Raw genomic sequence first — 57,252 nt, 5'->3', positions numbered from 1 at the left:
ATGTCCAGGTCGGGGATGTCGCCTGTGGCCGCGGCCCGGCGTTCGGACCGTACCGATCGGGCTGGGGCCGACGCGAAGTGACGCCGGGCAGCCGGATTTGCCTGCAAGTAGGCCGACGGGTAGAAGTATTGGGCCATCTGTTCTGCGGACTCCGGCAGCGCGCTGCGCAGTCGTGCCAGGGCCTGCGCCACTTCCGCATTGGCCTGTGCGATCGACACCTGGAGCGGCCAGGTGCTGCCCAGCACCAGACGCCGGATCACATCTGGGTGCCGCACCGCCAGGGCCTGCGCGACGCGTCCACCGAAGGAGGTGCCGAACACATGGGCGGTCGCATGTCCCAAGGCATCAAGCAGCGCCTTGGCATCGTCGGCGAGCATCGACAGGGTGGCAGGTTGTTCGGGGTTGACGGTGTCACCGCAGTCGCGCTGGTCGTAGGTGATGACCGTGAAGTGCTCGACCAGCGCGGGTCGGATGAGCGCGAACTGCCGCCTGGTGCCTTCAGCGCCATGCAGCATCAGCAGCGGCGGCCCGGTGCCGTCCACTTCATAAGCCGTGCGCGTTCCGTTGAGCTCGAGGGTGTCCAGCAAAGCCATGTCCCTTCAGCTCATCTCGATGCCCAGCGGGGGCAGCAGCTTGCGGTAGCGCTCGATCTCCGCGGTGACATACGCCTTGAAAGCGTCCGGCCGCTGGCTGTCGGGCTCGCCCCCGCTTTCCTGTGAGAACTTCACGAAGGCGGGCGCCTTCACTGCGTTGGCCAGCGTCTCATACAGCGACTCCAGCAACGGCGCGGGCAGTTTGGCGGGCGCCCAGACGCCGGACCAGGCCGGGATGTCCTGCACACTCAGGCGCGATTCGGCAAAGGTGGGAACCTCCGGCAGCAACGGCGAGCGCACGGTGCCGGAAATGCCCAGCGCACGCAGCTGGCCCGCCTTGATCTGCTGGAAAGCTACCGAAGGCGAAAGGAAGGCGCAGTCGACCGTTCCCGAGATCAGGTCCGTGGTCGGCGTTCCCTTAAAAGGGACGTGGACCAGGTCCACGCCCACGCCTTTGCAGAACAGCACGCCGATAACGTGCGTGGTGTTGCCCACGCCCGAAGAACCGAAGTTCAGGAACCCCGGCTTGTCCTTGGCAGCCGCAATGAACTCGCCGATGGTCTTGTATGGCGACTTGTCGCTGACCAGCAAGGCAAAGCCCGACGAACGAGAGAGACGCGTCACCGGCGTGAAATCGGCAATGGAGTCGAAGGGCAGCTTTTTCATGAGGACCGCGTTGGTTGTAAAACCCCCGGTGGTGTAGAGGACCGTGTTGCCGTCCGGCCGTGCGCGCGCCACCTCGAGGGCGCCCAGGGAACCGCCGGCGCCGGCCTTGTTGTCCACGATCACGGGCCGCCCGGTGCCTTTGGTGATGGTGTCCGCCAGGATGCGCGCGGTGATGTCCGTGCCGCTGCCGGCAGAAAAGGGCACAACGATGCGCAGCGGCTGCGACGCATCGGCCTGGGCCCAGCGGGGCACGAGTGCGGTGACGGCCAATGCGCCGATGAAGGACCTGCGGTCGTGAAGCATGCGTGTCTCCTGTTCTTGTGATGCCCTGCAACCGGGCGGTTCAGGACAGGCGCAAGGTTAGGGACAATGGGCAAGCGCGTCCAAGCACATCTTCTGATCGGGTCGATAACGCGCCGGCATCGGCGCCTGGCATCAGGCGAGGGTCGCGTTGGGCCAGCGGCCCTCGCGTACATGCGCCTGCACAGCTTCCCGCAGCACCTGCATCACGCCCTCGGTGGCCCGCGAGGCAGGGCGGTCCGATGCGCGCGCGATCACGCGGTGCAGGAACAGGCCGTCGATGGGGATCGCGCGCAGGCGGCCGGCGTCCAGGTCTTCCTGCACGGCAGCGGCGAAGTGGGCCGTCACGCCGACGCCGTCCATGACCAACCGGCGTGCCACTTCCGCCGTCTCGACCTCGACCACCTGGTTTAGCTCGATCTTGGCGCGCGCCGCGGCCACTTCCAACTCGAGCCTCACGCCCGACTTGATCCGGCCTGTCATCACCAGCGGCACGCCGTCGAGGTCGCGCACCCGGACCTTGCCCAGCATTGAAAAGCGCGCGTCGTCATGCCTGGCGACCAGGCAGACCTGCTCTTTCATCAAAGAAATACTCTGCAGGTTCGTTCGTTCTACAGGCTCGATCAGCAGCGCGACGTCCACTTCGCCGCTGGTCAGCATCTGCTGCAGCGACGGTGCAAAGCCTTCGATGATGCGCAAGCGCACCTCGGGAAAGCGCTCGAGCACGGCTTTGGTGAGTAGCACGGACAGCTGCTGGGCAAGCCCGGGTGACAGCCCAACAGCCACGGGTCCGCGTGGTTCGCGCTGGCGTGCCAGGAGGTCGGTCTTCATCTGCTCCGCATAGCGCAGTAGGAACACCGCGCGCTCGAGCAACATGCGCGCCTCTTCGGTCGGGGCGGCACCCCTGGCATGGCGCTCGAAGAGCCGCACGCCCAGTTCCTCCTCAAGCAACTGGATCTGCCGGCTCAGCGCCGGCTGTGTCACATGCAGGACGCCCGCCGCCTTGCCGTAGTGCTGCTGGGTGGCGAGCGCAACGAAGTAGCGGAGTTGGCGCAGGTCCATGGGGTCATGGTAGCCTGATAACCTCTGTCAAATGGCGTGCGCCGCTCGCGGTCGTCGACCACAGGCATTTGGGTGAGGCGGGCTTTCTGTCCGCTATGCAGCGATAGCAGACCATCAGATCGATGGATGCGAATGACCGCAGACTCCGCTCTCCGGTCATACGGAACGCGATACTCCCCTATCGGCCGCCAACGCCTAATAGGTTTTGCTCGGAGGAGATGCTCAAAAAATGCAGGCTAGTATTCCCCCATTTTCTGGCGCTTAGAAGAGGAACCCAAGCCCTCAAGTCAACGAACGTCCGGGAGATCGATTTCCAATCACGATCTCAACCGCACGTTCAAAGTGAATCATCTCTACCGCGCTAGCTTCGGCCTTAGCAAGTTGCCATGCTCGCTCGACAGACACCAGAATTTCCTCGCCATTTAGCTCGTGCTCTGAGAGCGCAGCGAAGTCTGTGCCGTACAGAAGTGGCATTCCTAGTGGAATCGAACGTCTCCAGATGTGTTCCCGAGTTAGGGTGTCCGGTAAGTCGAATGCGATCAAGTCAGTGTGAGCGCCAAGCCATTCATGGGGAAGCATGTTCGATGCACTCGCCGTGATGATCCAGTTGCCCGTCAGTTGGATGGACAGCGCCGTAGCATCGCTTTCGACAAAGCGGTCTGCGTCCTCGAACACAAGTATGCAGTCCTGTGCTGTGCCTGCCGCCTCGAGTACGGATTGAAGAGTCTGCCGCGGTGCGTTTGCGGCAACTACCGCGCTAAGGTCTACTCGGAGAGCCCTCAACTGCAAGCGCGTTGCGATGCAGCGTGCGGCCAGTACCTTCCCCACACCTCCTGGACCATGAAAGATCGCGTTGAGCTGAGTCTTGCTGTAGTAGGTCGCCAAAACCATTTCTTCAAGACGCCGCATGACCGACGCGGTGACGACCAAATCATCAATGCTTGCCCCCATCAAGCCTTGTGTGTACCGCGAGAGCACCGTATTGCTGTCGGGGGGCGAGATGGCCTCTTCGAGGTCTTTAGGTTGTCCTTCAGTAGCAGAGAGTTCTGTAAGGGTCTCCTCAAGGAAGCGCACGAGTGCCCGATGCGCGATCTCTTTTCGATGGGCGGGCTTCACAATGGACGAGTGGTCCGAATGAGGGATCTTCAGCGGGTCGCCAAAATAGCGGCTGGCCGAAAATGGCTGAACTATTGGCGGTGGCCGGGAACCCAGCAACCGGCGGAGGATGGATTTCCCCTCTTGGACAAACAGTTTGTCCTCATGCAGCTCACGGCCAGCAATGAAGAGTCGACGACTTTCTTTGAGTGTTTGAAACTCCGAATCCAGGTCGTTCAGCCATTGGTTGTCCTCGCCAAAGGTCAATGAAAGGGCTTGGGAGTGGCCTGCCGCCCGGGCGACCCCTTCAATCCAGTTCGCGTAGGCAGATCCGAGCGAAGGAGAGGCTACAAGGAATAGGCCAATCTTGGCTCCCATCTCGATCAGTTCAGCCTGCCGGCGCACGACCAGCTTGCGGACAACAATCCCACCCATGCTGTGACAGACGAAGAGAAGCACACCACCCTTCCAGATTGGACCCGAATCCGTCTGCTCCGTCTTCAGCCGCTCCGTAAGATCGTCAACGACGTTGCTGACCGAATAGTGTCCGCTCGCAAAACCAGTCTGATAGGTGTAGACGTAGATACCCAGATGAGCGAGCGAAGGCTCCTGCTCCAGCAATTTCGGCCAATAAGACCCGTTTTGGTTCTTCCAGGAGCGCTCGCCATTGGCAAGAATGCCGTGGACGAAGATGACAACCCCAGCGTTAGGTTGAGGGAGGCGCACCCAAACACCGTTCATCAGGACCTCCTGTCTCACGACGTGACCTCAGCCCCCTGTGACCCGAGCCTGCGATTGTGTCGAAAGTATGGAGCGATCGCAATCTCCACGATTGGGCCGTGTTGAGAACTCGCAGTTGCAGCATTTGCAGTCGTTCAGCCTGGTATCGAGTTGACCCTTCTCCGGTGCACTGCAGACGATCAACCGCTACGCCTACAGCGAGGTTGCATTCCTTCCATAGAGGATGGGAAGTGTGCGGTTCCCGTCATCCTGGCAATGAACCTGCAACACATCATTGGTGCAGCTGCGAAGCGATCGTGACCATCCAGCATTGCCTCTGCGTAGTCCGAACGATTCGGGGATGTTGACCGTCAATCTGGACTACTTGAGGCCGGTATCGAGGTTGTGCTGAGCAGACCAACGGACGACGGCCGGCCCACCACCATTTCAGTCGGCCACGCAGCGTTTGCTGTCGTGGACAACCGCGCCGCGGACATACGTTGCCGGCCGGTTTCCTGTCATTCGGTTGGGCCGTCCCCCAATATAGCTTGGCCGTTTGGAGGGCCGCTGTCATCGGGATCTCCACTGCTAGTACCGACCCATCAGTGACCTGGAGCGCCGTCTTGAACTAGAAACGGCCGCTTGGTCCCGTCGGCGTCGCGTGCTTAAGGGCGGTGCGCTGCCGCACAGAGCATGGGAGCGAAAGGAACAACCACTGATCGGACGCAGGAATCCTCAGTTGCGACGAAGGTCGCGTTTCACAGCTGATATCAGCCGCTCGAACTTCTCGGGCTGGGTGGACTGTATCGTCTTGAGAACACCTTCCCAATGCTCTGGCGAAATCAAGCCCAAGTCTGCCTCCACCGGCCCAGGAACATGGATGTCGCTCAGGTCGAGCTCCTCGCGAAAAATGTTTCTGGCAATCGCCGCTCCAGCCAGTCCAATGGCCTTGGCCTCATCTTCGAAGAACTTCTGCGGCACGAAGCTCACCAAGGCATCCATCGGTACCTCCGCCGCAGTCTCCATCACGTTGTCGTGGCTGGACAAGAATTGCTCTTCCACCACGACGCAGACAGACAGACTGCGCGCTTCTGGTCCAACTCTCAAAGAAACGGCAAGCTCGTCTTCTACCCAGTCGAGGATGTACGTGACATCCACTTCCTGCCTCTTGCGTTCCCGCGCGCTGCGATCGCGGCCCCCCGCACGCGGCTGGCCCAGGAACCAGCCCTGGCCTGTCAAGTCACCTACCGATTGCCTCAAGGCGATTGCGTCCATGTTGGCACTACCACCTGACAACGAGTTTGACATGATTTGGACGCCAGTCTGGCTGTCGACGAACTGAGTGGTTGCGTGAAACTGCGATAGCTCTACTGGCTTCGCCGCTACCGAACCAAACGAGCTCTTGACGGGGATGTACCAGTCATAGGTGTCCGCTTCTAGGCTTACCGTGGTTTCCGGAATGTGAATTGATTCTTTCGCCGAGCTAGGCGTCCATTCCGAAATAATGGCCTTGCTGTCCAACTCGGATCCGCGTTGGATGTAGAGTTTCTGGAATCCCGGATGAGCGGCGTCGGGTTCGTAGCCGGTGGCGAAGTGATCGGAGTAACTTTTGAGTTCCGGCAGCGTTCTCAGTACAACGCGGTACCGCATCAGTGGGGCACCTCGACGGAGGGATTGGGTCTTGAACCGAACGCTAGCCCAGCATTCCCGGGTGCGCTCCAAGGCTTTGGCCTGCACATGGCTCAGGCCCAAGATCCAACGGCTCTCCACTGTCTTTTTCTTGTCAACGGCGTCTGTGTACGTCAACAGCGGCGGTCGCGACGCTGCAACAGTCTCACTGCGGTCGGGCTCGGTGGCCTGATGCCGGCAGAGGGTACTCAGGTGCATCAGCTGCACGTAACCGGATAACACCAGCAAATCCGCGTAGTCCTTGGCCGCCTGTTCGTTCGCGGCGTCCGCGCATTGCTGCGGATTCAAGATGCGGTATCGGTTGTAGTGAAGGCCGCCTTGCTCCAGTGGGATCGTCTCAAGTACAGCAGGTGGCGACCAGCCATAGTCCATGCACCCGGCACGCGTCGGCCGTTCTTGGGCAGGCGCTGCACGCTCCTTTCTGATGAAGTCGTCGTTGTGCGTGAGTGGGTCCAGCGCGCCGACCACGAAGGTGGCATCCGGGTTGGCTAAGTACAGTCCGAAGTCAGCTGCGGTGTGCTGCGTTCGCAGCAGCACCGATTCCCGCATCTGTGCAGCGAGTGCCTCGACGCCGTCCGCAAATCGCCGAAGCGTCGGCGCATGCGCACTGGTGCTGCGATATTCCGGCACTAAGGTGCGTAAGCACGTGAGATAACCAGTCGTCGCATTGATGACAAAGGGCACCATCGCGCGGTGGTCGAATTGCAAGCCTCTGTCGATGTTCCGAGTCGAGAGCGTCCCGCCTGCCGTCTGCGAGAACAGCCGTCCCTGCATGGCTTCCCAGGTCTTCAGCCGCGTTTCATCACGCTGCACCATCCAACTTCCAGCAGCGTCGAACATCGCCAGTATCTGGCTCATCGCATTGTTCAACTTCACGACAGTATCGTGTTGCTGCACAAAGTAGTCGGCAAGCACCAAGTTGTCCTGGGTGTCGGAGAAGGCGGAGACGTCGTCGATCAAGCTGTTTAGCGGAGCCCGCATGTCGCCGAGGTGCATCAGATAGAGTTGTTGCGAGTTGCCAACCATCAATTTGCTAAGCTCGTTGAAGCGCTCATTGACTAAAGTCGTCAAGGGGTCAGGCCCTTTGCTAAAGACTTTGAGCATCTCGAGCACCTGAATCGCCACGCCCACTGCGGCAAACACAGGCGCAATTGCACCGGCGACAGCGCTTATGCCCTTGATGATGTCCAGCACCAAGCCTACTGCGTTGGGGTTTGTCGAGCCCCACACGTGCATATCCAGCAGGAACGTTTGGTTCTTCTGCACCCCATCCATGGCGTCTTTCACGGACTTCAACGCGTCCTTGATTTTGGCCGCGTCATCAGCATAGGTCTTCCACGCGGCACCATAAACGGGTACCCCCTTCGGCGGGGCGGCGCCTGGCAAGATCTTGCCCGAGGCGTCAACGTACACGCCGGTCACTACTTCGAATACGAACGGTGAATCGGACATTGCAGACCTCCCTGTTGGGGCGACCATTGAAGCGTCATACCGAATTGATGTCTACCGCTTGACGGGCTCTCCGACGGCGATTCTCATGCTTTTTGTGGAGATCGGGGGCCTTCATCTGCAGACGGAGGCCGAATGCGAGGAGTTCGGGCCCGAGTGCTTCTGCAACGGTTGATTCGAGCCGAAGTCCGCAGCAATCCAGTCGACACGATGTCAGGAAACGGGAAACGGACCGTGCCAGGCGAAGGCTTCATCACGCCAGTAGAAGTCGAAGCCCATTTGGTCTCGATGACGAGCGACGACTTCCAGGTTTCCATGATCGGATCGCGAGAAGCTGCTCTGGATCATGGAGACCTCGTCGTAAATCGGGCCCGACACCTTCACCGGACCGCCCCATCCCCACGAAATTTTCTGCCGCTCATACCCCGGGATGCCGCTGATCCTCCAGAAATGAAAAAACCCACCTCGCGCGGCGGGGACGATCAGCTCAAGGTTGCCGTAGTGGCCATGTCTGAAGAGGGCGGGCTCCTCGAGGTTGTAATCGCCCTGGATCAGCGACGGGCGTCCGCGGAACTGCCCATGCAGTTCGAAGAACATTTCCACCCCGATTGCTGCATGGTCCAGCCAATTGCGAAAGGACGGGATGCCGTTCTCCACGTGAATGTGGCCGCCAACGCCCTCCACTACAAGATGCACATTGCCGTCGTTCGACACGGCAGCGACTATGTGATCACCTCCGACTCCGGCTTCCGAATACTCCGCATGGGGACTCGCAGCGCCGATCGCAGTCAAGGCGAGAGACATTCCGACGAATACCGTCGGCGCGGTGCCGTCCCAGGGTATCCACATGATTGTGGGTTGGTTTCGTCGCTCCCAGTACTGAAGGCCTCGATCCAGATTGCCGGCGACTACGTAAAAGCTAGATCCGGCGACTGTTTGCCGGGTGTAGGCCAAGCTCGGCGCCGTGGTCGCACGGTCGAAAACCCGAAAAGGCCCGTTCCATCGGAACGCACCGCCATTTTCGCGCCAGTAGTGGTGCACTTCACCCGAGGAGGTCGTAGCCAGCACCTCGAGATTGCCGAGATCGCGATCCGGATGCTCCTTAAAGTCCGACTCGATCACCGACGCTCCCAAGTAGTGGTAGCCAGCGCCGAATCGAAAGGGACCGAGCCACGGGAAGCCTGGCGTGTCATTGGCCCTTCCAAAGTGGGCGAGGCCGCTGTCGCTCCATGGAATCACCACTTCAAAGTTACCCGCATTGCCCTCGCGACTCTGGATCAGAAAGCCGCCGCTAGGTGACATGCGTTTCTCGGCCATGTAACGCTCTCTCTTTCTACCAAGTCGGTGCCGCTGCGGGTCGCTATGCGTGATTGGTCGCGATGCGGACAGCGATTGTGTGGCACGCCGGCCAATTGTTCAATGGATCGCGATCGGCTGGAACCTTCCGAGAGCGGCATCCCGATCCCGGAGAAGCCCCGCCTTTTGAAGGGCCGTCAATCGCTCGCTTCGGAGAGTCGACATTTGCCGCAAAACTCGCGGAAGACAGCTCTGAGGTGACTGCCGTCGTTCCGACGAAGAATGCGACCGGCGTCACCCAGTCTGAAGCAGGTGGTCGTCTTCCGCTGATGCACCTAGCCTGCAGCTCAGAACCGATGAGTTCGATCAAAGCGAACGTCTTGGCCCTGCAGCTTCGGTGAACGAGCGGGACCCTAGCGTGACTTCAGCGCCCATCGCCTAGGAGCTCCAGGACCCACCACTTTCTCAGCATTTGACCCGGTCGTGAACTCGATGCCGTCGGATCGAGAGAGACCCTACGCTCCAGCGCCTGGTTGAGCCGGCGCGTCAGCATTGCCGCCTTTCGCGAACCGATCCTGGACGTTGTACTTCTTCACGTTCTCGTAGAACTTCTCGTAGGGCATCAGGCCGTTCAGTGCTCCCTCGTCGAAGCAAAACTCCTTGAGCTTGGTGGCATCCTTGTCTCGCCAGAACGACTCGCACACATGCTTCACGGCCTTGAAGGCCGCAAAGATGCTGAGCGGCCAGTAGACGGACATGTTCGCACCCGCTTCGGTCTCTTCGGCCAACGAGTCCTGGAAGTCGACGCTGGTCGTGATGAGCGGCCCTTTGATCCTGGCGCGGAATTCCTTGAGCGCCTTGATGGATCCCTTGAAGACGATAAATCCCGCATCGGCACCGGCGGCAAGGTAGGCGTTGATCCGCTCGACCGCGTCGTCCATGTCGTCGTTGAGGTAGAGGGCGTCCGTGCGCGCGACGATCATGAAGTTCTTGTCGACGCGAGCGTCACAGCATGCGCGCACCCGTTCGCACATCTCCTCGCGGTCGAGGAGCACGGCCTTGTGCGTCGTGTGCTTGCCGAACACGGTGTCTTCGATATGAATCGCCGAGGCTCCGGCCGCTTCGAATTCGTGCACGGTGCGCCAGATGTTCGCCGCGTGATACCAACCCGTGTCGGCGTCGCAGACGATCGGGATATTGGTTTCCTTGGCGATTTCGCGTGCCAGCCCGAGCAGGTCGTGCAGCTGAACCAGACCGACGTCCGGCAGTCCGAAGGCGCTCGCTCCGGTGACCAGGCTGCCCGTGTAGAGGACGGGGAACCCCGTCTGCTCGATGAGACGTGCGCTCAGCAGGTCGTAGGCACCCATCAATGGCGTGCATTCCGTTTCGGCAAGCAGCTCTCGCAGCCGGATGCGCTTTTCATACATGTCCATGGGAAATCTCCAAAAGGGGTTGAGATGTCGGAGCGCTGCGCGCTAACGCATGAAAAGTCCGCCATTGACGTCGAGCGTGGTGCCGGTCAGGTACTTCCCGTCCTCGCATGCCAGATAAACCGCAGCCTGCGCGATGTCCTCGACGTCGCCATATCGACCCAAGGGCACGCTGGCCCTGACGGAGGGGTCGTACTGCAGGACATCGGTCATGGCCGTCTCGATCGTTCCCGGCGCGATCGCGTTGACCGTCACGTTGAACGCGCCGAGTTGCTTGGCGACCGCCTTGGTGAGGCACAACACCCCAGCCTTCGACACTGAGTAGGTGATCTCGGCACTCACGCCGCCGATCTCGCCGGCGACCGAAGCCATGTAGATGATGCGACCGGACCGCTGCGCCTTCAGATGCGGAATCGCAGCCTGCGTCGCATAGACGCAGCCCATAAGGTTGATGTCGATCACCTGCCGCCACTGCTCGGGCGTGATCTCCTCGATCGGCCGCGCCTTGCGCACGATGCCCGCGTTGCACACGACGATGTCGATCGTTCCGAAGGCCCGCAGGGTGGCGTCGATCAGTGCCTGGTTGTCCGCTTGGGAAGCGACGTCTGCCTTGAACGCGATAGCCCGTACGCCGTGGCGTTGCGCGATGTCGCTAGCCGCCGCCGCGGCCGCCGGCTCATCGAGGTCCGCCAGCACCACGCTGGCACCCTCGCGCGCAAAGGCATCCGCGATCGCCAGTCCGATGCCACGCGAGGCGCCGGTCACCACAGCGGTCTTTCCAGTCAATCTCATCATCACTCCTTGATGCCTTGGTCGCTTCGTGCCCGCCGTGCGCGAAGCCGGGAAAGCAGATGGCGCGAAGCGCTCATGGGGCGCGCCGAATCTCAGTTAACAAAGCCAGGGCACGGTCGGCGCGCACATCGCCCTCCGAAGCCATCTGCCGCGCGACTCGATCGATCTCGTCGCCCGTCGCTCCAGCGCCCAGCGCGATGTTGCGCGCGTGTAGCGCCATATGGCCGCGCTGGATGCCTTCTGTCGCCAGGGCCCGCAAGGCGCCCAGATTCTGAGCCAGGCCGACTGCCACGGCGATCTCGCCGAGTTCCTGTGCCGAGCCCACCTTGAGCAGATCGAGAGCTACCTTCGCCAGTGGGTGGGTGCGCGTCGCACCGCCCACCAGTCCCAGAGGCATCGGCATTTCGATGGTGCCTACCAGGTTGCCGTCGATGTCCTTTTCCCAATGGGTCAGCGAGGTGTATCGGCCGCTGCGGCAGGCATAGGCATGGGCGCCCGCTTCGACTGCGCGCCAGTCGTTGCCGGTGGCCACGACGACCGGATCGATGCCGTTCATGATTCCCTTGTTGTGGGTCGCAGCCCGGTAGGGATCGATGGCTGCGAACGCGTAGGCGTCGAGGATGCCTTCGATGACCTGTTCGCCGGGCCGGTCCGGGGTCGTCAGTATCTGAGGCGACAGTTGGACCCTCGCCCTCGCCAGGCGCAGGTCCGCCAGGTTCGACAGGATGCGCAACCGCACGCTGCCCCCAGTGATCTTCTCGACCAGCGGAGACACCGCCTCCGCCATGGTGTTGACGGTGTTCGCCCCCATGGCGTCGCGCACATCGACGATCAGATGGACGATCAGAAGCGCGCCGCGCGGCGCATCGGGCAAGACGTGAATCTCTATGTCGCGGCATCCGCCGCCCAGGCCGATCAACACCTTGTCGCGCTGGTTGGCCAGCGCGATGATCTCCTCACGACGATTCAGCAGGGACAGACGGGCGCCATAAGGGTCGCGAAGGCCGACCACCTGGACCTGGGCCCGCATCAGAGGGCCGGTGCTCGAGGTCTGAAAGCCTCCGCTGTCGCGGGCCAGGCGAGCCATGAATGAAGCCGCCGCGACGACCGAGGGCTCCTCGACCACCATCGGGACCAGCACGTCCCGACCGTTGACCCGGAAATTCCCGGCGACGGCGAACGGAAGCTCGAAGGTGCCGATGACGTTCTCGATCATGCCGTCGGCGACAGGCAGCGCAAGCGCTCCAGGCACCGCGAGAAGTTCACCCGCCGCAGCGCTCAGTGCGCCGGTCTGGACCAAAAAGTCTACGCGTTGCTCCGGTGACAGCGCACGGAAATTCGGAAGCCGGGAATCGGTGGTCATGGTGTGTCCTCGTGGGTTCGACGGGTGAAGCGGCGCAGCCAGGATTCCAGCTCGCCCATGATGCCGCGCCGGAACGCCAGGACGCACACCACGAAGATCAGGCCCGTGACGATGGTCACGGAGTCGCCGAGCGTCCGGAGCCACTCGATGCCGAGCAGTGACGACAGCGCATTGCCGAGCTCACCCAACTTGTTCTCCAGCGCAACGATGACGGTCGCGCCGACCAGAGGGCCCGACAGCATGCCCAGGCCGCCGACCAGCGTCATGAGGATCACCGAACCCGAGGACGACCAGTGCACATCGGTAAGCGTTGCAAACCCCAGGACGAGGGTCTTCAACGAGCCGGCCAGACCCGCCAGGGCCGCCGACAGCACGAACGCGAGAAGCTTGAAGCGCGACACGTCGTATCCCAGCGAGATCGCACGCGGTTCGTTCTCCTTGATTCCTCTCAGGACCTGCCCGAAGGGCGACTGCACAACGCGCCAGATCAGCAGGAAGGCAGCCACCACCACGACAAGGGTCACGTAGTACATCGTGAGGTCGTTGCCGAGATCGACCACACCGAAGAGCTTGCCGCGCGGTACACCCTGGAGGCCGTCCTCACCTCCCGTGAACGGCACCTGCAGGGCAAAGAAATAGATCATCTGCGCAAGTGCCAGCGTGATCATCGCGAAGTAGATGCCCTGGCGGCGGATCGCCAGCAGTCCGAAGACCCAGCCAAGCACCGCGCCGATGCCGGCGCCTGCGACCAGGCCCACCTCCGGCGTCAGTCCCCACACCTTGACTACATGGCCGGTGACATATGCGGCGCCGCCGAAAAAGGCTGCGTGCCCGAAGGACAGGAGCCCTGTGTAGCCCAAAAGCAGGTTGAAGGACGATGCGAAGAGCGCGAAGCACATGAGCTTCATCATGAACACCGGATAGGCACCGAGAAATGGCGCTGCCAGCAAAACACCCAGCAGCAGCACATAGGCGAAGTTGGAAACCGTCTTCATCACTTTTCCTTCCCGAACAGACCCGAGGGCCGAACGGCCAGCACGAGAACCATCATCACGAAGACGACCGTCGCGGACGCCTCGGGATACACCACCTTGGTCACTCCCTCGATCAGGCCGAGCCCGAGTCCCGTCAGGATCGAGCCCATGATGGATCCCATGCCGCCGATCACCACCACGGCGAAGACCGTGATGATCAGGTTCTGCCCCATCAGTGGCGAAACCTGCATGACAGGGGCCGCCAACACGCCCGCAAATGCCGCGAGCGCAACGCCGAACGCATATGTCAAGGTCACCATCAGCGGCACGTTGACGCCGAAGGCTTCCACCATCTTGGGGTTCTCGGTGCCCGCACGGAGGTAGGACCCGAGCTTGGTCCTCTCGATGACGTACCAGGTGGCGAAGCACACGGCCAGCGAAGCGACCACGACCCACGCACGGTAGTTGGGCAGCACCATGAAGCCGACGTCGGTCGCGCCGGCGAGCAGGTCAGGCGTGTCATACGAAAGGCCGGAGACGCCGTAGATCGAACGAAAGACACCTTCCAGCAGCAGGGTCAGGCCGAGTGTGAGCAAAAGACCGTACAGGTGGTCGAGCTTGTAGACCCATCGCAGGAGCAGCCGCTCGACCAGTATCCCGAACCCGCCGATCACCAGCGGCGCCGCTAGCAGCATCGGCCAATAGCCGACACCAAGGTAGTTCGAGGCCATCCAGGTGAGTACGGCCCCGAGCATGAAGAACGCACCATGCGCAAAGTTGATGACGTTGAGCAGGCCGAAGATGACGGCCAGCCCGAGACTCAGGATGGCGTAGAAGGAGCCGTTGACCAGGCCCAGCAGAAGCTGGCTCATCAAGGCTGGCAGTGAAATGTCAAGGAGGGACATGAGAGATCGCGGCGAATGGTTGGGCGTCAGACGCCAAGCAGCTCGTTGAGCACCGGCATCTTCGATTCGAGCTCGGCGGCGCCGAACTTCTCGACGATGCGTCCGTGCTCCATCACGTAGAAGCGGTCGGCCAGGGGGGCTGCGAAGCGGAAGTTCTGCTCCACCATCACCACCGTGTAGCCCTTGCTGCGCAGCATGTGGATCATTCGCGCCAGCGCCTGCACGATCACCGGCGCCAGCCCCTCGGAGATCTCGTCCAGCAGCAGCAGCCTGGCGCCCGTGCGCAGGATGCGCGCCACCGCCAGCATCTGCTGCTCGCCGCCCGACAGCCGCGTGCCCTGGCTGTGGCGCCGCTCGGCCAGGTTCGGGAACATCTCGTAGATCTCTTCCACCGACATGCCCTGCCCCGCGCCCTTCAGCACCGGCGGCAGCATCAGGTTCTCCTCGCACGAGAGGCTCGCGAAGATGCCGCGCTCCTCCGGGCAGTAGCCGATGCCGTGGTGCGCGATGCGGTGCGTCGCCATGCCGATGGTCTCGGTGCCGTTGACCTTGATGCTGCCCTTGCGGGCGCCCGTGAGGCCCAGCACCGCGCGCATCGTCGTGGTGCGCCCCGCGCCGTTGCGCCCGAGAAGCGTCACCACCTCGCCGGGCTGCACCACCATGTCGACGCCGTGCAGCACGTGCGATTCGCCGTACCAGGCTTGCAGGTCCTTGATTTCGAGTGCGGGAGTCGCCATCAGTGGGCTCCCTGCAAGGCGCCGTCGGTGGTGCCCATGTAGGCCTCCATCACCTGCGGGTTGCGCGACACCTCGGCATACGGGCCCTCGGCCAGCACGGCGCCGCGCTGCAGCACCGTGATCGTGTCGGCGATGGTCGAGACCACGCTCATGTTGTGCTCCACCATGAGGATGGTGCGGCCGGCCGAGACACGCTTGATGAGCTCGGCCACGCGATGCACGTCTTCGTGGCCCATGCCCTGCGTGGGCTCGTCGAGCAGCATCAGCTCGGGCTCCATCGCCAGCGTGGTGGCGATCTCGAGCGCGCGCTTGCGGCCGTAGGGCAGGTTCACGGTCAGCTCGTCGGCCAGGTCTTCCAGGCCGACCTCGGCCAGCAGCACGCGGGCGCGGGCATCGAGCGGCTTGAGCGACTTCTCGCTCTTCCAGAAATGAAAGCTGGTGCCGAGCGCACGCTGCAGGCCCAGGCGCACGTTCTCCAGCAGCGTGAGGTGCGGGAACACGGCCGAGATCTGGAACGAGCGGATGATGCCGCGGCGCGCGATCTGCGCCGGGCGCTCGCCCGTGATGTCCTCGCCGTTGAAGAGGATGGTGCCCGCGGTCGGCTCGAGGAACTTGGTGAGCAGGTTGAAGCAGGTGGTCTTGCCCGCTCCGTTCGGCCCGATCAGCGCGTGGATCGAGCCGCGAACGACTGACAGATCGACCTTGCTGACCGCGGTGAAACCCTTGAATTCCTTGGTGAGCTGGCGTGTTTCGAGAATGATGTCGGGGCTCATTTTCATGATCGAAGTTGAATCAGGCGGAGGCCGTGCCGGCGCAATGCAGATGGCGGGTATGGCCCACCGGCAGTGCGAGCGCGGAATGCACGTTCGCAACAAGCTCGATCGCTTGTCGCAAAGGATCGGGAAAGGACCTTGCCTTTCGGTTGCCAAGGTCCGCATGCACGGACAACTGTTCGAGCGTGGCGACCGTGAGGTCGCGGTCCTCGTCGACCAGTTCCATGAGCACGAGAAGGCGCAGGCGGTCCACCTCCAGTACCCGCAGACGCACATGCACCCGGGCGCCGAGCGTCAGTTCGCGCAGGAACCGTATGTGGGCGTCCACCACGAAGATGCCGGCGCCGTGCTGCTTCGTGTAGCTCGCGCCAAGGCCCAGCTTTTCCATCAGCGCGTAACCTTCGTCGATGAAGAGCTGGAAGTAGCGCCCCGCGTTCATGTGGCCATAGCTGTCGATCCATCCGGCTTCGACCGGAAGTGGTCGAGAGCGCCAGGCCGACAAGGCGCTCGGAGCGTGGTCGATCACGCGGCCGCCTGCTGAAGCCAGGCCGGCGAGTGATGCATGCCCTGCGTGCTCCAGCCGCCGTCCACGACCAGGGTCTGGCCGGTCACGTAGCTGGCATCGTCGCTCGCGAGGTATTTCACTGCATTCGCAATCTCGAGCGGCTCCGCCAGGCGACCCAAGGGCACCCGTTCCAGCATCCAGTCCTCGCGCAAGGAGCCGTTCGCGACTGCGTCTTCGATGATGGCGGTGCGCGTAAAGCCTGGAGCGACGGCGTTGACCCGAATGCGGTGCGGCGCGGTTTCGACCGCGAGGCAGCGGGCCAAGCCCACGATGCCTGCCTTCGCTGCGGTGTAGGGCCCACGACCCGGCAGGCCCACGAATGCTGCCGTCGATGCGATGCCGATGATCGCGCCCCCCCTGCCCTGCGCGATCATGCGCGGGATCGCGTGGGTGGCACACAGGAACATGCCATTCAGGTGAGTCCCCAACACCTTAGACCAATCCTCGAAACTCATCTGGCCGCACAGGCCCGAGCGCTGGATGCCCGCGTTGTGCACCACGGTGTCGATGCCCGTGCCTGCGGCATCGATGGCCCGAAACGCCTGCGCCACGCTGACTGGGTCGGACACATCCGCCTCGAGGTAGGCCACACCATCGCGTGGATGCTCGGGGGCGCTTCGGTCCAGGGAGAAGACCTTGGAGCCGGCGCCCTGAAGGCCTTGGACGATTGCATCGCCGATGCCTCGCGCGCCGCCAGTGACGAGCGCAACCTTGGCTTGAGCATTCATGGTAGACCTTCTTCAACGTGATGTGGGTCGACAGTCCCCGACGACAGGAGGACGTGGGACACCGCAAGGCGACGCGAGTGCGTGCCTTCTATTGCGCGGCGGGACAGCCGTGCGGCCATCCCGTGCTAGGCCGCTCGGATTACTTCTTGACCAGCGGGCAGGTCGAATCGGACAGCGACGCGAACGCCTTGTCGCCAGGGACGACGGCTATCTGCTTGAGGTAATCCCAGGGCTTCTTGGATTCGGCCGGCTTCTTGACTTCGTACAGGTAGAAGTCGTGGATCATCTGGCCGTCGGCGCGAATGAACCCCTTTGCGTACATGTCGTCGATCTTCATCTTCTTGAGTTCCGGCATCACCTTGTCGGCGTTGTCGCTGCCGGCCGCCTGCACCGCCTTCAGATAGGTCAGGGTTGCGGAGTAGTCCGCGGCCTGCAGGCTGTTGGGCATGCGCTTCATCTTCTCGAAGTAGCGGGCGGCGAACTTTCGGGATTCATCGCTCTGGTCCCAATACCAGCCTTCGGTCAAGAGCAGTCCTTGAGCGTTGTTCAAGGTCAGGCTGTCGATGTTGCCGACGAACATGAGCAGGCCGGCCAGTTTCATGTTCTTGGTCAACCCGAATTCCTTCGCCCCCTTGATGGCATTCAAGGTATCGCTGCCCGATGAGGCGAGGCCGAGGACTTGCGCCTTGGAACCCTGCGCCTGGATGAGGAAGGACGAGAAGTCCGAGGCGCTGATCGGGTGCCGCACCTTGCCGAGCACAGTGCCGCCCGAGGCGGCGACGACCTTGGAGGCTTCGTTCTCGAGCGAATGGCCGAAGGTGTAGTCGGTGGTCAGGAAATACCAGGACTTTCCGCCTTGCGCCACAACCGCTGAGCCCAGCGTTCGGGCGACAGCGGTCGTGTTGTACGCGTATTGCACCGTGTAGGGCGTGCATTCTTCGTTGGTGAACTGGGTCGCGCCCGCCGACACCACCATGAAAACGAACTTTTTCTCGGGGACCATCTTGTTGATGGACAGCATCGCCGCGGAATTCGCACCGCCGACCACCATGTCGACGCCCTGCGTGTCAGCCCATTCGCGCGCCTTGGCGGAAGCGATGTCCGCCTTATTCTGGTGGTCGGCCGAAACGATCTCGATCGGCTTGCCCCCCACCGTACCGCCGAAGTCGGCGACCGCCATGCGAATGGCTTCGAGACCGCCTGCGCCATCGTTGTCGGCAAACGGACCCGTCAGGTCGCTGATGAACCCGATGCGCACCTTGTCGTTGGAAATCTGGGCCTGGGCCAGCGACGCCGTCGCCAGCGCGGTGGCGCACAGGGTGAGTTGAAGCAGTGTTTTCATGAGGTCTCCTGGTCTTTGAGCGGTCGCCGAATCATCGCGAGCCCACCCGACAATGTCAAGCTAAATATGAATTGGCAGTCATTTATTATGAACTTAAGTGGCGCAAGCTGTTGAGTTATAAGTGTTTTTTCGACGCTCCGTTGGAGAACTTTAGATGGCTGTACATTCATTTATGCAGGGAATGATGCGCGGTCGATCGGCTGTCTGCTCCCTTGAGCTCGCTTCCGGCAGGCGTTCCAACGGGCCCGCAAGCCGCTCCGCAACCCAACGGATGCCGTACGGCTCAGCGGCGTTTGGCGGGACGCGCGCCGAGTTACGCTTGGCGCTTTGCACGGGGGTCGGGCACCGCCCTGCCCGGTCACGCTCCACTCATAAAAGAGCTCTGCGTTTCGACATGGACCACGATCTGATCTACAACGACTGGCTTTCTCATCACGCGCGCTATCGGGGGGCGCGCCTGGCGCTGGTCGACGATGCCAAGGCGGTTTCCCTCAGCTACGGTGAACTGGATCGCCGCGTGAACGCATTGGCCGGTGCGCTGCAGGCACACCATCGCATCCAATTCGGCGACCGCGTCGCGCTGGTGTCGAAGAGTTGCTCGGAGGCATTCGAACTGCAGTTCGCCTGCGCGCGTATCGGCGCGATCTTCGTCCCCATCAACTGGCGGCTCAGTGCCGACGAGTTGCAGTGGATCCTGGCGGATTGCGACCCGGGCGTGACCTTCCATGACGCCGATTTCAGCCACCTGATACCGCCCGATTGCCCCAGCGTCGCCATCGATGCCCAAGCATCGAAGGAGTCTGCCTACGAACGCCTGACGCAAGGCGAACGACCTGCAGTTCCATGCCGCGTGGAAGCTGAGACCATCTGGATGATCGTCTACACCTCCGGCACCACGGGGCGACCCAAGGGCGCGATGCTCTCATACCGCATGATCCACGCCAACGTGATGTGCTGGCTGAGCCCCGCGCGGATCGGCGATCGATCTGTATTCCTTTGCTCGATGCCGACCTTCCATACCGGCGGTCTGCACTGCTATTCCAGCGCCGTGCTGTACGCCGGTGGCACTGTCGTCGTGCAGCGCGACTACGAGCCAGCGCGAGCACTCGCGCTGATGGCCGATGACAGCTTGCGGGTCACGCACTTCTTCGGCACCCCTACGCACTACGCACGGCTCACACAAAGCCCGGCCTATGCCCCAGGTGTCCTCAAGTACCTTGAAGTGGCCGGCCTAGGCGGCGCCCCGAGTCCCAACGCGCTGATCGAACAATTGCTGGACGACGGTATTCCGTTGCAACCCGCCTATGGCATGTCGGAAATCGGTCCAGCCATCTTCGTGACCGAGCTCGATGCGGCGCGCAGCAAAATCGGAAGCAGCGGCCATCCGACCCTCCATGTGGAGATGAAGGTCGTTGATGCGAACGGAGCGTCATGCGCCGAAGGCACCGCCGGCGAACTGTGGGTCCGAGGCCCGCTGACCATGTCCGGCTACTGGCGCAACGAGGACGCGACGCGCAGCGCCTTCGAAGACGGTTGGTTCAAGACCGGCGACGGCGTCCTGGTCGACGAAGATGGCTATGTTCACGTGGTCGATCGGCTCAAGGCCATGTTCATTTCGGGCGGCGAGAACGTCTATCCCGCCGAGATCGAGCGCGTGCTCGGCGACCATCCTGCAGTGCTGCTTTCCGCCGTGATCGGCGTGGCCGATGCACGTTGGGGCGAGGTCGGCGCCGCATTCGTGGTGTTGAAGAACGGAGCTACGGCCACGGCGGCCGAACTGCTCGAATTTTGCGGGAGCCGCCTCGCCCGCTTCAAGGTGCCCAAGACGCTCACGCTGATGCCGGACTTGCCGCGCAACGCCTCGGGCAAGATCCTCAAGCGTGCGCTCGCGCGTCCTCTCTCGCACTAGTCCGAAACTTATGACGAACTCTCTCATCCGGGTCAAGCGCAGCCGCAGCGACAAGCAGGAGCAGACACGACGCGCGCTGATGGAAGCGGCGATCGAGGTGGTCGGCGAGGAAGGCTATGCGCTCGCCACGGTCGCAAAAATGACCAAACGAGCCAACATCGCCAACGGCACGTTCTACAACTACTTCGAGAGCCAGCAGGACATCTTCGACCAGCTTCTGCCTTTCCTCGGCGAGCGGTTGATCGCCCACGTGAGCGCAAAGATGGACGTGTCGCTCACCGGCACCGCGCGCGAGCGTGCGCGATTCATGGCGTACTTCGACTTCTGCCGCCGCAACCCAGGCTTCCTGCGCATCCTCAATGAAGCTGAGGTCTTCGCACCCGCGGCATACCACCGCCACGTCGTCATGCTGTACGAGGGTTACCTCAAGTCCCTTCAGCGCAGCCAGGACCGGGCTGAGATCCGCGACTACACCCGCGAAGAACTCGGTCCCATGGTGTTCATGCTCATGGGCATCCGGAGCTACATGACGATGCTGTTCAAGTACAAGTACATCGACCGTTCTTCCATGTCCGTCGAGGCCTTAGCTGACATTTACGAGAAGCTGGTGGCCAAGGGTTTGTTTGCGCCCGATGCCTCGGTCGCGCCGTCATGACCATCGAGCGGCAATTTCGGTCCGGCGTATGACGATATGAGGGGCGAACCCACTAGATCTGGCGCAACGGCACCCTGCCACCGCCCGTACGACGGCTATGCAGCGATTGCTGTCTGACGCGAGCAGCATCGAAGTTCAGCTGTGGCAAGGTTTACGGTCATTCGGCTGGGTCTAGCATCTCTGCATCGACGACCGATTCCGGCGCTACTGCAGTCATAGCCGCCCGATGCTCCCTGAGTACTAGGTCCGCTCCACATCGAAGCCGAGTCAAACTACCCCTTGTCGACCGTCAGATGGCGTTCCGGGCTCCGGTCAGCCCTTCTTTGCCAAGTGCAGGCTGAATCAAGCTTTCGAGGTCACGGCCTAGCAGAATTCGGAAGAATGTCGTTCGCTATCAATCAACTTTCGCTCCGGACACCAGGATCAGCCTCTGAATCAACGGTCCGCTCGATTCGAAGTTCTTGCGGAACTCGGCGGAACTGTTGCCCATCGGGCCCAGGCCGAAGGCCTGAAAGCGGGCCTTCATGGGTGCGCCCTGAACGATCTCGCGCGCTTCCTTTTCCAGGCGTGCCAGCACGGCATCGGGCGTCTTGGCGGGCGCCATGAGCATCACGCCACCCACCAGCTTGAACTCGGCATCCCGAAACCCCTGCTCCTCCATGGTGGGCACTTGCGGCAACTCGGCCAGACGGCCGTCACCGATGACGGCCAGCGCCCGCAGGCTGCCGCTTGCAATGTGCGGTGCCATGGTGCCCAGGGTGCCGATGCCCGCCGGAATCTGGCCTGCGACCATGTCCTGGATCATGGGCGCCTCACCCTTGTAGCCCACATGCACCATGTCGAGCTTGCGTGATTCGCTCAGGTGGGCACTGAGCAGGTGGCTGGCCGAGCCCACGCCGTACGAACCGTAGTTGGTCTTGCCTTTGTTCTTCTCCGCCCAGGCGATGAACTCGTTCATGTTGCGGGCGGGCACGTCCTTGTTGACCGCGAACACCAGGTTGGCCGAGCAGATCTCGGTGATGAAGGCGAAGTCGCGACGCACTTCGTACGCGACCTTGGAGAACATGTAGGGGGCGTAGTAGATCGGTGCGGCGTGCGTGAACAGCAGCGTGTAGCCATCCGGAGTGGCGCGCGCGACGGCAGCGGCGCCCAGCATGCCGCCACCGCCGGGCTTGTTGTCCACGATCACCGCGGTCTTCAGGCGCTTGCCCAGTTCCTCGGCGAATACACGCGCCAGCACGTCGGTGGCACCGGCCGGCGGCGCCGGCAGCACCAGGGTGATGGTCTTGGCGGGGTAGCTTTCCTGTGCGAGAGCCGGAGCACTATTCAGGGCCGTCAGGGCGACCAGGGCAGCTACAAGGAAGTTCTTCAGTTTCATGATGTCTCCGATGCTTTTCTTCGATCCGTGAGGGCTGCGTCGAGCCCGTCAGTGGGCGCAAGCAAGGTGTTCGGGAACGGGCTCGCTGTACAGCTCCCGCACCAGATGTGCGCGCCGCGTTCGAGTGGCAGCCTGGTTCACATAGCCCTTGTCGGCGATCTCGTTGGCGTCCATCGAGGGCGGCTCGTCCATGAGCAGGACGCGTTCGACTGCAAGGCTTGAATGACCGTCGTTCCCGCCCAGGCGCTCTCGCAGGGCCGCCAGGAGCAAAGGATGCTTGACCAGCGCAGCGGCATCGAGGTTGGCCAGCTCGGGGGCCAGCTGCTGGCAGGCCGCCACGTTGGGCCAGGCGAGTGCCGCCACGTAGTCACGGTCATGGCCGCAGATCACGGCGTCGCTGATCAGCGGTGCGCAGCGCTCCACCAGCGCCAGCCGCACGGCGCCGGTTCTCACCCATGTGCCGCTCACGAGCTTGAAGTCCTCGCCGACACGGCCGTCGAAATGCAGCCCCTGAGTTGGATCGCTCGCGTCGACCAGCCGCACCGCATCGCCCAGGCGAAAGAAGCGCTCTTCGTCGAAGGCGGCGGCGGTCAGATCCGGCCGGCCGATGTAGCCGGCGAAGTTGTGCGGGCCGCGCACCCGGATCTCGTAGCGGGCACCGTCTTCGAGCGGCACCAGCTTGATCTCGGTGCCGGGCGCCGGCATGCCGATGTTCGCCAGGTCTTCGCTGGCCCACATGCGGTAGGTGCCCACGCCCGCGGTTTCAGTGGACGCCAGGCCGGTGGCGAACATGATGCGTTCGCCCACGGTGCGCTCGGCCACGCGCTGGATGCGCTCGTTGACACCGGACGGCAGACTGGCGCCGCCATAGCCGAAATTGAGCACGCGGGAAAACACGCTGCGCGCCAGCTGCGGATCGCGCTCCAGCTCGGCCGCGAGCATCGTCCAGGCCGCGGGCACGCTGGTCAGCAGCGTGGGCGATACCTCGCGAAGATTGCGCACGGTGCGATCGAACATGCCGGGCAGCGGCTTGCCATCGTCGATGTAGTGCGTGGCGCCCAGCAGCAGTGAGCGCCCAAGGTTCAGCACCCCGCCCAGGGCGTGGTGCCAGGGCAGCCAGTCGAGGAACACGGTTTGCGTCTCCTGCAGCATGCCGAACATGTCCAGCAGGTTGGCCGCAGTGCCTTGCAGGTTGCCGTAGCTGATCGGCACACCCTTGGGCACCCCTGTGGAGCCGGATGTGAAGAGCACGCGGGCGACGTCCGCGGCCTCGATGTCGCGATGCGCCTGCAGCACGGCGTCGCGGCGCTTGGGCGAAAGCGGCGCTTGAACCAGCGACTGCCAAGTGGTCTGGCCATCGATCGCGTTGTTGACCGCGATGACCGGCAGGCCCGCGAGGGCCGGCGACCCCAGCGCGCGCGAGAACGGCTGCACGTCTTGCACGAAGACGGCCGCGGGCGGCACCAGCTCGCACACGCCCGCAAGCCGCACGAGATCGCGGCTGAGCAGCGAGTAGGCGGGCGATACCGCTGCGAATGGCACGCCCACGAACTCGGCGGCCAGCATCAGTTGCAGATGCTCGAGCGAGTTGGCTGAAAGCACCATGAGCGGGCGGCCGGGGCCCAGCCCCATCTGGAGAATTGCGCTGCCGATGCGCTGTACCTGCTCCCACAGCTCTGCCCAGGTCAGGCAGCGCCATTGGCCATGGGCATCGCGCTCGCAGAAGGCATTGGTCTCGGGTCGCCGGGCCGCCCACTGCGGAACGTAGCCGGCAAAGCCGATGTGCTGGGGCTCCGGCGGCGTGGCCACGTTGCGCAGGATCAACGTGCCATCCGCGCGCCGCTCGCACACGGCCTTGCGCCGCGGAAAGGGCGTTGGCCGGTAGCCGTGGGCGCCACTGGCGGGCGTGGGTATCGTCGGGTGCATCGCAGGTGTCTCCATATCGCCTCTCATGTTGACGCGAATGATGGAATCAGGCGACCCGCGGTGCGCCACCCACGCCGGGGGGTGGTGTTTCCCCAGTGCGTCGATGCTCCGGCCAGATCACCTGGATCGCCTGCCCTTGCGCGCGATAGGTGTGGCAGGTGTCGTACACCATGGGGCGCGGCATCGGATCGGATCCTTGCAACTCGGCCGCCATGTCGCGCGTTTCCCGGCGCAGCGCCATCACGGTTTGCACGGCCGTGGTGGCCAGCGGACCGATGAGCTCGGTGAGATGGGTGCAGCCCTTGCGGCCACCCACGCGTTCCTTCATGAGCTGGGTGAAACCCGGCCCGATGCGCAGTCCGACCAACTGGTCGTACGGCTTGCTGCTCTCGCTGCACCAGGGCGTCGGTACGGTGTCCGAGTGCGCCTGCATGTGGACGATCTGCATGTCCGCATCGATGGTCATCGTCAGGCGCAGGCCATGCAGCAACCCGCCGGCATCGACCTGCTTGAAATACAGGTCGGTTCCATCGGCCGAGATGTCGCGCAGCCGGGCCTCGAAGTCGAACAGCCCGTCCTCGCGCACCCAGCCCTGGCACACCACTTCGCGCGTATGCAGCAGGCGTCGCGCCCCGCCGGTGCCCGCGGTGTCGCTCATTCGGCGCTTCCCTACTGCGGCGAGCCAGCCACGGCCACCACCTGGCCCGTGATGTAGTTGGACTCGGGCAGGCAGAACAGATAGACCGCGCCTGCCGCTTCCTCCGGCGTGCCGCCGCGGCCCAGGGGATTGCGCTGCGCATGGCTCTTGAGAAGTTCGGGATTCAGGCCGACCCGGATCTCCTTGCCCTCGATGTTCACCGTGGCGCCGGCCTTGGCATCGGCGTTCGTCATTCGGGTGTGGATGAGGCCGAATGCCACCGCATTCACGTTGACGTTGAAGCGGCCCCATTCGCGGCTGAGCGCGCGCGTCATGCCGATCACGCCGGCCTTGGCCGACGAGTAGTTCATCTGGCCGGCATTGCCGTTGAGCGCCGAGGTGGAGGACACGTTCACCACCTTGCGGTTGACCACGACGCCTTTCTCGGCATCGGCGGCGGCCTGCGCCTTGATGACGGGATAGGCGGCACGCAGGATGCGGAACGGCGCCGTCATGTGGCAATCGACGATGGCATACCACTGCTCGTCGCTCATGCGCTGGATCACGTCGTCCCAGGTGAATCCGGCATTGTTCACGATGATGTCGATGCCCTTGTAGGCATCCATCGCGGTCTTGATGTAGCGCTCGGCGAAGTCCGGCGCACTCACGTTGCCAGCGCAGGCGACGGCCTGGCCACCGGCCTTCCTGATGAGCTCTGCCGTTTCGTTGGCCGGGTCGGCATCCAGGTCGTTGAGGACGATGCGCGCACCCTTGCTGGCGAGCTTCATCGCGATGGCCTGGCCGATGCCACGACCCGAACCGGTGACCAGTGCCACCTTGCCGTCAAGAGTTCCCATTGTCTATCTCCAGAAATGTTGTGGGGGTTGGAATGAAAAGCGGCGCGTAGGGCTCATAGCGCGACGATGGCGTCGCCCACGATCTTCACGTCGCCGTATTGATTGGCGGTCTGGATCTCGACCTTGGCACGCTGCTCACCGTCGACCTCCAGGAGTGCCACCACCTTGCCAGTGCAGGTGATGACGTGGCCCAGATGCGTGATGCCGGTGAAGCGCACGCCGAAGCTGCGGATGCGGCGCTGGTCCACCCACTGCGTGAGCAGTCGGCCCAGGTAGGCCATCGACAACATGCCGTGCGCGAAAACGTCGGTCATGCCGGCGGCGCGCGCGTAGTCGGTGTCGATGTGAATGCGGTTGTGGTCGCCGGAGCCGCCGGCGAACAGCGCCAGCGTCGTGCGGCTGATGGCGGGCAGCGACAGCGGCGGCAGCGTATCGCCCACCTTGAGCAGATCGAGCCTGGTAGTGGCAGTCATGGATGTCGTCTCCTGGCAGGTGGTTCAGTTGCGGTGCACGAGCACGCTGCGCAGATCGGCCACGTGCTCGCCACGCTGATCGGTCACGCGGGTCTCGCGCACCACGAAGGACAGCGCCCCGCCCTTCTTGTCGTAGATGTCGGCAATGCGGGTTTCGAACTGCAGGCTGTCGCCGGCGTAGGCCGTGCGGTGGTATTGGAACGACTCCTCCCCGTGCAGGATGCGGCTGGGATCGATGCCCAGTTCCTCACGCCATGCGTTCGACGGAATCTGGAATTCGAGCGAGAACAGGAAGGTGGGCGGCAGCGGCACGCCCGTGTAGCCAGCGTCGCGCGCTGCGGATTCGTCGAGGTAGATGGGATTGGTCTCGCCGACGGACTTGGCGAAGAAGCGCAGCTGGCCGATCTCGGCCGTTGCCTTGTAGACCGGCAGCTTCATGCCGATGTGCTTGTTGTCGATCATTTCAATCGGCCTTCTGGTAGATGGTCACCACGCCCGCGCCGCCCAGGCCCAGGTTGTGCTGCAGCGCCACGCGCGCGCCGGACACCTGGCGGTCCGATGCACTGCCGCGCAACTGGTGCGTGAGTTCGTAGCACTGGGCAAGGCCGGTGGCGCCCAGCGGGTGACCCTTCGACAGCAGGCCGCCCGACGGGTTGACCACCCACTTGCCGCCATAGGTGTTGTCGCCGTCTTCCACCAGCTTCGGGCCTTCGCCTTCGGCCGCGAGGCCCAGGCCCTCGTAGGTGATCAGTTCGTTCTGCGCGAAGCAGTCGTGCAGCTCGATCACGTCCACGTCATCCGGACCGATGCCGGCCTGCGCGTAGGCCTGCTCGGCGGCCAGACGCGTCATGTCGAAACCCACGACGCGGATCATGTCGCGCGCTTCGTAGGTGCTGGGCGTGTCGGTGGTCATCGACTGCCCGGCGATGAAGACGTCCGTTCGAAGGCCGCGCTTCCTGGCGAAATCTTCCGAGACGACGAGGGCCGCCGCGCCACCGCAGGTGGGTGGACAGGCCATCAGTCGGGTGATGACGCCGTCCCACAGCATGGGCGCATTCATCACGTCCTCGGTGCTCACCACGTTGCGGAACACGGCCAGCGGATTGCGCGCGGCATGGCGACTGGCCTTGGCACGGATGGCAGCGAAGGTCTCCAGCCTGGTGCCGTACTTGTCCATGTGCGCTCGACCGGCGCCGGCGAACTGGCGGATGGCCGACGGAATTTCGGGCATCCCGACCAGCTCGTCCACCACCTCCAGCGCGCGCTCCAGAGCGGGCTTGCGGTCGTCCCAGCGGGACTTCAACGCGCCCGGGTTCATCTGCTCGAAGCCCACGGCCAGCGCGCAGTCCACGGCGCCGCTCTGCACGGCCTGACGCGCCAGGTACAGTGCGGTCGAGCCGGTGGCGCAGTTGTTGTTCACGTTGATGACCGGTATGCCGGACATGCCCACGCGATAGAGGGCCTTCTGGCCGCAGGTGGAGTCGCCGTACACGTAGCCGGCATAGGCCTGCTGCACGTCGGTGTAGTCCAGGCCGGCATCCTGGAGCGCCTGTCGCACCGCCAGTTCGCCCATCACGTCGTAGGGCTCGCTGGTTCCGGGTTTCCTGAACGGGATCATGCCGACGCCGGCAACGATGACTTTGCGGGTCATTGGGTTTTCCTTGGTGTGTTGAAGGGGAGGCTCGTCGAGGCGCCAGTGCCTCAGAGCTTTCGGGAAATCAGGTCGCGCATCACTTCGCTGGTGCCGCCATAGATGCGCGTGACGCGCGTGTCGACGAAGTCGCGCGCGATCGGGTACTCGAGCATGTAGCCGTAGCCGCCGTGCAACTGCACCATCTCGTCGATGGCCTTGCCCAGCGTCTCGGTGGAGAAGAGCTTGGCGATCGCCGCTTCTTCGAGCGTCAGGCGTCGGCGCATGTGCTCGGCCAGGTAGTGGTCGATCAGGGTGCGGACGGCCACCGCCTGCGCCTTGATGTCGGCCAGCTTGAACTTGGTGTTCTGGAAGTCCCACACGGTCTGGCCGAACACGCGACGGTCCTTCACGTAGTCGATGGTGGTTTCCAGCGCGCGCTCCAGGCGCGCGGCAGCCGCCACCGCGATCGAGAAGCGCTCCTGCGGCAACTCGCCCATCAGATAGGCGAAGCCTTTGCCCTCCTCACCCAGCCGGTTGCCCACCGGCACGCGCACGTTGTCGAAGAACAGCTCGGCCGTGTCCTGCGCGAACTGGCCGACCTTCTGCAGCTTGCGCCCGCGCCGAAAGCCCGCGCGAGTCGCCTCCACCGCGATCAGGCTGATGCCCTTGGCGCCCGCTGCCGGATCGGTCTTGCAGACCACGATGATGAGGTCGGCAATGAGGCCGTTGCTGATGAAGGTCTTGCTGCCGTTGATGACGTAGTGGTCGCCGTCGCGATGCGCCGTGGTGCGCACTGCCTTCAGGTCGCTGCCGGTGCCCGGCTCGGTCATGGCGATGGCGAGGATCAGTTCGCCCGAGGCCGCACCGGGCAGCCACTTCTTCTTCTGCTCCTCGTTGCCCGCGCGATGGATGTAGGGCGCGATGATGTCCGAATGCATGCCGAAAGCCGGGCCGCTCACGCCCGAACGCGCGGTCTCTTCCGCGAACACGGCCGCGTGTCCGAAATCACCACCACCGCCGCCGTATTCCTCGGGCAGCGAGGCACACAGCAGGCCCTCTCGACCGGCCTTCAGCCATGTCTCGCGGTCGACCTGGCCGGCCGCGTCCCAGGCTGCCTGCCGCGGCAGGCACTCCTTCTCGAGGAAACGGCGGACCGTTTCACGGTACATCTCGTGGTCTTCGCGGAAGACGCTGCGCGTCACTTTCATTGCCCGTCTCCTTTTCTTTGGGAACGGCCTGACGATAGGCAGCGCCTCCCGACTCGCCACCACCTGCAACGGGTGGCGGCCGATGTCACCGGCGAGACAGATTTCCCCCGAAAGGCGCTGCTGGCTTTCCCGCCCCCTGAGGCGGGTGGCGCAGCGCGACGCCATGCCTGCTCCACTGGCACCCGTGATCCAGCGTAGAGACGACCCATGCAAATGACCCAAGGGCTTCAGCGATCGCTGCAGCAGACACCCCAACTCACCGCCACCGTGTTTGGCGGCCGGCGCCGCAGCTTCAGGGAATTCGCCGAGCGCGTGGCGCGCCTGGCCGGGGCGCTGCAGCACCTGGATGTAAGGCCTGGCGACCGCGTAGGCATCCTGGCGCTCAACTCCGACCGCTACCTGGAAGTCCTGATGGCCACCTGGTGGGCCGGTGCGGTGCTGAACCCGGTGAACATCCGCTGGAGCGTGCCCGAGATCGTCTACTCACTCGACGACTGCGACACCCGCTTGCTGTTCGTCGACGACCGCTTTGCGCCGCTGGCCGATGCCATCCGCGCCAGCGCACGTCATGCGCCACGGCTGATCCATCTCGGCGAGGAAGAGGCGCCGCAAGGCATGCTTTGCCACGAGCACCTGATCGCGCATTCGGCGCCCATCCCCGATGCCCGGCGCGCCGACGCCGATCTGGCCTGCATCATGTACACGGGCGGCACCACGGGCTTTCCGAAGGGCGTCATTCAGACGCATCGCAACCTGTGGTGCGGCAGCCTGCAGCGCATTGCAGCGATCCCGCCGCTGCGTGACAGCGTGCTGCTGCACTCGGCGCCACTCTTCCACATCGGTGCGCTCAGCCGCGCCATGATGCAGTTCGTGAGCGGCGGCACCCATGTGATCGTCCCGGGCTTCGAAGCTTCGGAGCTGCTTCGGACCATCGAGCGCGAGCGCATCAACGAGCTGGCCCTGGTGCCCACCATGATCCAGGCGCTGATCGCGCACCCCGATTTCGGGCGCACCGACCTGTCGAGCGTGAAGCGCCTGAGCTATGGCGCCTCTCCGATTCCTCCCACGGTGCTCGAGGACATGATGAGAGCCTTGCCCGGCGTGGAGTTCTTCCACCAGTACGGACTGACCGAGGCCTGCCCGATCGTCAGCGTGAACCCGCCCGAGAACCACGGCGAGCAAGGTCGAGCCCTCGGACTGTCGGGCTCCGCGGGCCGCGCCGTTCCGGGCGTCGAGGTGAAGATCGTCGACGGTGGGGGCCGGGAACTGCCACCGGGGAGCGTCGGCGAGATCGTCGTGCGAGGCCCCAACATCACGCTGGGCTACTGGAATAAGCCCGCCGAGACCGCCGCCGCGCTGCGCGACGGCTGGCTCCACACCGGCGACGGCGCCTGGATGGACGAGGCCGGCCATCTCTTCGTGGTCGACCGCATCAAGGACATGATCGTCACGGGCGGCGAGAACGTCTATTCGGCCGAGGTGGAAGGCGTGATCGGGCGCCACCCGGCCGTGGCCATGTGCGCCGTGATCGGCATTCCGCACCCCACCTGGGTAGAAGCCGTGCATGCGGTGGTCGTGCTGCGCCCCGGTGCCAGTCTTTCCGAAGACGACCTGCGTGCGCATTGCCGCGAGTCGATCGCCGGCTACAAGTGCCCCAAGAGCGTGGAGTTCCGCGGCGAGCTCCCGCTGTCGGGTGCCGGCAAGGTGCTCAAGCGCGAGTTGCGCGATGCCCACTGGCCGGCACGCGCGCCAACGGCGCACTGAAACGCGCCTTCTTTTCATTCCCCACCCGATCCACTGTCATGAACATCTCGGACTCCCTGCTGCCCCTGGCCGACACAGAGGAAAACCTCGACAACGCCCGGCGTGGTTTCATCGCCACGATCCCCGATGCCCACATCACCGACGCCAGGGGCCGTGTCAACTGGAGCCTGCGCGACTTCTCCTTCCTCGACGAATCGGCGGGGCCCGACACCGTCCAGGCCAACCTGTGGCAGCACGCACGACTGAACAACCTGCACGGCCTGTTCAAGGTGACCGACCGCATCTACCAGGTGCGCGGCTTCGACGTCTCGAACATCACCATCGTGGAAGGCGACACCGGCGTCGTCATCGTCGACCCGCTCACCGTGGCGGAAACTGCAGAGGCGGCGCTCAAGCTGTACCGCGAGCACCGCGGCAACCGCCCCGTCACCGGCCTCATCTACACCCACAGCCATGCCGACCACTTCGGCGGCGCGCGTGGCGTGCTCGACGAAGCGGATGCGATCGCGCGGCGCGTGCCGATCGTGGCGCCTTCGGGCTTCATGTGGCACACGGTGTCGGAGAACGTGCTGGCCGGCAATGCGATGGGCCGTCGCGCCATGTTCCAGTTCGGCGTTTCGCTGCCGCGCAATGCCTGCGGCACGGTGGACTGCGGCATGGGCAAGGCCGTGCCGATGGGCACCACCACGCTGATCCCTCCCACGCGCAGCATCGAGCAGGAGAGCGAGACCCATGTGATCGACGGCGTGGAGATCGTCTTCCACCTCGCGCTGGAAAGCGAGGCACCGTCGGAAATGTTCCTGCACTTCCCCGGCCTGCGCGCGCTGAACATGGCCGAGATCGGCACCCAGGCACTGCACAACCTGTGCCCCTTGCGCGGCGCCCAGGTGCGCGATGCACGCCTGTGGTCGCGCTACATCGACCAGGCGCTCGACCGCTATGCGCCGACGGCCGACGTGGTGTTCGCGCAGCACAACTGGCCCACCTGGGGCAATGAAGAGATCCGCTGCTACCTGCGCGACCAGCGTGACATGTACAAGCACCTGCACGACCAGACCGTGCGCCTGATGAACCGCGGCCTGACGGGCATCGAGGTGGCCGAGGCGATGAGGCTGCCCAACTCGCTGGCCGGCCGCTGGGCCAACCATGGCTTCTACGGCACCATTTCGCACAACGTGCGATCCATCGTGCAGCACTATCTGGGCTGGTACGACGGGAACCCCGCGCACCTGCACCTGCTGCCCCCTGAGGAATCCGGCTCGCGCTATGTCCGGTACATGGGCGGCGCCGACGCGCTGCTGGCGCAGGCGCGCGATGACTTCGCACGCGGCGAGCATCGCTGGGTGGCCGAGGTCACGAACCACCTGGTGTTCGCCGAACCCGGCAACCTGGCCGCTCGCGCGCTGTGCGCCGACGCGCTGGAGCAGATGGGCTTCGCCGCCGAATCGGCCACCTGGCGCAACGCCTTCCTGCTGGGCGCGCAGGAGCTGCGCAAGGGCGTGCCGCAAGTGCGCCGGCGCAACGTGAGTCGCGACCTCATCGGTGCGCTGCCGATCGAGCTCCTGATGGACTCGTTCGCAGTGCGCCTGGATGCCCAACGTGCTGAGGGCCTGCGCATGGACATCGAGTGGCACGACCAGGGCAGCGGCGAAACCTGGGCAATGCACCTGGACAACGCCACCCTCACCTACCTGCCCGGTGCGGCGCGCCAGAAGCCCGACGCTCGGGTGACGCTGTCGCGCAGTGCCATGGCGCAGTGGCAGACACACCCGGCCGGCCTGCCCGAGGGCTTCGGCCAACTGGCCGCCGAGCGGGTGATCGAAGTCGAAGGCAATGCAGACCGCGTGATGGAGCTGCTGTGCCTGCTGGAGGAGTTCGAGCCGATGTTCAACGTGGTGGAGCCCTGAGGGCCTCTTCGTCAGGCTCGACGCCGCTCAGCGCGGCAGCTCGCCCGGAGCCGCGCCGGCGCGGTCCCAGCCCAGGTCGCGCACCCGGGCCACTGCCTCGTCCCGACCGGTGACGCGCAGCTTGCCGTAGATGCGACTCAGGTACCACTTCACCGTCTCGGGCGACAGGCCGAGTGCGCGGGCGATCTTCTTGTTGGACATGGCTTGCGCGAGCAGGCGCAGCACCTCGATCTCGCGGGCGCTGAAATCCTCGACCGGCATCGCGACACCACTCGCGCGCGCTGCGTGGGCGGGTGCCGCGCTGGTGGTTTGAAGCCGCCCGACATAGAACGCGAGCACCGGATCGAGCTTCTCGGTCGCTGCCAGCTCCCGCACCAGCCTGCGCGCGGAAGGATCGGCATCCAGCAGGCTGCGCTGCAGGCCCAGTCGATGACCGCGACCCAGCGCATCGACCAGCTTGCGCCGCGCCGTCTCGGGGCGGCCGCGGCGCGCCTCGATCACCGCGTCCTGCATCATCAATTGCGCGGCCGTGCGGCCATGGCCGCGGGCCTCGCAGCGTGCGAGCAGGCTGGCCACGCGCTGCGACGCGCCTTCCAGGTCGCCATGCATCAGGTCGAGCCGCACGTGCGCGCGCTCCACGAGCTCGGGAATGTCGGCCAAGGCGCTGGCCTGTGCATGCGCATGCGCGGCGCCCAGCGCATCCAGGCGCGTCAGCACGTCGACGGCTGCGGTCATCTCACCCTGCAGCTGATGCAGGTGGATCTGGTCGGCCAGGCTGTGGGCCAGCAGCCGGTCGAGCCCATGCCTGATCGCGTAGTCCTCGAGCCGCTCGAGGCAGGCGAAGGCCTCCATGCGATGGCCTTCCTGCAACTGCGCCGCGGCCAGCACCCGGAACGCGCGCAGCACCGCGTCGGGAATCGAGATTCGCTCCAGCACATCCGCCTTGCCGCTCAGGAGTTCGCGCGCCTGCTTCGTGTCGTCGAGCTCATACAGCACGTCGGCCAGCAGCGCGGTGGCCAGGTAGTAGGTGTCGGCGCAGGCGCGGCCACATCGTTCGGCGTCGGCGACGACGGCGCGGTAGGTGCGCTCCGCCTGGGTCATCTGCCCTTCCATGGCCCACGACAGGCCCACGAGGCAACGGCCCTGCAGCAAGCCCGAAGGCGTGCTCAGCAGGGGCGCGCCCTGCACCAGCAAAGGCGGCGAGTCCTGCTGGATGCGACGAGCCTTCTCGTATTCGCCCTGGTGCATGTACAGCCATGACAGGATGTTGTTGCGCCCGCCGATGGTCAGGGAATCGGTCTCGGCGGGCATGTCCAGCAGGCGCGGCAAGAGCTTGAGAGCGCCTTCGGTGTCGTCGCGCTGCACCGCCACGGCGGCGCGCAGCAGGGCCACCTGGTAGAGGCGCGGGTCTCCCGCAGGCAGGTCGTGCTCCAGCGAATCCAGCGCTTCGTCACAGGCGCGCAGCTCGCGCTGGTAGAGCTGGGCCCGCGCGCTCCACAGTCGCAGCCGGAAGCTGCGCTGCACCTCCGCAGTCGGCAGCATGCGAAGCAGGCTGATCAGGTCGCGACGCTCGCTGCGCACGAACATCGCCTCGGCGCATTGCTCGACCAGCTCGGCTGCCTGCCGGTCCTGGCCCGCCTCGATGCCATGGCGCACAGCCTCGGCCAGGTCGCCGTGTGCGCGAAACCATTCGAAGGCCCGCGCGTGCACGCTGCGCCGAAGGCCTTCGTCCCATCGGGCGAAGCGGTCGATCAGGGTTTCGCGCAGCAGCGGATGCAGTCGATACCAGGCATGCGGCGGCGGACCCTGAACAGGCACCAGGAACACGTTGTCGCTTTCCAGGCGCGCAAGCAGGACGCTGGCCTCGCCCACCGTCTCGGGCCGGCCGGAGAGCGCCGCGCACAGCGAGGGGCAGACACGGCTGCACGGGGCCAGGCTCACCAGCACGTCGAGCGTCTCGGTTGGCAGTCGCGCCAGCACCTCCTGCTCGAAATAGTGCGTGAAGGCGCGCGCATCGCGCAGCGGCACCTGAGTGAAGCTCTCGGCCTTCGGCGCTTGCGTGCCCTGCCGCCTCTTCCTCCAGTCCACGGCGAACAGTTGAAGTCCGGCGACCCAGCCGTCGGTGAGTTCATGCAGGAGCCGGACCGTGCGCGAATCCAGCTCGCCCACATGGAGCTTCAGGAACTGCTCGGTCTCGGCCGGCGTGAAACGCAGGTCGCCCTGGTCCAATGCGAGCACTTGGCCCTGCACGCGCAGGCGCTCCTGCGACAGGGGAATGGAACCGCGCGACGACAGGGCGATGTGCAGGCGCGGCGGCGCGTAGTCCAGCAGCCATTGCAGCGTCTCGAGCACCGCGGGGTGCTTCAGGTGTTGCAGGTCGTCCAGCACCAGCACCATCTCGCGACCCTGCGACTCGATCGCGCCGACCAGCGTGATGGCCATGCGCTCCATGCCGTCCGGATGGACGATGCCCGCGTCCTCGAGGATGAGCGCCTCACTCACCAGCGCGGGGCTGACGGCGGCCAGGGCTGCGATCAGGCTTTCGAAAAAGCGCGAAGGCTCGTTGTCCTCCGGCGTGAGCGCGACCCATGCCACCTCGAAGCCCAGCGGCACCAGGGCCTGGCGCCAGGCCGCCAGCAGCGTGGTCTTTCCGCTGCCGGCCGGCCCGGTCACCACCAGGCAGCGCCGCCGCCGCTCGTCCACCAGGCGCGCCAGCAGACGCTCGCGCGCCACCAGGCGAGGCGGCACCCGGCCCGTCGGAAGCGAGGGGACGACAGGGCTGCCCTGAGGCGAGGATTCGATGCGGTTTGGACTGGCGGACATGACGTACTCGGGAGCGGCACCGGCACACCGGCCTGCGCCTCGGGGAGGTCGATTGTGCAGCAGCCTCCGAGGACGCATACCCCGGGGCTACCCGTTGCGGGTGGCGATCTCGCGGGCCTGTCGGGTTCAAATTTCCACCTGACAGCGGCCTGCCCACGCCACCTCGGCAGCGCAGGCCCGGACCCGTCAGCATAGAACCAAGGAGACTTCAGAATGGGCGTGCTTTCCGGCATTCGTGTCGTGGAATTCGAAGCCATCGGCCCCGGGCCGTTCGGTGCCATGCTGCTGGCCGACATGGGTGCGGACGTGATTCGCATCGATCGGCCGGTGGCGCCCGGCGACCTGGGCCCCAAGATGGACGGCCCGCGCATCAACGTCGTGGGCCGCGGCCGCCGCTCGGTGACGCTGGACCTGAAGCAGCCCGAAGCACGCGAGGCCGCGCTGGCACTCATCGAGCGAGCCGACGTGCTGATCGAGGGCTTTCGCCCCGGCACCATGGAACGCCTGGGCCTGGGCCCGGCAACGGCCCTGGCACGCAACCCCAGGCTGGTCTACGGCCGCATGACGGGCTGGGGCCAGACCGGCCCCATGGCAGAGCGCGCCGGGCATGACCTCAACTACATTGCACTTTCGGGCGTGCTCTCGGGCATCGGCGCCGCGCCGGATGCCAAGCCCACCGTCCCGCTGAACGTGGTGGGCGACTACGGGGGCGGCGGGATGCTGCTGGCCATCGGCGTGCTGGCCGCGCTGGTCAACGTGAAGTCCGGCGGCAGCGGCCAGGTGGTGGATGCCGCGATGACAGAAGGCGCCGCGCAACTCGGCGCCGTCTTCTGGGGTTTGCTGGCATCGGGCAACTGGCGCGAGCAACGTGCCAGCAACATGCTCGATGGCGGCGCACCGTGGTACGACAGCTATCGCACCTCCGATGGCCAGTACATGTCGGTGGGCCCCGTGGAAGGTCGCTTCTACGCCGAGCTGCTGGCCAGGCTGGGGTTGACCGACGCTGGCCTGCCTTCGCAGCACGACCGCAAGGGCTGGCCGCAGATTCGTGCGGCCCTCGAGACCGCCTTTGCCCGCCGCACGCGCGACGAATGGACCCAGGTCTTCGAAGGCAGCGATGCCTGCGTGGCACCGGTGCTCAGCTTCTCGGAAGCACCCAACCATCCACACAACCGTGCGCGCGGCAGCTTCGTCGAGGTGGATGGCGTGATGCAACCCGCCCCGGCCCCGCGCTTCTCCGACACGCCGTCGACCTTGCCGCGCCGCGAGCCGGCGCGCGGCGAGCACGGCGCCGCCGCCCTGCGGGACTGGGGCTTCGACGCCGAGACCATCGACCGGCTGCGCCAGCAAGGGCTGGGCTTCCAGGCCATGGCCTGATTCATCCGTAAATCCAACCTATCGAGAAAACCGGGAAATGAAACTACTGGTCGCAGTCAAGCGGGTCGTCGACTACAACGTCAAGGTTCGCGTCAAGTCCGATGGCACTGGCGTAGCCATCGCCGACGTCAAGATGAGCATGAACCCCTTCGACGAGATCGCTGTCGAAGAAGCGGTCCGCCTGAAGGAAAAGGGCGTGGCCACCGAGATCATCGCGGTCTCGTGCGGCGACGCGAAGTGCCAGGAAACCCTGCGCACCGCGATGGCCATCGGCGCCGACCGCGGCATCCTGGTCGAGACCACCGAAGAGCTGCAGCCGCTGGCCGTGGCCAAGCTGCTCAAGGCGCTGGTCGACAAGGAACAGCCCTCGCTGATCATCCTCGGCAAGCAGGCGATCGACGACGACGCCAACCAGACGGGCCAGATGCTGGCCGCGCTCGCCGACCTGCCGCAAGCCACCTTCGCCTCGAAGGTCGAAGTGGCGGGCGACAAGGTCAGCGTCACGCGTGAAGTGGACGGCGGCCTCGAGACCATCTCGCTGAGCGTGCCGGCCGTCATCACGACCGACCTGCGCCTGAACGAGCCGCGCTACGTCACGCTGCCCAACATCATGAAGGCCAAGAAGAAGCAGCTCGACGTCGTGAAGCCCGAGGACCTGGGCGTGGACGTCAAGCCGCGCCTGAAGACGCTCAAGGTGTCGGAACCGCCGAAGCGCGGTGCGGGCATCAAGGTGGCCGACGTGGCCGCCTTGGTCGACAAGCTCAAGAACGAAGCCAAAGTGATCTGAGGAACGACGAAATGACCGTACTTGTTATTGCCGAACACGACCACGCCACCCTCAAGCCGGCGACCCTCAACACCGTGACCGCGGCCATCGCCTGCGCGAGCGGCGACGTCCACGTGCTGGTGGCCGGTGCCAACGCGGCCGAAGCCGCCAAGGCCGCCGCGCAGGTCGCAGGCGTGGCCAAGGTGATCGTCGCCGACAGCCCGTCTCTCGCCGAGAACCTGGCCGAGAACGTCGCCGCCCAGGTGATCGCGATCGCGAAGAACTACAGCCACATCCTGTTCCCGTCGACCGCCAACGGCAAGAACGTGGCGCCGCGCGTGGCCGCGCTGCTCGACGTGGCGCAGATCAGCGACGTCACCAAGGTCGACAGCCCCGACACCTTCGAGCGTCCGATCTACGCGGGCAACGCGATCGCCATCATGCAGAGCAGCGATCCGATCAAGGTGATCACGGTGCGCACCACGGGCTTCGACGCTGCGGCCGCCACCGGCGGCAGCGCCGCGACCGAGACGGTCGACGGCGTCGCCGACAGCGGCAAGTCGAGCTTCGTGGGCCGCGAGGTCACCAAGAGCGACCGCCCCGAACTGACCGCCGCCAAGATCATCGTCTCGGGTGGCCGCGCCCTGGGCAGCGCCGAGAAGTTCACCGAGGTCATGACGCCGCTGGCCGACAAGCTGAACGCAGGCCTGGGTGCCAGCCGCGCCGCGGTGGACGCGGGCTACGCGCCGAACGACTGGCAGGTCGGCCAGACCGGCAAGATCGTGGCGCCGCAGCTGTACATCGCGGCCGGCATCTCGGGTGCGATCCAGCATCTGGCCGGCATGAAGGATTCGAAGGTCATCGTCGCGATCAACAAGGACGAAGAAGCGCCGATCTTCTCGGTGGCCGACTACGGGCTGGTCGCCGACCTGTTCGTGGCGGTGCCCGAGCTGGCGGGCGCAGTCTGATCATCCAGGACAGCTCCCGACCATGAACGCCCCGTCTCCCTTCGTGTTTCCCGCCGTGCCGGACGGTGTCGTGGAGCGTCCGACCAATCCGCTCAAGCTCGCACCCGCGCACGCCCGCTTCGGGCTGCCACGCCAGATCCACGTTCCCGAGACCAGCATCTTCCAAAACCTGGAAGCCTCGGCGCGCCGGTTCCCGGGCAAGACCGCCATCCAGTTCTTCGGCAGTGCCACGACCTACGGTGCGCTTTTGCGCGACGTCGAGCACATGGCCGGTTGGCTGCAGGCCCAGGGCGTGCAACGCGGGGACCGCGTCGCCGTGTTCAGCCAGAACTGCCCGCAGTTCATCGCCGCCTACTTCGCGATCCTGCGCGCCGATGCGGTGATGGTGCCCGTCAATGCCATGCTGTTGCAGGACGAGTTGCGCCACATCCTGGCCGACAGCGGCGCACGCGTGGCCTTCGTTGCACAGGAACTGATGCCCTGCGCCGCGCCGCTGCTGGAGCAGGGCCTGCTGCGCCACGTGATCGTGCATGCCTATGGCGATGCGCTTGGCGGCGACGAAGCGGGAATGAACATCCCCGACTCGGTTCGCACGCCTTCGAGCTCGCAAGCGCTGCCGGAAGGCGCGGTGCGCTGGCAGACCGCGCTGCAGGCGCAGCGCACGCCGGCCCGTCACCTTGCGAGCCCCGACGACCTGTGCATGCTGCCCTACACCTCCGGCACCACCGGCGCGCCCAAGGCCTGCATGCACACGCACCGCACGGCCATGACCTCGTTCGTGGGATCCACCATCTGGCGGCGCTGCAACAGCGAGACCACCTTCCTTGCCGTGGCACCGCTCTTCCATCTGCTGGGCCTGCAGAACAACGTGAATGCCGCGATCTACATGGGCGGTACCGTGGTGCTGATGCCTCGCTGGGAGCGCGAAACCGCCGCCTTCCTGATCGAACGGCATCGCGTCACCTTCTGGGCCGCGTTGCCGGCGATGCTGGTCGACTTCTTCGCGCAGCCGGGCATCGAACAGCGCGATCTCTCCAGCCTGGCCATGGTGACCGGTGGCGGCGCCGCCACGCCCGACAGCATCAACCGACTGTTGAAGCAGCGCTACGGCCTGGACTACATCGAAGGCTATGGCCTCACCGAGACCGCCACGTTCCTTTGCGCCAACCCCGTTCATGCGCCCAAGCGTGTCTGCCTGGGCGTTCCCACCTTCGGGGTGGACCTGCGCATCGTCGATCCCGAAACGCTGCAACCCGTGGCCGAGGGTGAGGTGGGCGAGATCGTTGCGCACGGCGCGCAGGTGATGCGCGGCTACTGGAACAACCCCGAGGCCAATGCGCAGGGCTTCATCGTGATCGACGGCAAGCGCTTCTTTCGCACCGGCGATCTCGGCTGCTTCGATGCCGACGGCTACGTGTTCATGCGGGACCGGCTCAAGCGCATGATCAACGCGGCGGGCTACAAGGTGTGGCCCGCCGAAGTGGAGGCCACGCTCAACGGCCATCCCGACATACACGAAGCCTGCGTGATCGCCGCCCACGACGCGAAGCGCGGCGAAACGGTCAAGGCCATCGTCGCGCTCAAGCCCGGCCGCGCGGCCGACCGCGAGTCGTTGCTGGCCTGGTGCCGCGCCAATATGGCCACCTACAAAGCACCGCGCATCGTCGAGATCGTCGACGCACTTCCCAAGTCGGCCACCGGCAAGATCGCCTGGCGCGAGTTGCAGGAAGCCGAACTCGCCCGTGATCGCAGCGCCAGCGCACTGCCCGCCTGAGCCGGTGGCGACCCTCACCCCCATCCAGGAGACCATCCGCATGCTTTCACGACGACGCGCCCTCATCCTCGCACCAGGGCTCATGGCCATGGCCCACACGCTGCCCGCGTTCGCGGCAGAGGCGAGCTTCCCGTCGCAACCCCTCAAGCTCGTGGTGGTCTACCAGCCCGGCGGCGCCAACGACATCATCGCCCGCGTGCTGGGCGACCGCATGGCCATCACGCTCGGCCAGCCGGTGGTGGTGCTCAACAAGCCCGGTGCATCGGGAGCCATCGGAGCGCAGTTCGTTGCCACCGGAGCTGCCGATGGGCACACGGTGCTGATGGGCGGCATGCCCTTGGTGGTGGCGCGTGCCATGTACCAGGTGCCGCCGGTCGATTTCGAGAAGAGCCTGGCACCGGTGGGCAAGGCAGTGAATCTGAGCCTGGTGCTGGTCGCGCGCAGGAATTTCGCGGGCAAGGACTTCGCCGACGTGGTGGCACAGGAGCGCAAGAAGCCGGGCAGCGTGTCGATGGCGGTGACGGCCTCGACCTACGAGTTCTATCACGCGCGCATCAACAAGCTGGCGCGCACCGACATCCTCAAGGTGCCCTATGCCGGCGTGCCCGCGGCCATGCAGGACCTCAACGGCGATCGTGTGGATCTGCTGATCGACACGCTGGCGGCGCAGAAGCCGTTCATCGACAGTGGCGCGAGCCGTCCGCTGGCCGTGTTCGGCGATCACCGCCTGCCAGACCTTCCGCAGGTTCCCACGCTCACCGAACTCGGCCTGACCGGCTTCAACGACCAGCCGTATGTGGGCATGCTGGTGCCCAGGGCCACGCCGCCAGCGGCGATTCAACGACTCAACGCGGCCCTGAACGGAGCGCTGGCCCGCGACGAGGTGAAGACGCGCATGCGCCAGCTGGGCCTGGAAGTGGCACCCACCACGCCGCAGGCCTTCCTGGACGAGATGCGCGCCGACTCGGCACGCTTCGAGGAAGTGGGCCGCGCCGCGGGCATCGAGAAGCAGCAGCCATGACGACCAAGCGTCACGACATGCACCCCGCGGCCGATGTCCAGGCCCAAGGCGCCACCATCGCTCAGATGTATCGCGCCGCCTTGCGCGTGCATCCGAGCCGCGAAGCCCTGGTGGCCGGCGACCGGCGCCTGAGCTACCAGGAACTCGCATCCGCTTGCTGGCGCTGCATGCACGCGTTCGCGGCGCTGGGCTTGAAGCGCCAGGACGCGGTGGCGGTCCTTGCCACCAATTCGACCGAATCGGTCATCGCCATCGTCGCGGCGCAGCTCATGGGCTTCATCTACGTGCCGCTGCACCCGCTCGGGTCGGAAGAAGACCAGGCCTTCGTGCTGGCCGACGCCGGCGTGAAGGCGCTGGTGCTCGATGTGCCGCGTCATGCGGAGCGCGGCCGTGCCCTGGCTTCGCGCGGCATCGTGGGCCACGTCCTCACCCTGGGCCCGGCCGACTTCGGGATGGACCTGATGGCGGCCAGCGCCAGGCAGCACGACGACGAACCCGAAGACCAGGTCCGACCCGGCGAAATCCTGAAGATCGCCTACAGCGGGGGCACCACCGGAAAGTCCAAGGGCATCGTGCACCACCACCGGACAGTGGTCACCTCTGCACTGCAACAGCTCGCCGGCTGGGAATGGCCCGAGCAGGTGCGCTTCCTGGCGGCCACGCCGGTGTCGCACGCGGCAGGGGCGATGATCTTCACCACCCTGCTGCGCGGCGGCACGGTGCACCTGCTGGACCGATTCACGCCAGATGCTTTCCTGGCGACGGTGGCGCGCGAGCGCATCACGAGCACCTTCCTGGTCCCGACGCAGATCTACGGCCTGCTCGACTCACCCGCGCTGGGCCTGCATGACGCCTCCAGCCTCGAGGTGGTGATCTACGGCGCCGCGCCGATGGCGCCCGCGCGTTTGGTACAGGCGCTCGAGCGGATGGGCCCCGTCTTCGCGCAGGTCTACGGCCAGGCCGAAGCCCCCATGACCATCAGCTACCTGCGCCGCGACGAGCACGACCCGCAGCGCCCCGAGCTTCTTGGGAGCTGCGGTCGCGTGCTGCCCGGCAACTCGGTAAAGCTGCTGGATGCCGACGGCAACGAAGTGCCCGCGGGAGAGATCGGCGAACTGTGCGTGCGCGGCCCGCTCGTGATGTCGGGCTACCTGAACCGCCCCGAGGAAACGGCACGCGCATTCGATGGCGACTGGCTGCACACCGGCGACATGGCGCGGTGCGACGCGCAGGGCTTTCTGTATCTGGTGGATCGCGCCAAGGACATGATCATCTCGGGTGGCTTCAACGTGTACTCCAGCGAAGTGGAAGGCTGCCTCGCGCAACATCCGGGCGTGGCCCTGTCCGCCGTGATCGGCGTGCCCCACGCCAAGTGGGGCGAAGCGGTGATGGCAGTGGTAGTGCCCAAGCCAGGCACCACGCTGTCAGCCGAGGAACTGATCGCATTCGTGTCGCAGCGCAAAGGCGTGGTGCAGGCGCCCAAGTTCGTCGAAATCGTGGATTCGCTGCCGCTCACTCCCTTGGACAAGGTCGACAAGAAGGCGCTTCGCGCGCGCCATTGGCAAGACCGGCAGCGGCAGGTGGCCTGAGACCTGGGGCCCCTTTTCTCTTGGGCCTCAGGCCTGGTTTCGATCCCAGTCGAACATGGACGGCTTGCCATCGAGAAACCCAGCCACTGCCGCAAGGTGGTAGGGCGTCGTCGACGCGATGCCTTGCGCCTGTGCCTCCATCTCGGCCAATGCGCGAAACGGTGTTTCGAAGCTCTGGTTCATCAAGCGTTTGGTCAGACCGGCAGATTCGCGCGGTCCGGCCACGAAGCGGCGCGCGAAGCGCATCGCCTCTGCCAGCAGCGCTTCGGGCTCGTGAACTGCATGGACGAAGCCGAGCCGCTGGCCTTCGTGCGCATCCACACGGCGCGCGGTCAGTGCGAGTTCCTTGGCCATCGGCAGCCCGACCGCACGGGGCAAGAGGTAGAAGGCGCCCAGGTCGGGCACGAGGCCGATCTTGGCGAAGGACATGCAGAACACCGCTCGACTCGAGGCCAGGATGAAATCCGCAACCAGCGCAATCGAGAACCCCGCGCCCATTGCGGCACCATCGACGGCCGCGACAACCGGCACCTCCAGCGAATGGAGCCGCTCCATCCAGGCGTGCATGCCCAGCAGGCGTCGGCGCATGCCATCGGGCGCACGATCCTGCGGGTTGGCGCTGGTGTGACGCTCGCGCATCGACTTGAGGTCTCCGCCGGCACAAAAGCTCCCCCCTTCGCCAGTGATGACGAGTGCGCGGATGTTCGGATCGGACTCGACGCGATCGAGCATCTGCGGATAGTCCAGCCGCAGCGCCGCCGACAACGCATTGCGCGCTGCCGGACGTTGATGCGAAAACTGCGCGATGCCGTCCTCGATCAGCAGTTGCGATTCACGAAGTGCAATGCGTTCGACAGTCATGAAATGCGCTTCGCTTCTTCTTCGACTAGCCGCGGAACTGCGGCGGCCGTTTCTCGATGAACGCCGCCACCGCTTCGTGGTGATCCGTGTTCTGGTGCGCCAGCACCTGGAACGCGGCCGACATCTCCAGCAGGGTGTCGAGCCGCGTGTGCAGCGATTCGCGCAGCAGGCGCTTGGCCAGGCGCACCGCATGGGGCGGGTTGTCGGCGATGCTCTGGGCGATGGCGCGCGCGGCATCCATGAGCTCTGCCTGAGGCAACACGCGCGAGACCAGGTTCCATTCCTGCGCCTGACGCGCGTCGATCGTCTGGCCGGTCAGCGTCAGTTCGGTCGCGCGCGACAGGCCGATGATGCGCGGCAGCAGCCACGCGCCGCCATCGCCCGGGATGATGCCGAGCTTGACGAAGCTCTCAGCAAACCTGGCCTCCTGTGCCGCGATCCGGATGTCGCACATGCAGGCCAGGTCCAGGCCCGCGCCGATGGCCGCGCCGTTGACGGCCGCGATCACCGGCACCTCGAGGTTGAACAGCGCCAGCGGCAGCTTCTGGATGCCCAGGCGGTACTCGCGGCGCAGATCCATCGGCGCCATCTCGGCGTAGCGGCCCATGTCGCGGACGTTGCCTCCCGAGGAAAACGCGCTGCCCGACCCGGTGAGGATGACCGCACGCACCGAGTGATCCGCGTGGATGCGGTCGATGGCGGCCAGGAATTCGGGCACCGCGTTGTTGCCGGTGAGCGCGTTGCGACGCTCAGGGTCGCTCATGGTCAGCGTGACGATGCCACCCTGCTGCTCGTACTTCAGGAATTCATTCATGCTTGGATCTCCTCCATGGCAAAGCGCAGCACCGTGCCTTGGGGCTGCGACAGCAGCGTCTCGCCCACGATGCGGTTCCAGTAGGGCTCCGAGCCATCGGCCATGCGCCATTCATGCAGGCGCCGGCTGTAGAGCTGGAGGTCGAATTCCGCGGTCACCCCGATGGCGCCATGCAGCGCATGGGCCGCCGCCGCCACGATCGGAACCGACATGCCGGTGCGCGACTTGGCGGTGGCCGCCGCCAATCTCGTGGGCACGCGCGCGCCGGCCGGAAAGGCCAGCTCTGCGGCAACGCCGGCGCAGGCCACGTGCTCGGCCATGACCGCCAACTGGTGCTGCACCGACTGGAACTTGCCGATCGGCTTGCCGAACTGCACGCGGTCGTTGCAGTAGGCAAGCGTCATGCCGAACAGCCGTTCCATGGCACCGGCGATGGCAGCCGCATGCAGCGCCGCGCTGAAGAAGCCGACCTCGGCGCCGTGGTCGCCCAGCGGCTGGCCGATGACCTCTTTCGACCAGCGCAGAGTGGCACTCAGGCTGCCGTGCACGCCCGAGGCCCGGCGTTCGGCCAGTCGCGCATCCAGCAGCACGAGCTGGCCGTCGACGTCCGCGAGCGCGAACTCGGCCATCTCGCCGAACGCCAGGTTGGCGGCGACGAAGTCACCGTCCGCCGTGCGGCGGCCGTGGCCGGCCAGCGTGATCATCCCTTCGGGCAGCGCGGCGCCGCGCAGCAGTGCGCGCGCCGCGATCGACTGCGCCGCCGGCACCGGCAGCGCATGGCGGCCGAAGGCCACGAAGATCGGGAAGATGCCCGCCAGGTCGAGCCCGGCGCCGCCCGCTTCTTCATTGGCCATCAGTTCCAGGAATCCCGACTCGGCCAGTGCGCCCCACAGGGCGCTCGGAGACCCGCCGCCCTCGATCCGGCGGATGGCCGCCGGCGTGCATTGGTCGGCCAGTATGTTTTCAATCGCTTCGGTGAACATGGGGTTCCTCTCTTGCTCTCAGCGCAGCCCCAGGCCGCGCGCGATCATGCCGCGAAGGATCTCGCGGGTGCCGCCACGCAACGAGAAGGTGGGCGAGATCTGGCTCAGGTAGGCCACGGTGCGGTGCAGTTCCGGATCGACCGGTCGCTTGGGGTCGGCAGCGATGGCGGCCTCGAGCATGGCCGGAATCGTCTGCTCGAACTCGGTGCCGATGTCCTTGACCAGTGCCGCTTCCACCACCGGGCTTTCGCCGCGCGCGAGCTTGGCCGTGACGGCCACCGACAGGTTGCGCAGCGTGGCCAGCTGCGTGGTGAAGCTGCCCACCAGCGCCGCCTCGCCGGGCGACCAGCCGCTGCTGCGCAGTGCGGCGATCCAGGTATCGAGCAGCACCACACTCGAATAGAGGCGCTCGGGGCCGCTGCGCTCGAAGGCCAACTCGGCGTTGACCTGCTTCCAGCCACTGCCCTCCTCGCCGATCAGCGCGTCGTCGGCCAGGAAGACGTCGTCGAAGCTCACCTCGGAGAAATGCGCATCGCCCGCCAGGTCGAGGATGGGACGCACCTCGATGCCCGGAAGCTCGAGGTCGACGATGAGCTGCGACAGGCCGTTCTGGCGGTCCTCTGGGGCGCCCGAGGTCCGCACCAGCGCAATCATGTAGTGCGAGCGGTGCGCGTTGGTGGTCCAGATCTTGCGGCCCGACAGGCGCCAGCCGCCCTCGCAACGCGTGGCGCGGGTGCGCACGCTGGCCAGGTCCGAGCCGGCGTTGGGCTCGCTCATCCCGATGCAGAAGAACGCTTCTCCGCGGCAGATGCGCGGCAGGTAGAAATCCTTTTGCGCATCGCTGCCGAACTTGGCAATCAGCGGGCCGCTCTGCCGGTCGGCAATCCAATGGGCCGCGACCGGTGCGCCGGCCGCAAGCATTTCCTCGACCAGCACGAAGCGTCGGTAGGCATCCAGGCCCGCGCCACCCCACTGCGCAGGCAAGGTGATGCCGACCCAGCCGCGCACGGCCAGGCGGCGGCTGAAGTCGGCGTCGAAGCCCATCCAGGTTCTCGCGCGTTGCGAGGGTGCGGCAGCGGGCAGGTTGACGGCGAGAAATTCGCGAACTTCGGCGCGGAACGCCTCTGCTTCCGGCGGAAGCTGCGCCAGGCGGAAGGCTTCGAGCAAATGGCTCATGGCATCACTCCCGTCATTGCGCAGGGATCTCACCGGTGGTCAGCGCATTGGGCGCGGCCTGCTTCACGAGGTCTGGAATCAGCGCGCCCAGCTCCTGCGCGCTCCAACGGCCTTCCTTTTCGATGCGGGGGCCGGCGTGCCAACCTTCGGCCACCGTGATGCGGCCACCGCGCGCGCCGAAGACGCGGCCGGTGATGCTGGCGGACTCGGCGCTGCCCAGCCACGCCACCAGCGGCGCGACGTTGTCCGGTGCCAGCGGATCGAAGCCCTTGGCCAGCGACTCGGCACGCATGGTGGCCCATTCGCCGGTGGCGAAGATGTCGTCGGTCAGGCGGCTGGCCGCTGTCGGATAGATGGCGTTGACGGTGACGCCATAGCGGTCCAGCTCGCGCGCGGCAATGACCGACATCGCGGCGATGCCCGCCTTGGCCGCGCCATAGTTGGACTGGCCCGCATTGCAGTACAGGCCCGACGACGAACTGGTATTGATGATGCGGGCATCTCGCTGCCGACCCGCCTTCGATTCGGCGCGCCAGTAGGCGGCCGCGTGGCGCGCGGGCGCGAAGGTGCCGCGCATGTGCACGCGAATCACCGCATCCCAGTCTTCCTCTTCCATGTTGACCAGGGTGCGGTCGCGCAGGATTCCGGCGTTGTTGACCAGCACGTCGAGGCCGCCGAAGGCCTCGATGGCGGTGTCAATCAGGCGCTTGGCGCCATTCCAGTCGGCGACGTCGTCGGCGTTGGCCACGGCCTGGCCGCCCAGGGCCTCGATCTCTTTCACCACCTCGATCGCAGGGCCGCTGGTGCCACTGCCGACGCCGTCGCCGCGACCGCCAAGATCATTGACCACCACCTTGGCACCCTGGCGGGCGAACTCGAGCGCATATTCGCGTCCCAGGCCGCGACCGGCGCCGGTGATGACGACCACGCGGTCCTTGCAGATCGGATTCATGCTTGTTCCTCGTTCAGTGGGCCGCATGCTTAGCGGCCCGAGATGTCGACCTGCCTGGCCAGCTGCTGATAGCGCGCGCGCTCGGATGCGATGAGCGCATCGAATTCCTTGCTGCCGACGGTGAAGGCCTCGGCACCGGCGTTCTGCGTGACGTAGGTGCGGAATTCGGGCTGCGCCATCGCCTTGAGCAGCGCGGCCTCCAGCGCCTTGGTCACGGGCTCGGGCGTCTTGGCGGCAACGCCGAAGCCGATCCATACGTAGAGGTCGTAGTTGGGCAGGCCGCTTTCGCGCAGGGTGGGCACCGTTGCCAGTTGAGGATGGCGCTCCTTGCCCGTCACCGCCAGCGCGCGCACCTTGCCGGAGGCGATGAGCGGCATCGCGCCGCCGATGTCGAGCAGCGCCAGGTCGACCTGTCCGCCCATCAGGTCGGTCTGGACCTGGCCGGGGGTCTTGTAGGGGATGTAGTTGAACTCCACGCCAGCTGCCTGCTGCAGCATCAACGCCCCGATGCGGTAGTGGTGGCTGTAGCTGGCCATGCTGACCGTCCTGGGCTTGCTGCGTGCGGCGGCAGTCACCTCGGCATAGGACTTGTAGGGCGAGTTGGCGCCAGTCACCAGCACTGCGGCACTGCGCAAGGCGGTGGCCAGCGGCCGAAGGTCGCGCTGCGCATCGTACGGCAGGCTGTCGTTGATGAGCGGGTTGATCACCATCGACGACGGGGAAAGCATGAGAACGCTGTAGCCATCCGCCGGCGAGGCCAGCAGGCTCTGCACGGCCAGGATCGCGTCCCCGCCCGGCTTGTTCTCCACGAAGGTCGGCTGGCCCAGTTCGGTCGAGGCCAGCTTGGCCGCGAGTCGCGTGATGGTGTCCGAGCCGCTGCCAGGGCCCAGCGGAACGATGAAGCGCACCGGATGGGCCGGGTAGGCATGTTGCGCCAAGGCCGGGGCGTGAAGGGCGGCTGCCGCTGCCAGCAGGCCGAATGCCGCGCCAATGACGCGAAGGGCTCGAAGCTTTCTCATTATTTGTCTCCTGGGGTTTTCGGTTGGTTCGTCCAAAACATTCGTTCGACGGTGCCGCGCTCAGTCGACGCCGACCGGCCGCGCAAGCCTGGCCAGCGCGGCCGCCTGCGCGTCGACGTCGCCGAACAGGTGGTCCAGCACATGCACGCGGCGCAGGCAGTGGCCCACGGCGTATTCCTCGGTCATGCCGATGCCGCCGTGCGACTGGATGGCCGCTTCGCAGAGGGCGCGCGCATGGCGGCCGACGACGAGCTTGGCGCGCGCCAGTTCAACCGCGGCGCCCGGCGCGTCCTGATCGTCGGCGGCGCCGGCCGCTGCGATCGCCATGCTGCGCGCCATCTCGAGGGCCACGGCCATGTCGGCGCTGCGATGGCGCACGGCCTGGTAGTCGCCGATGGCACGGCCGAACTGTTGGCGCGTGTTGACGTAGGAGGTGGTGAGAGCGAAGGCGCTTTCCATCGCGCCCACCATGTCGGCGCAGGCGGCAGCGGTGCCGGCCGCCTGCACGGCGCGAATGGCAGCCGCCGCGCAGCCACTGTCGGTGGCGTCGCCCAGCGCCTCGGCTTCGGCATCATCGAGCGCGAGTTCGCCGGCCGGCGTGTCATCCACGAGCCGGAAGCTGCGCAAGCGCACGCCGGCTGCATCGGGCCGGACGAGGAACAGGGCCAGTCCCTGCTCGGCGTCCGGCTCGCCTTCGATGCGCGCGCTCACCACCCACCGCGTCGCCGCGGCAGCACCCAGCACGAGCGACTTGATGCCCGTCAGGCGCCAGCTCGCGCCGTCGCGCCTGGCGCGGGCCTGGACCCACAGCGGGGCATGACGCGTCGCGGCCTCGTCGTGGGCCCATGCGAGTCGCGCGCGACCTTCGGCCACTGCAGGAAGCAGCGCTGCCTGTTGGGCCGAGCTTCCAGCCGCCTGCACCGCCGTAGCGCCAAGTACGCAAGTGGCAAGGTAGGGCTCCAGCAAGTGCACCGCCCCGAAGGCCTGCAGCACCGGCAGCCGCTCAATCGCGCCGCCACCCAGGCCGCCATGCCTTTCGGCGATGCCCAGCGCCGTCACGCCGAGCTGGGCCAGTTGGCCCCACAGCGGCTCGCTCCAGCCGGCGTCGGTTGCGGCGATGGCCTGGCGCTTCTCGAAGCTGCAATGCGCACGCAGCACGCGGTCCAGGCTCTGCGCGAGTTGCTGCTGGTCGTCTGAAAGTTCGAAGTCCATGGCTAGCCCAACAGCGTCTTGGCAAGAATGTCGCGCTGCACCTCGCTGGAGCCCCCGTAGATCGAGGTGGCGCGATAGAAGAAATAGCGCGCGGCGCTGGCCGCGAGCGGATGCCGTGCATCGGCTCCTTCCGCATCGCGGCGTTCCAGGCCGGCCGGACCGGCCAGCCGAGCGACCAGCGAGCTGAGCGACTGCAGCAGCTCCGAGCCCTTGAGCTTGAGCACCGAGGCGAAGCCCGGGTTGCGCCGAGCGACTTCAGTGTCGAGCAGGAAGCGCCAGTTGGTGAGTTCCAGCGCCCGGATCTCGGCGCCCAGCACCGCCAGCTCGGCGCCCAGCTTGGCGTCGTACGCCAGGGTGCCCGCGCCCTGCTGCAGCGAAGCCGCCAGCGCATGCGCATGCGCCAGCCGTTCCCAGCACAGGCCGATGCTCGCGATGCCGGTGCGTTCGCTGGCCAACAGGTACTTGGCGCAGTCCCACCCTCGGCCCTCCTCGCCCACCCGATTGGCAACCGGCACGCTCACGCCATCGAAGAACACCTCGTTGAGGTGGTGCTGGCCGTCGATGGAGACGATCGGGCGAACCGTCACGCCCGGGCTCTTCATGTCGATCAGCAGGAAGGAGATGCCGTCCTGCTTGCGCGCCGCCTGTTCGGTGCGCACCAGCGCAAAGATCCAGTCCGCCTCGTGCGCCATGGTGGTCCAGGTCTTCTGGCCGTCGACCACATAGTGGTCGCCGTCGCGCACCGCACGGGTTCGCAGGGACGCCAGGTCGGAGCCCGCCCCGGGCTCGGAAAATCCCTGGCAGAACCACAGGTCCAGGCCCGCGAGGCGCGGCAGGAAGAATTCCTTTTGCGCCGGCGTTCCGTAGCGCAGCAGCACGGTGCCCAGCATGGTCACGTTGAAGGCGAGCGGCACCGGTGCGCCGCCGCGCTGCAGTTCTTCCAGCAGGATCAACCGCTCGGCGATGCCCAGACCCGCGCCACCGAATTCCTTGGGCCAGTGCGGCGCGGCCCAGCCGCGCTCGTGCAGGATGCGCTGCCAGGTCACGGTGTCCTGCTTGCGCGGTGAATGACCCTGGTGAAGGCGCTCGCGGATCTCCTTCGGCAGCCGCTCGCGGATGAATGCGCGCACCTCCTCGCGAAAGGCTGCCTGCCCGGGCGTCGGACGCAGATTCATGGCCGGGCCGCCTCAGTTCCTGCCGTACAACGTGACCACGCAGGCACCGCCCAGGCCGACGTTGTGGGCCAATGCCAGCCGCGCGCCGGGCACCTGGCGCTGCTCGGCGCTGCCGCGCAGCTGGTGCGTGAGCTCGTAGCACTGCGCCAGGCCCGTCGCCCCGAGCGGGTGGCCCTTGGAGAGCAGGCCGCCCGATGGGTTGACGACCACTTGGCCGCCGTAGGTGTTGTCGCCATCGGCCACGAACTTCTCCGCGCCGCCTTCGGGGCAGAAGCCCAGCGCCTCGTAGCTGATGACCTCGTTCTGCGCGAAGCAGTCGTGCAACTCGCACACGTCGATGTCCTGGGGACCCACGCCGGCCTTCTCGTAGACCATGCCGGCGGCCTGGGTCGTCATGTGGGTGCCGACCCAGCTCAGCATCGACGGCGGCTCGAAGGATTGCTTCGGGTCCGTGGTCATGGCCTGGGCCTTGATCTGCACGTCGGTGCGCAGGCCGTGCTTCCTGGCAAAGCGCTCCGACACCAAAATCGCCGCGGCCCCGCCGCACGTGGGCGGGCAAGCCATGAGGCGGGTCATCACCCCGGGAAAGAGCACGGTGTCGTTCATCACGTCCTCGGTGGAGACGACCTTGCGAAACAGCGCCAGCGGGTTGTTGGCGGCATGGCGGCTGGCCTTGGCGCGCACGGCGGCGAAGGTCTCCATGCGGGTTCCGTAGCGCTCCATGTGCTCGCGGCCGGCACCGACGAAGGTGCGCACGGCCTGCGGCATGTCGCCCATGTCGGCCGTCAGGCCGCGCAGCACCGGCATGAAGCGCTCGCGCGTCACGGGGCGGTCGCTCCAGTGCGACTTGAGCGCGCCGGCCTGCATCTGCTCGAATCCCACCGCCAGCACGCAATCGGCCGAGCCGGACTCGATGGCCTTGCGCGCGAGGAACAATGCGGTGGAGCCGGTCGAGCAGTTGTTGTTGACGTTGACCACCGGGATGCCGGTCATGCCGACTTCGTACAGCGCGGTCTGGCCGCAGGTGGAGTCGCCGTAGACGTAGCCGGCGTAGGCCTCCTGCACCGCGTCGTAGGCGATGCCTGCGTCTTCGAGCGCGCGGCGCACCGCCTCGGCGCCCATTTGCGTGTAGCTCAGGCTCGCGCCGGGCTTGGCGAAGGGAATCATGCCGACACCGGCCACCAGCACCTTTTCAGTCATCGCTGTTCTTTCTTCAATGGGGGATGGATTCAGGGCGCGCTCAGAGCCTGCGCGAGATGAGGTCGCGCTGGACCTCGCTGGTGCCGCCGAACACGCGTGCGATGCGGTAGTCGCAGAAGGCGCGGGCAATGGGGTACTCCAGCATGTAGCCGTAGCCGCCGTGCAGCTGCACCATCTCGTCGATGCACTTCCACAGGGTCTCGGTGGCGAACAGCTTGGCGATGGCCGCTTCCTGCACGGTGATGCGGCGCCGCGTGTGCTCGGCGATGTAGTGGTCCACCAGCGTGCGCGCGGCCACGGCCTGCGTCTTGATGTCGGCCAGCTTGAACTTGGTGTTCTGGAAGTCCCACACGGTCTGCCCGAACACCTTGCGTTCCTTCACGTACGCGATGGTCTGCTCCAGCAGGCGTTCGAGCTTGGCGGTGCAGTACACGGCGATGATCAGCCGCTCCTGGGCCAGCTCCTGCATCAGGTAGGCGAAGCCCTTGTTCTCTTCTCCGAGCAGGTTGTCCAGCGGCACGCGCACGTTGTCGAAGAACATCTCGGTGGTGTCGGCGGCCGGCTGGCCCACCTTTTCGAGCTTGCGCCCGCGACGAAAGCCCGGACGCCCGGTCTCCACCATGATCAGGCTCACGCCCTTGGCCCCGGCCGACGGATCGGTCTTGCAGGCCACCAGCACCATGTCGCAGTTGAGGCCGTTGCTGATGAAGGTCTTGCTGCCGTTGATGACCCACTCGTTGCCGTCGCGAACGGCCGTGGTGCGTACCGACTTCAGGTCGCTGCCCGTGCCCGGCTCGGTCATTGCGATGGCCATGATGGTCTCGCCGCGGCAGATCCCGGGCAGCCAGCGCTTCTTCTGCTCGTCGGAGCCGAAGCGCACGATGTAGGGCGCGGTGATGTCCGAATGCACCGAGAGGCTGAAGCCCGACACGCCCGAGCGGTGCAGCTCTTCGGCCAGCACGGCCGAGTGGCCGAAGTCGCCACCACCGCCGCCGTATTCCTCGGGCACGGTCACGCACAGCAGGCCCTCGCGCCCGGCCTTCAGCCAGGTTTCGCGATCGGTGCGGCCGTCCGCGTCCCACTGCGCCTGGCGCGGCAGGCATTCGCGCTCGAAGAAGCGCCGCGCGGTCTCGCGCAGCATTTCGTGGTCCTCGCGAAACACGTTGCGTTGAATGTCCAAGGCGGTCTCCTGATGGTTGGAGCAGCGGGCGGCGTCTTGCGGGCACCCCTGCCGGTCGATGCATGGATTCTTGGAGCCGACGCCCAGGCGATCACCACCCGGTGTGGGTGGCCCCGCCTGCCGATGCTCGCGCCCCGGGTGCGCCCTACCCCCCGGCTCGGGTGGATGCCTGCAACCGGCCTTGCGATCCACTGGCGCCTTTGCTCTGGACGTCTCTCGCATGACCCTCGCCTATCGCATGCTTTCCAATGGCCGACTGCTGGACTTGCCGGCCACCCTGCCCGTGCTGGACCCGGCCACCGAAAAGGAGATCGCCCGGGTGCCCGACTGCACGGCCGAGCTTCTCGACGCCACCGTGCAGGCGGCGCGCTCGGCCTTCCCGGGTTGGCGCGACACGCCGTACGCGCAGCGCGCCGAACGCCTCCTGGCGCTGGCTGCCCGAATCAAGGCGCACGCCGACGAACTGGCTTTGCTGATCACGCAGGAGCAAGGTCGGCCGCTGCCGATGGCCAAGGCCGAGGTGTCGACCACCGTGCACTGGCTCCGCGGCACCGCACAACTGGTCCTCCCGATGACCGAGCGCATCGACGCGCAGGGCGTTCGATGGACCACCCGGCGGGTGCCGCTGGGCGTAGTGGCGGCGATAGCGCCGTGGAACTTCCCGTTGACGCTGGCGGCGATGAAGCTGGGCCCGGCCTTGCTGGCGGGCAACACGCTGATCCTCAAGCCCTCGCCCTTCACGCCGCTGGCCACCTTGCGGCTCGGCGAACTGGCCGCCGACCTTTTTCCGCCCGGCGTGCTCAACGTGCTCACAGGCGGCGATGCGCTGGGGCCCATGATTACCGCGCATCCAGGCATTGCCAAGGTGGGCTTCACGGGCTCCACCGCAACCGGCCGGCGCGTCATGGCATCGGCCGCGCCCACGCTCAAGCACCTCACGCTGGAGCTGGGTGGAAACGATGCTGCTGTCGTGCTGCCCGATGCCGACCCTGTGAAGACCGCTCGCCGGCTGTTCATGGGTGCCTTCCTCAACTCGGGCCAGGTCTGCATCGCGGCCAAGCGCATCTACGTGCACGAATCCATCTACGACCGGTTTGCCACCGCTTTCGCCGAAGCAGCCCGGGCAACCCGGATGGGTCCGGGGACGGAGGAAGGCGTGACGATCGGCCCGATCCAGAACCGTCAGCAATACGAGCGGGTGAAGTCGCTCATCGAGGACTGCCGTGCCAGCGGCCACCGCTTCCTGGCCGGCGGCGACATACCCGCGGGTCCGGGCTACTTCATCCCGCCCACGGTGCTGGACAATCCGCCCGAGGATTCGCGCATCGTGCAGGAAGAGCCATTCGGGCCCGTGGTTCCGCTGCTGCGCTACGCAAGCGTGGATGAAGCCGTACAGCGGGCCAATGCCACCGAATATGGCCTGGGGGCCTTGGTGTGGAGCAACGATGTCGAGGCTGCGCGCGCCGTGGCCGCGCGCCTGGAAGCCGGCACCGTGTGGATCAATGCATTGCACCTGCTGGACCCGCAGGTCCCGTTCGCCGGCCGCAAGCAATCAGGCCTGGGCGTCGAAAACGGCGTCGAGGGGCTCCTGGCGTACACCGCGGTTCAGACCCTCGTCGGCTGATCGTGCCCGTATTCATCAATCCGAAGAGGCAAGCAACCATGGACATGAAATCGAAGGCCGTCGTCTACCGCGCCGATGGCGGCGCCGTGAAGGTGGAAGACATCGTGGTGCATGCGCCCGGGCCGCACGAGGTGATGATCAAGGTCGGCGCATGCGGCGTCTGCCACAGCGACTTGTCGGTGACGAACGGCACGCTGCCGCTGCCCGCGCCCGTGATCCTGGGCCACGAGGGTGCCGGCGTGGTCTGCCAGGTGGGCGAAGGCGTGACCGAACTGAAAGTGGGCGATACCGTCATCAGCTGCTTCGTCAACAGTTGTGGCGCCTGCCGCTATTGCGCCAGCGGCAAGCCCAACCTCTGCGATACAGGCAACACCACGCCCTACACGCTTCCCGGTGGCAAGCCGCGCACCTTCGACGAGAACGGCAAGCCCCTCAACGCCATGGGCGGCTGCGGCGTCATGGCCGAATACGCCACGCTGCACAAGAACAACGTGATCCAGGTTGCGGCCGGCGTGCCGCTCGACCGCTGCGCACTCATCGGCTGCGGCGTGATGACCGGCTGGGGCGCGGCCTGCAACACCGCCAAGGTCGAGCCCGGGTCGATCTGCGTGGTGTTCGGGGCCGGCGGCGTCGGCCTGTCGGTCATCCAAGGCTGCCAAAACGCGGGTGCCACCATGATCGTGGCGGTCGACATGCTCGCCTCCAAGCTCGAGCTGGCCCGGACCTTCGGCGCCACGCATGTGCTGGACGCCTCCGAGAGCGAGAACGTGGTGAAGGCGCTGCGCAAGCTGACCGGCGGCGGCGCAGACTATGCGTTCGAATGCGTGGGCCATGGCGAGATCGTGGCTCAGGCTTACGGTTGCCTGCGCAAGGGCGGTACCGCGGTGGTGGTGGGCCTGGCCGGCCCCGCTGACATCACGACGCTGAAGACCGCCAGCTTCGCGCTGGAAGAGAAGACGCTCAAAGGCAGCTACTACGGCTCGACCCGCCCGCGGCACGACTTTCCTCGCCTGCTCGGGCTCTATCAGGCCGGCAAGCTCAAGCTCGACGAACTCATCACGCGGCGCTATCGCATCGACGAGGCACCCCAGGCCTTCGACGACCTTGCCAACGGGCGCAATGCGCGTGGCGTGATCGTGTTCGAGTGAGTCAAAGCGTTTTCCATGGGCGGCTCTGGCAGCCTGCCGCAGCCGTGACTCGGAGCCGCACTATCAGTTGAACACCGAGAAGCCGAGGGGCTCGGTGGACCCGAAGCGGCTGTTGGCAGGTTCTGAAAGCAGCCGTGCACACGAGCCTTAGGCGGCTCGATCGTCGTCGAACGAAAGCAAGGTCAGGTTCCGGCGAAGAGCTTACGGCTAACCAGAGAAGCGCCAAGGACGGCTTCCGGAGGGTGCCGTCGTTCCGCCGCGAATGGCGACTGGCTGCAACCAGTTTCAGGCCGACGACAACCATGCAACCGCCGCTTCGTAGCAGGAGCGGAAGCCGGTCCTATGCTCGCGTGCTACCGTGGTCGGCCAGTAGTAGACATTCAAGTTAGGCTCAGACCCTTTGGCCTGAGGCGCGCACCGCTTGTTTGAACTCCGACCAGAATGGCAGTCCGAACCCCATGTAGCGCTGGGTCATCAGTACGGCGCCAAGGCGTTCGCGCGGAGAGTAGAACCAGTGCGTGCCAGCAAGGCCGCCCCACTGCAGGTCGCCAGGCCGGCTGTTCGGCTCGCCCTCGAAGGAATCGACCGTGACCGACGAGACGAAACTGTGGCCGCGGCCTTTGATCATCGGGGAACCGGGGAACTGGATCCACATGCCGTCGGGGAGTTGGTTCTGCTCAACAAGACGCATGGACTCTGGTTGCAGCAATGGTGCTCCGCCGCGCAGCAGAATCTGCAGCAGCCGGGTGTAGTCGTCCAATGAC

Annotated in this window: 48 protein-coding genes (2 of these 48 running past the window's edge); 12 read left to right on the top strand and 36 right to left on the bottom strand. The window is 65.6% G+C overall.

Translation table 11 applies throughout. The features are described 5' to 3' along the window. The 16 genes from QTH87_RS22840 to QTH87_RS22765 all read right to left on the bottom strand — a co-directional run. On the bottom strand, nt 1–593 hold the 5' portion of the coding sequence (locus QTH87_RS22840) for an alpha/beta fold hydrolase (RefSeq protein ID WP_286612364.1). Its footprint begins 190 nt before the window's first position; only the first 593 of its 783 coding nucleotides appear in the window; it begins with the start codon at nt 591–593; its stop codon lies beyond the left edge, outside the window. Between the two features lie 6 nt (nt 594–599). Further along, nucleotides 600–1,562, bottom strand: a complete 963-nt coding sequence (locus tag QTH87_RS22835) for a Bug family tripartite tricarboxylate transporter substrate binding protein (protein WP_286612363.1) — start codon at nt 1,560–1,562, stop codon at nt 600–602. Between the two features lie 132 nt (nt 1,563–1,694). Beyond that, nucleotides 1,695–2,621, bottom strand: a complete 927-nt coding sequence (locus QTH87_RS22830; RefSeq protein ID WP_286612362.1) for a LysR family transcriptional regulator — start codon at nt 2,619–2,621, stop codon at nt 1,695–1,697. Between the two features lie 282 nt (nt 2,622–2,903). Next, complete coding sequence (locus tag QTH87_RS22825; RefSeq protein ID WP_286612361.1) at nt 2,904–4,457, bottom strand: alpha/beta fold hydrolase; 1,554 nt, start codon at nt 4,455–4,457, stop codon at nt 2,904–2,906. Nucleotides 4,458–5,171: 714 nt separating this feature from the next. Beyond that, nucleotides 5,172–7,577: a hypothetical protein gene (locus tag QTH87_RS22820; protein ID WP_286612360.1), complete on the bottom strand. Its 2,406-nt coding sequence runs from the start codon at nt 7,575–7,577 to the stop codon at nt 5,172–5,174. 210 nt (nt 7,578–7,787) lie between these two features. Next, nucleotides 7,788–8,891, bottom strand: coding sequence for a hypothetical protein (locus tag QTH87_RS22815; protein WP_286612359.1), 1,104 nt, complete (start codon nt 8,889–8,891; stop codon nt 7,788–7,790). 494 nt (nt 8,892–9,385) lie between these two features. After that, nucleotides 9,386–10,303, bottom strand: a complete 918-nt coding sequence (locus QTH87_RS22810; RefSeq protein WP_286612358.1) for an isocitrate lyase/PEP mutase family protein — start codon at nt 10,301–10,303, stop codon at nt 9,386–9,388. 42 nt (nt 10,304–10,345) lie between these two features. Then, the gene (locus QTH87_RS22805; protein ID WP_286612357.1) at nt 10,346–11,086 is read right to left on the bottom strand and encodes an SDR family NAD(P)-dependent oxidoreductase; all 741 of its coding nucleotides are present in this window, start codon (nt 11,084–11,086) and stop codon (nt 10,346–10,348) included. 79 nt (nt 11,087–11,165) lie between these two features. Next, nucleotides 11,166–12,455, bottom strand: coding sequence for a hydroxymethylglutaryl-CoA reductase, degradative (locus tag QTH87_RS22800; protein WP_286612356.1), 1,290 nt, complete (start codon nt 12,453–12,455; stop codon nt 11,166–11,168). Next, nucleotides 12,452–13,450 (bottom strand): branched-chain amino acid ABC transporter permease, encoded by a 999-nt coding sequence (locus QTH87_RS22795; RefSeq protein WP_286612355.1) that lies wholly within the window; start codon nt 13,448–13,450, stop codon nt 12,452–12,454. Before QTH87_RS22795 ends, QTH87_RS22800 begins: the two co-directional genes overlap by 4 nt. Continuing rightward, on the bottom strand, nt 13,450–14,334 hold the full coding sequence (locus QTH87_RS22790; protein WP_286612354.1) for a branched-chain amino acid ABC transporter permease: 885 nt from the start codon (nt 14,332–14,334) through the stop codon (nt 13,450–13,452). The genes QTH87_RS22795 and QTH87_RS22790 overlap by 1 nt, the downstream gene beginning before the upstream one ends. 26 nt (nt 14,335–14,360) lie before the next feature. Next, nucleotides 14,361–15,071 (bottom strand): ABC transporter ATP-binding protein, encoded by a 711-nt coding sequence (locus QTH87_RS22785; protein ID WP_286612353.1) that lies wholly within the window; start codon nt 15,069–15,071, stop codon nt 14,361–14,363. Further along, on the bottom strand, nt 15,071–15,844 hold the full coding sequence (locus tag QTH87_RS22780; protein WP_286612429.1) for an ABC transporter ATP-binding protein: 774 nt from the start codon (nt 15,842–15,844) through the stop codon (nt 15,071–15,073). Before QTH87_RS22780 ends, QTH87_RS22785 begins: the two co-directional genes overlap by 1 nt. A 19-nt stretch (nt 15,845–15,863) precedes the next feature. Continuing rightward, nucleotides 15,864–16,346, bottom strand: a complete 483-nt coding sequence (locus tag QTH87_RS22775; protein WP_286612352.1) for an acyl-CoA thioesterase — start codon at nt 16,344–16,346, stop codon at nt 15,864–15,866. 20 nt (nt 16,347–16,366) lie between these two features. Next, nucleotides 16,367–17,137, bottom strand: coding sequence for an SDR family NAD(P)-dependent oxidoreductase (locus tag QTH87_RS22770; RefSeq protein ID WP_286612351.1), 771 nt, complete (start codon nt 17,135–17,137; stop codon nt 16,367–16,369). A 139-nt stretch (nt 17,138–17,276) separates the two neighbouring features. Beyond that, entirely contained in the window at nt 17,277–18,479 is a 1,203-nt protein-coding gene (locus tag QTH87_RS22765; RefSeq protein WP_286612350.1) for an ABC transporter substrate-binding protein, read from the bottom strand. A gap of 394 nt (nt 18,480–18,873) precedes the next feature. On the opposite strand from QTH87_RS22765, the gene QTH87_RS22760 reads away from it, so the two are divergent. Beyond that, a complete protein-coding gene (locus QTH87_RS22760) occupies nt 18,874–20,388 on the top strand; it encodes an acyl-CoA synthetase (protein ID WP_286612349.1) in 1,515 nt (504 codons plus the stop codon). A 79-nt stretch (nt 20,389–20,467) separates the two neighbouring features. Then, nucleotides 20,468–21,043: a TetR/AcrR family transcriptional regulator gene (locus QTH87_RS22755; RefSeq protein ID WP_286612348.1), complete on the top strand. Its 576-nt coding sequence runs from the start codon at nt 20,468–20,470 to the stop codon at nt 21,041–21,043. A 394-nt stretch (nt 21,044–21,437) separates the two neighbouring features. Here QTH87_RS22755 and QTH87_RS22750 read toward each other — a convergent pair whose 3' ends face one another. From QTH87_RS22750 to QTH87_RS22715, 8 genes are read right to left on the bottom strand one after another with little or no spacing between them, the layout of a single operon-like run. Beyond that, nucleotides 21,438–22,421 carry a Bug family tripartite tricarboxylate transporter substrate binding protein gene (locus QTH87_RS22750; protein ID WP_286612347.1) on the bottom strand — a complete coding sequence of 328 codons (984 nt, stop codon included), beginning with the start codon at nt 22,419–22,421 and terminating at the stop codon, nt 21,438–21,440. A gap of 48 nt (nt 22,422–22,469) precedes the next feature. Further along, nucleotides 22,470–24,347 (bottom strand): feruloyl-CoA synthase, encoded by a 1,878-nt coding sequence (locus tag QTH87_RS22745; protein ID WP_286612346.1) that lies wholly within the window; start codon nt 24,345–24,347, stop codon nt 22,470–22,472. A 46-nt stretch (nt 24,348–24,393) separates the two neighbouring features. Further along, entirely contained in the window at nt 24,394–25,005 is a 612-nt protein-coding gene (locus QTH87_RS22740) for a DUF2889 domain-containing protein (protein ID WP_286612345.1), read from the bottom strand. A gap of 11 nt (nt 25,006–25,016) precedes the next feature. Further along, nucleotides 25,017–25,841: an SDR family NAD(P)-dependent oxidoreductase gene (locus QTH87_RS22735; RefSeq protein WP_286612344.1), complete on the bottom strand. Its 825-nt coding sequence runs from the start codon at nt 25,839–25,841 to the stop codon at nt 25,017–25,019. 53 nt (nt 25,842–25,894) lie between these two features. After that, nucleotides 25,895–26,314 (bottom strand): MaoC family dehydratase, encoded by a 420-nt coding sequence (locus QTH87_RS22730; protein ID WP_286612343.1) that lies wholly within the window; start codon nt 26,312–26,314, stop codon nt 25,895–25,897. A gap of 24 nt (nt 26,315–26,338) precedes the next feature. Continuing rightward, nucleotides 26,339–26,776 (bottom strand): MaoC family dehydratase N-terminal domain-containing protein, encoded by a 438-nt coding sequence (locus QTH87_RS22725; RefSeq protein WP_286612342.1) that lies wholly within the window; start codon nt 26,774–26,776, stop codon nt 26,339–26,341. 1 nt (nt 26,777) lies between these two features. Then, a complete protein-coding gene (locus QTH87_RS22720) occupies nt 26,778–27,965 on the bottom strand; it encodes a lipid-transfer protein (RefSeq protein ID WP_286612341.1) in 1,188 nt (395 codons plus the stop codon). Between the two features lie 50 nt (nt 27,966–28,015). Further along, complete coding sequence (locus tag QTH87_RS22715; protein ID WP_286612340.1) at nt 28,016–29,155, bottom strand: acyl-CoA dehydrogenase family protein; 1,140 nt, start codon at nt 29,153–29,155, stop codon at nt 28,016–28,018. A gap of 207 nt (nt 29,156–29,362) precedes the next feature. Here QTH87_RS22715 and QTH87_RS22710 point away from each other — a divergent pair, with 207 nt between their 5' ends. Further along, complete coding sequence (locus QTH87_RS22710) at nt 29,363–30,919, top strand: acyl-CoA synthetase (RefSeq protein WP_286612339.1); 1,557 nt, start codon at nt 29,363–29,365, stop codon at nt 30,917–30,919. 38 nt (nt 30,920–30,957) lie between these two features. Then, nucleotides 30,958–32,826 carry an alkyl/aryl-sulfatase gene (locus QTH87_RS22705; RefSeq protein ID WP_286612338.1) on the top strand — a complete coding sequence of 623 codons (1,869 nt, stop codon included), beginning with the start codon at nt 30,958–30,960 and terminating at the stop codon, nt 32,824–32,826. A gap of 27 nt (nt 32,827–32,853) precedes the next feature. On the opposite strand, the gene QTH87_RS22700 is transcribed toward QTH87_RS22705, so the two are convergent. After that, nucleotides 32,854–35,649, bottom strand: coding sequence for a helix-turn-helix transcriptional regulator (locus QTH87_RS22700; protein WP_286612337.1), 2,796 nt, complete (start codon nt 35,647–35,649; stop codon nt 32,854–32,856). A 213-nt stretch (nt 35,650–35,862) separates the two neighbouring features. Between QTH87_RS22700 and QTH87_RS22695 the strand changes: the two genes are divergently transcribed. The 6 genes from QTH87_RS22695 to QTH87_RS22670 are packed head-to-tail and all read left to right on the top strand — an operon-like array spanning nt 35,863 to nt 43,144. Further along, nucleotides 35,863–37,026, top strand: coding sequence for a CaiB/BaiF CoA transferase family protein (locus tag QTH87_RS22695; protein WP_286612336.1), 1,164 nt, complete (start codon nt 35,863–35,865; stop codon nt 37,024–37,026). 37 nt (nt 37,027–37,063) lie between these two features. Then, on the top strand, nt 37,064–37,813 hold the full coding sequence (locus QTH87_RS22690) for an electron transfer flavoprotein subunit beta/FixA family protein (protein WP_286612335.1): 750 nt from the start codon (nt 37,064–37,066) through the stop codon (nt 37,811–37,813). An 11-nt stretch (nt 37,814–37,824) separates the two neighbouring features. Continuing rightward, complete coding sequence (locus QTH87_RS22685) at nt 37,825–38,760, top strand: electron transfer flavoprotein subunit alpha/FixB family protein (protein WP_286612334.1); 936 nt, start codon at nt 37,825–37,827, stop codon at nt 38,758–38,760. Between the two features lie 22 nt (nt 38,761–38,782). Continuing rightward, the gene (locus QTH87_RS22680; RefSeq protein WP_286612333.1) at nt 38,783–40,534 is read left to right on the top strand and encodes a long-chain-fatty-acid--CoA ligase; all 1,752 of its coding nucleotides are present in this window, start codon (nt 38,783–38,785) and stop codon (nt 40,532–40,534) included. A 40-nt stretch (nt 40,535–40,574) separates the two neighbouring features. Further along, nucleotides 40,575–41,555 (top strand): Bug family tripartite tricarboxylate transporter substrate binding protein, encoded by a 981-nt coding sequence (locus QTH87_RS22675; RefSeq protein WP_286612332.1) that lies wholly within the window; start codon nt 40,575–40,577, stop codon nt 41,553–41,555. Then, a complete protein-coding gene (locus QTH87_RS22670; protein WP_286612331.1) occupies nt 41,552–43,144 on the top strand; it encodes an AMP-binding protein in 1,593 nt (530 codons plus the stop codon). The genes QTH87_RS22675 and QTH87_RS22670 overlap by 4 nt, the downstream gene beginning before the upstream one ends. 27 nt (nt 43,145–43,171) lie before the next feature. Here the strand turns inward: QTH87_RS22670 and QTH87_RS22665 are convergent, their stop codons facing one another. From QTH87_RS22665 to QTH87_RS22620, 10 genes are read right to left on the bottom strand one after another with little or no spacing between them, the layout of a single operon-like run. Next, nucleotides 43,172–44,005: an enoyl-CoA hydratase/isomerase family protein gene (locus QTH87_RS22665; protein ID WP_286612330.1), complete on the bottom strand. Its 834-nt coding sequence runs from the start codon at nt 44,003–44,005 to the stop codon at nt 43,172–43,174. A 25-nt stretch (nt 44,006–44,030) separates the two neighbouring features. Further along, nucleotides 44,031–44,819: a crotonase/enoyl-CoA hydratase family protein gene (locus tag QTH87_RS22660; RefSeq protein WP_286612329.1), complete on the bottom strand. Its 789-nt coding sequence runs from the start codon at nt 44,817–44,819 to the stop codon at nt 44,031–44,033. Beyond that, complete coding sequence (locus QTH87_RS22655; protein WP_286612328.1) at nt 44,816–45,802, bottom strand: acyl-CoA dehydrogenase family protein; 987 nt, start codon at nt 45,800–45,802, stop codon at nt 44,816–44,818. The genes QTH87_RS22660 and QTH87_RS22655 overlap by 4 nt, the downstream gene beginning before the upstream one ends. Nucleotides 45,803–45,820: 18 nt before the next feature. Continuing rightward, nucleotides 45,821–46,978 carry an acyl-CoA dehydrogenase family protein gene (locus QTH87_RS22650; protein ID WP_286612327.1) on the bottom strand — a complete coding sequence of 386 codons (1,158 nt, stop codon included), beginning with the start codon at nt 46,976–46,978 and terminating at the stop codon, nt 45,821–45,823. A 13-nt stretch (nt 46,979–46,991) separates the two neighbouring features. Next, nucleotides 46,992–47,930, bottom strand: coding sequence for an SDR family oxidoreductase (locus tag QTH87_RS22645; RefSeq protein ID WP_286612326.1), 939 nt, complete (start codon nt 47,928–47,930; stop codon nt 46,992–46,994). Nucleotides 47,931–47,959: 29 nt separating this feature from the next. Further along, nucleotides 47,960–48,949, bottom strand: a complete 990-nt coding sequence (locus QTH87_RS22640) for a tripartite tricarboxylate transporter substrate binding protein (RefSeq protein ID WP_286612325.1) — start codon at nt 48,947–48,949, stop codon at nt 47,960–47,962. A gap of 60 nt (nt 48,950–49,009) precedes the next feature. Beyond that, nucleotides 49,010–50,161 (bottom strand): acyl-CoA dehydrogenase family protein, encoded by a 1,152-nt coding sequence (locus QTH87_RS22635; RefSeq protein WP_286612324.1) that lies wholly within the window; start codon nt 50,159–50,161, stop codon nt 49,010–49,012. Between the two features lie 2 nt (nt 50,162–50,163). Continuing rightward, complete coding sequence (locus tag QTH87_RS22630; RefSeq protein WP_286612323.1) at nt 50,164–51,336, bottom strand: acyl-CoA dehydrogenase family protein; 1,173 nt, start codon at nt 51,334–51,336, stop codon at nt 50,164–50,166. A 12-nt stretch (nt 51,337–51,348) separates the two neighbouring features. Beyond that, nucleotides 51,349–52,536 (bottom strand): lipid-transfer protein, encoded by a 1,188-nt coding sequence (locus QTH87_RS22625; RefSeq protein WP_286612322.1) that lies wholly within the window; start codon nt 52,534–52,536, stop codon nt 51,349–51,351. 40 nt (nt 52,537–52,576) lie between these two features. Next, entirely contained in the window at nt 52,577–53,716 is a 1,140-nt protein-coding gene (locus tag QTH87_RS22620; protein WP_286612321.1) for an acyl-CoA dehydrogenase family protein, read from the bottom strand. 220 nt (nt 53,717–53,936) lie between these two features. On the opposite strand from QTH87_RS22620, the gene QTH87_RS22615 reads away from it, so the two are divergent. Then, nucleotides 53,937–55,340, top strand: coding sequence for an aldehyde dehydrogenase family protein (locus tag QTH87_RS22615; protein ID WP_286612320.1), 1,404 nt, complete (start codon nt 53,937–53,939; stop codon nt 55,338–55,340). 44 nt (nt 55,341–55,384) lie between these two features. Then, complete coding sequence (locus QTH87_RS22610) at nt 55,385–56,488, top strand: Zn-dependent alcohol dehydrogenase (protein WP_286612319.1); 1,104 nt, start codon at nt 55,385–55,387, stop codon at nt 56,486–56,488. A 391-nt stretch (nt 56,489–56,879) separates the two neighbouring features. Here QTH87_RS22610 and QTH87_RS22605 read toward each other — a convergent pair whose 3' ends face one another. Further along, a protein-coding gene (locus QTH87_RS22605; RefSeq protein ID WP_286612318.1) for a serine hydrolase domain-containing protein crosses the window boundary here: on the bottom strand, nt 56,880–57,252 show its final stretch. The gene runs 797 nt beyond the window's last position; the window shows 373 of its 1,170 coding nt (coding positions 798–1,170); its start codon lies beyond the right edge, outside the window; it ends in the stop codon at nt 56,880–56,882.

Source organism: Variovorax jilinensis, assembly GCF_030316885.1.
Classification (GTDB): domain Bacteria; phylum Pseudomonadota; class Gammaproteobacteria; order Burkholderiales; family Burkholderiaceae_C; genus Variovorax; species Variovorax jilinensis.
Note: the sequence above shows the minus strand (reverse complement) of the source record. Positions and strands in the feature narration are given on the sequence as shown.

What these genes read in the sequence shown, in the direction of transcription:
- QTH87_RS22675 (WP_286612332.1), top strand. Translation starts at nt 40,575, where the DNA reads ATGCTTTCACGACGACGCGCCCTCATCCTCGCACCAGGGCTCATGGCC.
- QTH87_RS22755 (WP_286612348.1), top strand. Translation starts at nt 20,468, where the DNA reads ATGGAAGCGGCGATCGAGGTGGTCGGCGAGGAAGGCTATGCGCTCGCC.
- QTH87_RS22795 (WP_286612355.1), bottom strand. Translation starts at nt 13,450, where the DNA reads ATGAAGACGGTTTCCAACTTCGCCTATGTGCTGCTGCTGGGTGTTTTG.
- QTH87_RS22610 (WP_286612319.1), top strand. Translation starts at nt 55,385, where the DNA reads ATGAAATCGAAGGCCGTCGTCTACCGCGCCGATGGCGGCGCCGTGAAG.
- QTH87_RS22800 (WP_286612356.1), bottom strand. Translation starts at nt 12,455, where the DNA reads ATGACCACCGATTCCCGGCTTCCGAATTTCCGTGCGCTGTCACCGGAG.
- QTH87_RS22785 (WP_286612353.1), bottom strand. Translation starts at nt 15,071, where the DNA reads ATGGCGACTCCCGCACTCGAAATCAAGGACCTGCAAGCCTGGTACGGC.
- QTH87_RS22645 (WP_286612326.1), bottom strand. Translation starts at nt 47,930, where the DNA reads ATGAATCCGATCTGCAAGGACCGCGTGGTCGTCATCACCGGCGCCGGT.
- QTH87_RS22630 (WP_286612323.1), bottom strand. Translation starts at nt 51,336, where the DNA reads ATGAATCTGCGTCCGACGCCCGGGCAGGCAGCCTTTCGCGAGGAGGTG.
- QTH87_RS22825 (WP_286612361.1), bottom strand. Translation starts at nt 4,457, where the DNA reads ATGAACGGTGTTTGGGTGCGCCTCCCTCAACCTAACGCTGGGGTTGTC.
- QTH87_RS22735 (WP_286612344.1), bottom strand. Translation starts at nt 25,841, where the DNA reads ATGGGAACTCTTGACGGCAAGGTGGCACTGGTCACCGGTTCGGGTCGT.
- QTH87_RS22705 (WP_286612338.1), top strand. Translation starts at nt 30,958, where the DNA reads ATGAACATCTCGGACTCCCTGCTGCCCCTGGCCGACACAGAGGAAAAC.
- QTH87_RS22720 (WP_286612341.1), bottom strand. Translation starts at nt 27,965, where the DNA reads ATGACCCGCAAAGTCATCGTTGCCGGCGTCGGCATGATCCCGTTCAGG.
- QTH87_RS22635 (WP_286612324.1), bottom strand. Translation starts at nt 50,161, where the DNA reads ATGGACTTCGAACTTTCAGACGACCAGCAGCAACTCGCGCAGAGCCTG.
- QTH87_RS22695 (WP_286612336.1), top strand. Translation starts at nt 35,863, where the DNA reads ATGGGCGTGCTTTCCGGCATTCGTGTCGTGGAATTCGAAGCCATCGGC.
- QTH87_RS22730 (WP_286612343.1), bottom strand. Translation starts at nt 26,314, where the DNA reads ATGACTGCCACTACCAGGCTCGATCTGCTCAAGGTGGGCGATACGCTG.
- QTH87_RS22715 (WP_286612340.1), bottom strand. Translation starts at nt 29,155, where the DNA reads ATGAAAGTGACGCGCAGCGTCTTCCGCGAAGACCACGAGATGTACCGT.
- QTH87_RS22665 (WP_286612330.1), bottom strand. Translation starts at nt 44,005, where the DNA reads ATGACTGTCGAACGCATTGCACTTCGTGAATCGCAACTGCTGATCGAG.
- QTH87_RS22745 (WP_286612346.1), bottom strand. Translation starts at nt 24,347, where the DNA reads ATGCACCCGACGATACCCACGCCCGCCAGTGGCGCCCACGGCTACCGG.
- QTH87_RS22820 (WP_286612360.1), bottom strand. Translation starts at nt 7,577, where the DNA reads ATGTCCGATTCACCGTTCGTATTCGAAGTAGTGACCGGCGTGTACGTT.
- QTH87_RS22615 (WP_286612320.1), top strand. Translation starts at nt 53,937, where the DNA reads ATGACCCTCGCCTATCGCATGCTTTCCAATGGCCGACTGCTGGACTTG.
- QTH87_RS22640 (WP_286612325.1), bottom strand. Translation starts at nt 48,949, where the DNA reads ATGAGAAAGCTTCGAGCCCTTCGCGTCATTGGCGCGGCATTCGGCCTG.
- QTH87_RS22815 (WP_286612359.1), bottom strand. Translation starts at nt 8,891, where the DNA reads ATGGCCGAGAAACGCATGTCACCTAGCGGCGGCTTTCTGATCCAGAGT.
- QTH87_RS22655 (WP_286612328.1), bottom strand. Translation starts at nt 45,802, where the DNA reads ATGTTCACCGAAGCGATTGAAAACATACTGGCCGACCAATGCACGCCG.
- QTH87_RS22765 (WP_286612350.1), bottom strand. Translation starts at nt 18,479, where the DNA reads ATGAAAACACTGCTTCAACTCACCCTGTGCGCCACCGCGCTGGCGACG.
- QTH87_RS22725 (WP_286612342.1), bottom strand. Translation starts at nt 26,776, where the DNA reads ATGATCGACAACAAGCACATCGGCATGAAGCTGCCGGTCTACAAGGCA.
- QTH87_RS22810 (WP_286612358.1), bottom strand. Translation starts at nt 10,303, where the DNA reads ATGGACATGTATGAAAAGCGCATCCGGCTGCGAGAGCTGCTTGCCGAA.
- QTH87_RS22790 (WP_286612354.1), bottom strand. Translation starts at nt 14,334, where the DNA reads ATGTCCCTCCTTGACATTTCACTGCCAGCCTTGATGAGCCAGCTTCTG.
- QTH87_RS22660 (WP_286612329.1), bottom strand. Translation starts at nt 44,819, where the DNA reads ATGAATGAATTCCTGAAGTACGAGCAGCAGGGTGGCATCGTCACGCTG.
- QTH87_RS22700 (WP_286612337.1), bottom strand. Translation starts at nt 35,649, where the DNA reads ATGTCCGCCAGTCCAAACCGCATCGAATCCTCGCCTCAGGGCAGCCCT.
- QTH87_RS22680 (WP_286612333.1), top strand. Translation starts at nt 38,783, where the DNA reads ATGAACGCCCCGTCTCCCTTCGTGTTTCCCGCCGTGCCGGACGGTGTC.
- QTH87_RS22625 (WP_286612322.1), bottom strand. Translation starts at nt 52,536, where the DNA reads ATGACTGAAAAGGTGCTGGTGGCCGGTGTCGGCATGATTCCCTTCGCC.
- QTH87_RS22770 (WP_286612351.1), bottom strand. Translation starts at nt 17,137, where the DNA reads ATGAATGCTCAAGCCAAGGTTGCGCTCGTCACTGGCGGCGCGCGAGGC.
- QTH87_RS22830 (WP_286612362.1), bottom strand. Translation starts at nt 2,621, where the DNA reads ATGGACCTGCGCCAACTCCGCTACTTCGTTGCGCTCGCCACCCAGCAG.
- QTH87_RS22740 (WP_286612345.1), bottom strand. Translation starts at nt 25,005, where the DNA reads ATGAGCGACACCGCGGGCACCGGCGGGGCGCGACGCCTGCTGCATACG.
- QTH87_RS22750 (WP_286612347.1), bottom strand. Translation starts at nt 22,421, where the DNA reads ATGAAACTGAAGAACTTCCTTGTAGCTGCCCTGGTCGCCCTGACGGCC.
- QTH87_RS22835 (WP_286612363.1), bottom strand. Translation starts at nt 1,562, where the DNA reads ATGCTTCACGACCGCAGGTCCTTCATCGGCGCATTGGCCGTCACCGCA.
- QTH87_RS22650 (WP_286612327.1), bottom strand. Translation starts at nt 46,978, where the DNA reads ATGAGCCATTTGCTCGAAGCCTTCCGCCTGGCGCAGCTTCCGCCGGAA.
- QTH87_RS22710 (WP_286612339.1), top strand. Translation starts at nt 29,363, where the DNA reads ATGCAAATGACCCAAGGGCTTCAGCGATCGCTGCAGCAGACACCCCAA.
- QTH87_RS22780 (WP_286612429.1), bottom strand. Translation starts at nt 15,844, where the DNA reads ATGAGCCCCGACATCATTCTCGAAACACGCCAGCTCACCAAGGAATTC.
- QTH87_RS22685 (WP_286612334.1), top strand. Translation starts at nt 37,825, where the DNA reads ATGACCGTACTTGTTATTGCCGAACACGACCACGCCACCCTCAAGCCG.
- QTH87_RS22760 (WP_286612349.1), top strand. Translation starts at nt 18,874, where the DNA reads ATGGACCACGATCTGATCTACAACGACTGGCTTTCTCATCACGCGCGC.
- QTH87_RS22690 (WP_286612335.1), top strand. Translation starts at nt 37,064, where the DNA reads ATGAAACTACTGGTCGCAGTCAAGCGGGTCGTCGACTACAACGTCAAG.
- QTH87_RS22670 (WP_286612331.1), top strand. Translation starts at nt 41,552, where the DNA reads ATGACGACCAAGCGTCACGACATGCACCCCGCGGCCGATGTCCAGGCC.